Here is a 57,671-nt window from a genome sequence, read left to right as displayed (position 1 = left end):
CTGGTCGCCCGGTTCGGAACTCCGTCTGGTCAGAAATGAAGACTACTGGGGTGACAATGCCCTGCTGGACAGCGTGACCTTCAAGGTGGTGCCGGAAAGCCAGACGCGTATCGCTGAACTGGAAACCGGCAATGCACATATCATTGAGCGGGTATTGCCCAGCGACATGGGCCGCGTGGACAGAATGCCCAACGCAAGCCTGCTGCACCAGAACTCCACCAGCCTGGCCTACCTGGGTTTCAACGCACAGAAAGAGCCTTTTGACGATGTCAGAGTCAGACAGGCCATCTCCATGGCGGTCAACAAGGATGACATCGTCGCCGGTGTCTACAATGATACCGGTCTCGCAGCGGTCGGCCCCATCGCCCCCGGCGTCTTCGGTTACGATGACAGCGTGGACTCGATTCCCTATGACATGGATCAGGCCCGCGAATTGCTGGCCGAGGCAGGCCATGAGGGCGGCTTCAGCACCACCATCTGGACCAACGACAACGCGAGCCGCATTCAGATTGCCGAGTATGTGCAATCCCAGTTGCGGGACCTGAACATCGACGTCAGTGTTCAGGTACTGGAATGGGGTGCTTATCTGGAGAACACCGCCAACGGTGAGCACGACATGTTCATTCTGGGCTGGTCAACCCCCACCCTGGATGCCGACTACGCCATGTACGCCCTGTTCCACTCCACCCAGCAAGGCGCTGCGGGCAACCGGACTTTCTTCGCCAATGACGAGCTGGATAGCCTGCTGGATGCCGGCCGCGAGGAGACAGACCAGGACGTACGCGCGGATATCTACCGGGATGCGCAGGAACTGCTGGTTGAACTGGCGCCCATGATGTATCTCTGGCACGAGGAATACCTGATTGGTGTCGACAATTCAGTGAGAAACCTGGAAGTCATGCCGACGCACCACTTCCTGCTGCAGGATGTCTACATCGAGCAATAAGCCGCACCACAATGCGCAACCATTGAAACCCGCCCAAGTGGCGGGTTTTTTGTGGCTGCTGCGGGTACAGTTGCCAGGTATGGTGGACCCAAGACCTGCAACAAGGGGCCAGGCCCATTTCAACCCAATACATTGATGACCATCAACACAAACACCACCGGGTAGCCCAGTATCACGGGCATCATGGTCAAGGTCATCCCGAATGCACGGCCTTCCACCCCTTTGACATAGCCCCGGTAGAACAACACTCGGCCCACCAGAAAGCAGGCCGCACTGACCGGCAGTATCGACAGCCAGGGACCGGACACCAAAGAAGCAAATGCAACATAGAACCCGGCAGCCAGAACCGCCTGCTCCAGCGTGTTCTGCAGAAATGCCACCTTGATGGCCAGGCGCTCGCTGGGTGGCCCCGCTGCCGCACCGCCAATGTCCTCGGGCGAGAACCGACGCCCGGTCGACACCATGCCTACCGCTACCAGCACACAGAACAGCACCACACTGCTGACCTGAACCGAAAACGCCAGTTGCCCGGCCAGGGTTTCCGGGAAGCTGAACCGCAACGGCAGCAGCCAGTAACCCAGCGCCCATAATGCCGGCACAATCAGAAAACTGAGCATCCCACTGACCCTGATCGATCTTTCAGCGCGGACCATATCGACCTGATCAGGTGAATCACGAAAATGTGGCTGCCGGTCAGTTCCCACCTGGTTCTCTCCTTTGTGTCGATTGCGCTTTACTGGCACAGGTTACAAAACTCCAATGGTCACCGCGATTGTTTTTCTGGGGGATTGCCCAGCAAACATAATGTGGGTTAAAACAGAAAGTAAAAGGAAGGAATGATGTCTGACTCCATTGTCTGGAAAGTGCTCGAACAACCCGGCCACGAGTTCGCGAATATCGCCGAAAAGGGAGACGGTTGGGAGCTGTCCGGCACAGCAGTTCTTCTGCATGAGCACTCCCCCTCCAGGATCGACTATGTGATCAAATGTGATTCTTCATGGTCGACCCGATCAGCCCACGTATTCGGCGTTATCGGAGGCGAGACATTCACCATTGACCTGGAAGCGGACGCTGACAAAGGATGGACATACAATGGTGTTACCCGGCCCGCGACTATCGGCTGTGTCGATGTCGATCTGGGGTTCAGCCCTTCTACCAACACACTTCCCATCCGGCGGCTTGCCTTGAATGTCGGCCAGGAAGCCGAGGTCAGGGCAGCCTGGCTGCAGTTTCCATCATTCGAATTGAAAGAGCTGATACAAGTTTATCGGCGCGAGGGTGACAAGGTATACCGATATGAATCTGGTGGCGGCTCCTTTAGCTGTACACTGGACGTCAACGATGCTGGTTTTGTAACGGACTATCCTGGGCTGTGGCGGGCGGAGCCCAGCACATAAGAATGGACTCCGTTTTGTTTTTGAAACATGCGACAAGCGCATGATGAAGCACGGAATGCCTATGTCTGATGTCAGTGTGGTTCGAGGGCACAAGTCGGATTACCCGAATCCGGTCAGTTTTGAAGTCGGAGACAGACTGCTGGTTGGAGAGCAGGATACGGAATACGCCGGCTGGGTGAGTATCACCGATCCACAAGGTTTGGTCGGCTGGGCACCGCTCGACTACATCGAGTTGGCTGACGATGGCGCCAGCGGCATCGCATTGAAGCCCTACTCGGCCAGGGAGCTGGATGTCGAGCCGGGTGAACGCCTCACTTTCAAATACGAGCACTGCCAATGGTGTTGGGTGGAGCACAAAACCAGGGGTGCTGGGTGGGTACCAAGGGAGTGCCTGGGAAAGGCGTGACCCAACAATCAGATTCGCACCCTGCGCCCGCCGAGTGATAGCGAACAGTTGAGGCGGCTGTTATGGAAGAAACCATAAGATGGACTCGTTCTGCGACAGCAGACAACTGACGCGGGAATCCAGATGTCACCGAATGACTGTACATATATACAGTACTATTGTATTGTGCTTTCATCGACGAAAACGTTCAATATTCAGAGGTGAGACATGATCAAGGGAAGCTGCTGTTGCGGGGCTGTTCAGTTCGAGTTGGCTGAAGCACCCACCATGATGTGGACATGCCATTGCAGTCGATGCCGGAAAGTTGGAGCAAGTACTCTCGTATTTGTGAAGTCTGAGGCGTTCCGGATAGTTAAAGGTAGAGACAAGATATCCACCTTCGAGGCTGAACACCCCTACAAGTACGATCGTTGCTTTTGCTCAGTCTGCGGTACAGCACTTGGGGAGGTTTTGTCGAATGAAGACTCTTTCCCACTGGCAGCCAACTGCATAGATGAAGACCTTGGACTCAAAAACAAGTTCCATGAGTTTGTGTCGGAAAAACCGGCCTGGCTGGACATTGGCGATAAAGCCAGGCAATTCGACGAACACCCGGCTTTTGAGTCGTAGTGCAAATAAAGGGGTCTGACCCTTTTTCTGGTGCTTGGCGTTATGCATACGGGAGGACATCATGAAGGAAACAGGAAAAATCAACTATGTCGAGATCCCTGCAAGGGATCTTGAAGCAACAAAGGCGTTCTTTGCTTCGGCTTTCGGGTGGTCATTCATCGACTATGGCCCGGAGTATATGGCCATTGAGAATGCCGGACTGGATGGCGGATTCTACAAGTCCGACAAAGTATCTTCCCCCGATAATGGAAGCGTACTGATCGTGCTTTATAGCTCGGAGCTTGAGGCAACGGTTGAGAAAGTCACATCATCAGGCGGCAAGGTGGTGCAGGATATATTCGATTTCCCTGGCGGTCGGCGATTCCATTTCACTGACCCGAATGGAAATGAGTATGCTGTTTGGTCTGAACCCGGCGCATAACCAGGCCATCAGGCAAGCTCCCTGCACTGCACCTTGTCTTTTTCTTGACCGCTGACGCGCGCCGGGCCTCCCGCTACTCCGCCGGCGGCAAGGTCTGATGATGGCTGCGCCAGTCTTCCGGCTCGGGCAGGGCTTCGAACCAGGAGTGAAAGATCAGGCAGGCGGCTTCACTGTCGACGGAGTGCGTGCCGAAATCGGTGATGCCGTGTTCGCGCGCCTGCTGTTTGATTTCCTGGCTGGTCAGGCGTTCGTCCCAGGCCAGGGCCGGCAGGCCGAAGCGGCCGTGCAGGCGCTTGCGAAACTTGTCGGCGCGGCGGCTCATCTCACTGGGGCTGCCGTCCATGTTCAGCGGCAGGCCCACCAGTACCCCGTCCGGGCGCCATTCGGCGAGCAGCTTTTCCACCTGAGTCCAGTCCGGTTGGCCGTCCCGCATGGGCAGCGGCGCCAGCGGTGAAGCGGTGCCGGTAATACTCTGCCCTACCGCGACGCCGGTGCGGCGCAGACCAAAATCGAAAATCAGCAGGCGGAAGGCAGCCATGGCGTCAGTGGCTGGTAGTCATCGCGCCTTCAACCTCGAAGCGGAAGGTGCGGATGATCTCGAGTACATCGTATTCGGCCTGCATGTTCTCGTTGAACGGCTCGAACGGCGCCGATTGCATCACGGTCTGGCGGGCCGCTTCATCCAGCACCGAATGGCCGGAACTCTGCAGCAGGGTAACCGACAGCAGCTCGCCGTCGGGGCTGATGCTGGTCAGCAGGCGGACCTGCCCGGTCAGCCGCTGCGCGCGTGCGGCCTGCGGGTAGTTGGCATTGCCGACTCGTTCGACGCGCTGCTGCCAGGCATACACATATTCGGCTTCCGGCGCGGCGCGGGTAGACACCGCAGTCAGGGTGCGCACTCTGGGCCGGTTGGCGTAGGTCTGGCGCCGGTTGTCCAGCAGCGCCCGCAGGGTGGCGATGTCCATGCTGGTGTCCAGGTTCAGGTCCTGCGGCTGCAATTCGATGGGCTGTGGCTCGGGGTCGGGTTCCAGCGCCAGCGCCCAGGAGGAGTCGCCATAGGTCGCAATCAGCCGCTGCGTCAGCGGGTTGTCCGGCGCCGAGCTCAGCGTCGGGTCCGGCTCCACTTCCTGAATGATGTTGTCCTGAAAGTCGGCATACTGGTCGGTGGTGAGCTGTTCGGCTTCATCGAGCGAGCCGCTGCCCTGTTGCGTGGCCTGGGCCAGAAAATCCGCATCCGGGTTCTGTTCCTGGCTGGCATGGTCCAGCGCCAGCGTCACTTCCAGCAGGTTGCTCTGCCCCTCGGGGCGGTCCAGGGTAAAACCAATGCCGAGTATCACCAGGCCATGGGCGACTCCCGCCAGAAAAAGCGTAAACAGCAGGCGGTCCGTTGCCGTGGCTGTGCTCATCCCGCACTCCGCTGGCGTTCTATGGCGTCCATCAGCAGGCCGCCGATGTCGGTGCCCTGCTGGTCGTCGATTTCCCGAATGCAGGTCGGGCTGGTGACATTGATTTCGGTCAGATAGTCACCGATCACGTCCAGCCCCACGAACAGCAGGCCCTTGGCGCGCACCACCGGGCCAATGGCGCGGGCAATTTCTTCATCACGCGCACTCAGGGGCTGCGCCACACCGCGCCCGCCGGCGGCCAGGTTGCCCCGGGTTTCACCGGCGGCGGGAATGCGAGCCAGGCTGAAGGGTACCGGCTCGCCATCGACGATCAGGATGCGCTTGTCGCCGGCCGTGATCTCGGGCAGGTAGCGCTGCGCCATGATCAGCTGCTGGCCGTGCTGTGTCAGGGTCTCGATCACCACCGAGACATTGGGATCGTCGGGCTGCAGGCGAAAAATGGAGGCGCCGCCCATGCCGTCGAGTGGCTTGAAGATCACGTCACCCTGGGTGCGGTGAAACTCGCGCAGACGCGCCGCGTCCGTGGTCACCAGGTGTGGCGGGCAGAATTCCGGAAAACGCGTGGCATACAGCTTTTCATTGCAGTCGCGCAGGGCCTGCGGCCGGTTGACCACCAGCGTGCCACGGGCCTCGGCCATTTCCAGAATATAGGTGGCATAGATATAGTCGATGTCGAACGGCGGGTCCTGGCGCATCAGGATCACATCCTGCTCGGCCAGCGGCGCGGCCACTTCGTCACCCAGCTCGTAGTAATGATCCGGATCACGGAAGACTTTCAGCGGCTGCTGACGGGCCCAGGGCTCCCCCTGCTCGACAAACAGATTCTGCGGTTCGATATAGGTCAGCTCCCAGTTGCGGTCGGTGGCCGCCCAGAGCATGGCAAGGGTGCTGTCTTTCTTGTAGGTGAGTTGCTGGATCGGGTCCATCACAACGGCTAGCCGCAGGGTCATCCTATTCTGGCCTCAAATTTGATACAGGTCGCATTCTAACTGATTAACCCGCACCAGCACACGCTCTCAGCCCGAGGGCTGCTGGTACGGTACCCTAAACTATGGTAAAACCTCGGTACTCTGCATACTGGACCCGCGCATGGCATGGAGGCTCTGTGGCGCCACTATAACAAATGACTGACTGGGTGGTGTATGGACAACGCATTCGAAAATCTCAAAGTCATGGTTATTGATGACTCCAAGACCATCAGGCGCACTGCTGAAACGCTGCTGAAGAAGGTCGGTTGCGAAGTCATCACGGCCACAGATGGCTTTGACGCCCTGGCCAAGATTGCCGATACCCGGCCGAGTATCATCTTTGTGGACATCATGATGCCCCGCCTCGACGGTTATCAGACCTGCGCGTTGATCAAGAACAACAGCGCCTTCAAACAGACACCGGTGATCATGCTCTCCAGCAAGGACGGCCTGTTCGACAAGGCCAAGGGGCGCATCGTCGGGTCGGACCAATACCTGACCAAGCCGTTCGGCAAGGATGAACTGTTGGGTGCCATTCGCGAGCATATCCACACCCAGTAACACAGACAATTCTTCAACAGACTCCGCAAAGATTCAGGTTAGAGCAACCATGGCAAAGATACTGATCGTCGACGATTCGCCAACCGAGACCTATGCCTTCAAGACCATGCTTGAGAAGCATGGCTTCGAAGTCCTGACCGCCGAGAATGGCGCCGATGGTGTGGCTGTGGCCCGCAAGGAGCGTCCGGATGTGGTCCTGATGGACATCGTGATGCCCGGCCTGAATGGGTTTCAGGCCACGCGACAACTGGCCAAGGGTGAAGACACGGCCCATATTCCGGTGGTCATTGTGACCACCAAGGATCAGGAAACCGACAAGGTCTGGGGCAAGCGTCAGGGTGCCAAGGGTTACCTGGTCAAGCCGGTGGACGAACAGGTGTTGCTGGATACCATCATGCCGCTGATCGAATAGCAGCGCTATCCGAGCGGCGGCCGCCAACTATGACAACGCTATGACAACCGAATTTTCATCACCCTACCAGGCGTTGACAGTGCTCGCAGAGCTCAGTCGCCAGCGTGCGGTCGGACTGCCACAGCAGGAGACCTTCGAGGAAACCTGGACCGGCGTCGGTTTTCGCCTGGCGGGTCAGGCGCTGGTGTCGCCCATGCATCAGGTGACAGAAATTCTGACCCCGCCGCACTACACCCGCCTGCCCGGCGTCAAGAGCTGGGTGCTGGGTGTGGCCAATGTGCGCGGAAGACTGGTCCCGCTGGTGGATCTGGGTGCCTTCCTGGGGTTGCCCACGCGTGGTGCGGGGCGCAGTCAGCGGGTATTGATTGTGGAGCAGGGAGACCTGCTGGTCGGCCTGCTGGTGGATCAGGTACTGGGCATGCAGCATTACCGCACCCAAGCCCATCAGGAAAGCAGTGATACGTTGCCAAAGGCCCTGCGTCCACTGGTTGACGGCGGTTATCAGAACAACAACGAGCTCTGGCATCTGTTTTCGATGGAAAGACTGATCAGCCAGGAACAATTCATGCAGGTTGCAGCCTGATGGCTGACCGATCCGGATAAATCCGGCAACCAGGGAGCACGAACGGGAGTTCGCGACATGAAGGCAAACTCAAGTATCTGGTCGATTCTGGCCACCAACAGGACCCTCTCGGTCTACCTGATACTGGCACTGATTCTGCTGCTGGGGGTCGGGTCGTTCATTACGCTGATCAACCGGGACGGCAACTTCGACCGCGAATACCTGGCCAACGCCAGTGATCTCAAGGTGCTGTCACAGGAAATCTCCAAGAACGCCACCGAAGCAGCGGCAGGCTCCGAGAGTGCCTTCGTCGCCCTGCGCCAGTCGCGCAACGACTTCCAGAACCGCTGGGACATCATTGTCGAGGGCAATCCGCAAACCGGGCTGCCGGCAGTCAACCGCAACGTGGTCAATGTGGACTCCCTGGAAAACGTCTGGCAGCGGGTGCGGGTCAATGCCGACCAGATTCTGGCCTCCGAAAGCACCATTCTCTCCCTGTTTGAACTCGCCGGCACCATGTCGGAGCGCATTCCGGTGATTCAGGTGGAAAACGATGCCGTGGTGGAGATTCTGCTCGATCAGAATGCCGAAGCCACCCAGGTGGCCGTGGCCCAGCGCCAGAACTGGCTGGCCGAGCGTATCATCCGCAACGTCAACAATGTGCTGGCCGGTGGCGAAGCCGCGGTGCTGGCGGCGAATTCCTTCAGCCGCGATTCCGAACTGTTTGGCCAGGTGCTGCAGGGCCTGATCGAAGGCAGTCCGGATCTCGGCCTGCAGCAGATCAATGACGCCGAAGCGCAGGGCCACCTGACCAATATCCAGACCGAATTCGGGCGCATCAGCGGCTCCGTGGACGAGCTGCTGGAAACCTCCACCGAGCTGTTCCAGGTGCGTGATGCCGCCACCCAGATCTTCGATGAATCCCAGGCCCTGCTGGACGCCGCCACGGCGGTGGAGTCCCAGATTGAGCTGCTGCCGCAGAACCGCATTGCGCAGCCGCAGTTCGCCATCATCATGGCCATCGGCGTAATTGCGCTGATTCTGCTGGCGATCTGGGAAATCTACCGGGCGCAGACCATGAACCTGATGCGCACGGAAGAAGAGAACGAACAGAACCAGAACGCCATCCTGCGGCTGCTGGACGAGCTGGCCGATCTCGCCGACGGTGACCTGACCGCCCAGGCCACGGTGACGGAGGATTTCACCGGCGCCATCGCCGACTCCATCAACTTTGCGATCGACCAGATGCGCCAGTTGGTCACGGCCATCAACGCCACCGCCGTGCAGGTGTCCTCGGCGGCGCAGGAAACTCAGACCACAGCGCGCCAGCTGGCCGACGCCTCCGAACACCAGGCACAGGAAATCGCCGGTGCCTCGGCGGCGGTCAACGAGATGGCGGTGTCCATCGACCAGGTATCGGCCAACGCCGCCGAGTCTTCCGCAGTGGCGGAACGCTCGGTATCCATCGCCAAGAAAGGCTCCGACGTGGTGCAGGCCACCATCAACGGCATGGACAACATTCGCGAGCAGATTCAGGAAACCTCGAAGCGGATCAAGCGTCTGGGTGAATCCTCGCAGGAGATCGGGGACATCGTATCGCTGATCAACGACATTGCCGACCAGACCAACATCCTGTCACTGAATGCAGCCATTCAGGCCTCCATGGCCGGTGATGCCGGCCGCGGCTTTGCCGTGGTCGCAGATGAGGTACAGCGCCTGGCCGAGCGCTCCTCGGCGGCCACCAAGCAGATCGAGGCGCTGGTAAAGAACATCCAGTCGGATACCAACGAAGCGGTTATCTCGATGGAACAGACCACCTCGGAAGTGGTGCGCGGTGCCCGCCTGGCGCAGGACGCGGGTGTGGCGCTGGAAGAAATCGAGAACGTATCGCGCAGCCTGGCTGACCTCATTCAGAACATCTCGAATGCGGCACGCCAGCAGGCATCCTCTGCGGGGCATATTTCCAATACCATGAACGTTATCCAGGAAATCACCTCGCAGACCTCTGCCGGCACCACGGCAACGGCAGAAAGCATCGGTAACCTGGCCAACCTGGCGAAGGACATGCGTGCCTCGGTCGCGGGCTTCAAGCTGCCCGAGGCCCAGGAGGGCGACGAGCTGGACGATCTGGTTCAGCTGCCGAATGACAAGGTCAGTGCCGCCTGAGATCAGGCCAGAGGGTAACCATGACGGGGGTAGCCGCAATCGAATCATCAGCTGGCAAGCGGACCACCAGCGTCTTCGATGACGTCCAGTTCCGGCAATGGCAGCAGCTGTTGGAGGCGCGGACCGGCCTGCGCTTTACCGAAGCACGCCGGGCGCAACTGGAAAGCGGGCTCAAGCAGCGCATGGCCGCCGCCGGCGTGGACGACTTTCAGGCTTACTATGACTGGGTAATAGCGGGTGGTCTGCACGGCGAAACAGAATGGCAGACGCTGATCGACTATCTGACCGTGCAGGAAACCCGGTTTTTCCGTGACCCCAGGGCCATGGAACTGGTTGGCGAGTACCTGCATGCACAATGGCACCGGGGGACCGAGCCAACACAGATCTGGTCGGTCGGCTGTGCCACCGGCGAAGAGGCCTACAGCCTGGCGATGCTGGCGGCCGAACTGAATCGCAAGGCACCCCGGCAACGCGCCTTTGCCGTGACCGGCTCGGACATCAGCGCCCCGGCCATCCACAAGGCACGTCTCGGCCGCTACAATCGCCGCAAGCTGGAGCCGGTGCCGATGGCCCTGCAGCGGCGTTATTTCGACTATGCGGATGACCAGGCTACAGTCCGCCAGTCGCTGGCCGAACACCTGTGTTTCAACCGCCTGAATGTGCTGGAGCTGGATGATGCGCCGCTCACCGGCATGAATGTGATCTACTGCCAGAACCTGTTGATCTACTTTCGCCGCTGGCGGCGACGGGACCTGGTCAATGCGCTGGTGGAACGCCTGAGCCCCGGCGGCCTGCTGGTGCTCGGGCCTGGAGAGCTGCCCGGTTTTGAACACCCGGACCTGATTCAGATCGGCAGCCGCAACTGCCTGGCCTGGTTGCGCAAATACGGCAAGGAATCGACGGAGTAGCCATGGGTGAGCGCCAAGAATACACTGCCCTCGAATGGGTCAACACCGAACTGGCGGAAACCCTGACCCAGGCCCAACGGACGCTGGCCGCCTATGAGGAAGAACCCGGGGATATCACCCGCCTGCAGTTCTGCCTGACCTATCTGCATCAGGTCAGGGGCACACTGGAGATGGTGGAGGTCCACGGGGCGGCACTGCTGGCCCGGGAAATGGAAGCGCTGGCTGCCCATCTGCTGCACCAGGCCGACACCGAGACCATCAGCAATGATGCGCTGTCACTGCTGCTGCAGGGTATTCTGCAACTGCCGGCCTATCTCGAGCGGCTGCAACTGGGCAGCCCCGACCACCCGGCCATCATGTCCCCGCTGATCAATGAACTGCGCGCCGCACGCGGTCTCGGACCGGTAGAAGAGTCGCGCCTGTTCGCGCCCGACCTCACCGGCGAAGCTTCCGCCCTGGCCCGCCCGCTGGACCCGGGCCAACTGACCCCCGACACCCGCGAGCGGCTGCGCAAACTGCGCCAGCTGTTCCAGTATGCCCTGCTGGGCTATCTGCGCGATGATGATTCGGCAGCCAATCTGGACTACCTGCGCAAGGCCGCCCAGCGTCTGTCCGAGCAACTCGGCGACACCGGCGCCGGCCTGCTGTGGCACATCAGTACGGTACTGATCGCCGCCAAGCGGGACGCTGCGCTGCCGGACGATGCCGATATCCGTCAAGTGCTGTCAAAACTGGAGCGTCAGCTCGGGCACCTGATACAGGCCACCGATGAAGGCCGGTCGCCGACCATCGATACCCAGTTGCTGCACCAGATGCTGTACTTTATCGCCCGGGCGCATCCCGCCACGCGCGAAATCGCCGATTTGCAGAGTCGATTCAGCCTGGAAGCCCTGCCCGCGGAGCAGGATGTTCGGGTCGCAACCGGCCGCGAGGCCATGCAGCGCCCGGACCGCCACACCGTCAGCCATGTCACCCGCGCCCTGATCGAGGAACTGACCGAGGTCAAGGAGCAGCTCGACATCTTTGTGCGGGAGCAGGCCGCCAACCCGCAGCGCCTGTCGGAACTGGTACAGCCCCTGCGCCAGATCAGCGACACCATGTCGATGCTGCAACTGGGCCCGGCGCGCGAGGTACTGAATGATCAGATTACCACGCTGGAAACCCTGAGCCGGCAGGCCGAGGTGGACCCGCAGGTGGTGATGGACGTGGCCGGTGGGCTGCTCTATGTCGAATCCACACTGCGCGGCCTTGATGACGGCGAGCCGGCAGATGCACCGGCCGGTGACGGCGAGGTGCTGGCGGCACGCCGCGCGCTCACGGCCGAGATCCGCAATGCCATCGAATCCTGCAAGGAAGCCATCGTCAACTACATCGGCGCGCAATGGAACGCCGACCGCCTCGCAGAGGTGCCGGCCTGGCTGCAGCAGATCCAGGCCAACCTGGACATCTTTCCGCTACCGGAACCGGCGCGCGTGATCGCCGGCGTGCGTCACTATGTCGAACGGGAACTGATCGGCAACCGTGACAGCCAGCCGGACTGGCCGCAGATGGATCGGCTCGCCGATGCCCTGATGGGCGTCGACTACTATCTGGAACGCCTGCCCCGTGACCCGGCCCGGCAACCGGACCCCTCCATTCTCGAGCGTGCCCGCGCCAGCCTCGAAGCCCTGGGCTACCCGGACCCGGCGCCGACCGCAAGCGATCTGCCCGAGTCGGATGCGGCGGTAAAGGCATCGCTGGACGACTATTTCGATCATATCGGGCAGCTCAGCGAAGAGGACATAGAGGCCGCCTGGGATGCGGCTGACCTGACCGAGGCGGAGCCTGCTGAAGCAGAGGAAGACCACGTAACAGCCCTGAGCGCTGACACAGGATCAGCCCTGAGCGCTGACACAGGATCAGCCCTGAGCGCTGACACAAAATCAGCCCTGAGCGCCGAAACTGCTGCGCCCCCGGACACTGCAGAAACAACAGAAGCACTGGCAGAGCCAAAAGAAGACGACGCGGAAGAGGAGCCGCTCGATGACGACATCCGGGCCGTGTTTCTGGAAGAGGCGGAAGAAGTCCTGGTCGAGCTTGATCACTGGTATCCCCAGTACAGCGCCGACCCGGAAAACCGGAATGCCCTGCAGACGGTACGCCGCAGTTTCCATACCCTGAAGGGCAGCGGCCGCATGGTGCAGGCCCAGGTGATCAGTGAACTGGCCTGGGCCGTCGAGAACATGCTCAACCGGCTGCTTGATGGCGCCATCGACCACAGCGCTGCCCTGCTGACCCTGCTGGATGACGTCATTGCCCTGCTGCCGGAACTGGTGGAGGACTTTGCCCACAACCGGCCTTCCGACCAGATGCGTGTTGATGAGTTGTCCGAACGTGCGCATCACCTCGCGCGCGGCGGGCCGCCACCGGACCCGACAACCGCACTGGCAGATGACGAGGCAGCGGAGAGCGCTTCGGCCACCGAGAGCGAGGCCTCAGAGGCGACCGACGAAGATGGACAGCTGTACAGCATCTTCCAGCAGGAAATTCGCCACCACCTGAGCGCCATCACCGGTTTTCTGACCCGCCATCGCCACAGCGCCGAACCCAGTGTCGACGATGCCCTGCAGCGTGCCCTGCATACCATCAAGGGCAGCGCCCATATGGCCGGCATTACCCCCATGGCCGATCTGGTGGCACCAGTGGAGGAACTGGTCCGGGTGCTGCAGTCCATGCGCCAGCCAGTGGACGAATCCGTGCGCAGCCTGCTCGGACAGACCGTGGCTCTGGTCGAGGGCCAGTTGCAGGCCCTGGACCGGCAACAGCCCCCGGAGCCGGCACCGGACGGCCACTTTGATGCGGTCAAGGATATTCAGGCGCGCCTGGCCGACCTGAGCAGTGCGCACCAGACCGAGCCTGCCGGCAGCCTGGTCGCCATCTTTCTCAATGAAGCGATAAACACGGTGCTGGATGCCGAGAACACGCTGACCGAATGGCAGCAGGGCGACATGGAATCGAGCCGGGTGCAGCACCTGCGCCGGGATCTGATCACCCTGGCCGATGCCGCCCGCGCCATAGAACTGCTGCCGCTCAGTTCGCTGACCAACCAGCTGATCCTGTTGTACGAACATCTGGAACAAACCCCGCCAACGGGTGCCGACGACCCCGTGTTCGAGGTACTGTTCCGCGCCCATGAAAGCATTATCGACATGATGGACCGGCTCGCCGCCGGCCAGAGTGTGCAGGAGCAGCAGGCGCTGGAGAATGAACTGGCCGCACTGGCCAGTGCGCCGCTGGCCGGCCCGGATCAGTTGCCGGTGGATGACGGAGCTTCTGCACTCAGCACATTGCGTGATCGGCAGACCGCCGAGGCCACAGCCACCGACGGCACCGACCCCCCGGGCGACGAAGATACCCCACCCTGGGATGCGGTGACCGGCAAGGAACCGGACCAGCCCCTGAGCGCCAGCACGCCACCCGCCCCTTCAGCGACGCCAGCCACCCCGGTTGATGACTCCCGGCCACCCTGGGAGGCCGAAACCGCAGCCGACTGCACGCCTGCCGGCACTGAACCCCTACCAGACGAATCCGCGCCGACAGTGCCGGTGGGAGGTGGTGACCCCGAGCTGGTCGATATCTTTCTCGAAGAAGCCGGAGAACTCCTCGAAACCATAGCCGAAGCGCTGGAAAAATGGCTGGCCGAGCCCGATGATCGCTCACCGGTGGTCACCCTGCAGCGTGATCTGCACACCCTCAAGGGCGGCGCCCGTATGGCCGAAATCGCGCCGATCGCCGACCTCGCGCATGAACTGGAATTCATCTACGAAGGCCTGAGCACCGACCAGTTGGCCGCTGACCCTGCGCTGCTGGCCGAGGTACAGCAGGCGCAGGACGAGCTGGCCGAGATGATCCAGCAGATCAGCCTGCACCAGAGTTGTCCGCCGGCACAGCATCGTATTGCCCGCCTCCGGGCCTTGCGCCGCGGCGAACAACTCCCTGAGGCCGGCCCGGAAACAACCGCGCTCGACACTGCCACCCAGGGTTCGGCTTTTTTTTCTCCGGTAGAACTGGAAAACCTCGACCCGGATATACTTGAAGTATTTGTGGACGAGGCGGCCGAGCTGGTCCACGAACTGGATGAATCCATCGCCCAGTGGCGCGAACGGCCGTCCAACGAGCTGGCCGCCGATGAAATGAAGCGCGTGCTGCACACGCTCAAGGGCGGTGCCCGCCTGGCACGGCTGCCGTCGCTCGGTACACTCAGCCATGAGTTGGAAACCTTTGTGATTCGGGCCCAGCAGGACCGAGTGCCGCTGAATCAGGACTTTTTTCGCCAGGTACTGCAGCAACATGACCTGATAGCCCAGGCCGTGGAAGAGCTGCAGGCCCTGCTCGGCGGCACGCCACCAACGGGCACGAGTGAAGACAGCAGCTCCAATGTCATTCCCTTCCAGCGCCCGGAACCGGGCCGGGAAGCCGACACCACAGACACCCAGACCAGCACCGACGACGGCAATGCCGCGCCGCAGCGGCGAGTGCAGCCGCAGGAAACGGTCAAGGTCAACGCCACACTGCTGGAGAACCTCGTCAACCTCGCGGGTGAAAGCAGCATTTCACGCGCGCGGCTGGAAGAGCAGATCAGCGACCTCGGCTTTACCCTGAACGATCTGGACACCACCATCGACCGCCTGCGCGAGAAGGTGCGCCAGCTCGACATCGAGACCGAAGCTCAGGTGCTGTTCCGGCAGGAGCGTGCCGAGGAAACCGATTATCAGGATTTCGACCCGCTGGAGATGGACCGCTATTCCCAGATCCAGCAGCTGTCCCGCTCCCTGATGGAGACGTCGTCCGACCTGGTGGATCTGCGCGCCACCCTGGCCAACAAGTCTCGCGATGCCGAAACCGTCCTGCTGCAGCAGTCCCGCATCCATTCCGATCTGCAAGAAGGCCTGATGCAGACGCGCATGGTGCCCTTCGCCCGTCTGGTGCCCAGACTGCGACGCATCGTGCGCCAGGTCTGCAACGAACTGGACAAGCAGGCCCGCTTCGAGATCGAGAACGCCGAGGGCGAGATGGACCGCAGCGTACTTGAACGCATGGTGTCACCACTCGAGCACATGCTGCGCAACGCCGTCGACCATGGTCTGGAAGATGCTGCCGGGCGTGCTGCTGCCGGCAAGCCTGCCGAGGGCCTGATCCGGCTGAACCTGCAGCGCGAGGGTGGCGATATCGTGCTGCGCCTCAGCGATGACGGCCAGGGCATCAATGTGGATGACGTGCGCGCCAAGGCACTGGAGCGTGGCCTGATCGACGCCGACTCGGAGATGGATGACCATGAGGTGCTGCAGTTCATCCTCACCAGTGGCTTCTCCACTGCCAGCGAGGTCACCCAGATCTCGGGCCGCGGCGTCGGCATGGATGTGGTGCACAACGAGGTGAAGGCGCTCGGCGGCACCATGGATATTGCCACCACGGAAGGCGCCGGTACCGTCTTCACCGTCCGTCTGCCCTTCACGGTATCGGTCAACCGGGCGCTGATGGTGGGTGTGGGCGAGGATATCTACGCCATCCCGCTGAACACCATAGACGGGGTCGCCCGCGTGCAGCCGGACCAACTGAGCCACTATCTGCATGACGATCACGCCCGCTTTGCCTATGGCAGTGCCCAGTACCGGGTTCGCTCGCTGGCGGAAGTCATGGGCGCAGACCACCAGTTGCATGTCGACGAACTGACTCATCCGCAGCCGCTGATTCTGGTCAAGGCCATGGACCGCAAGGAACCCCTGGCCATGCACGTCGACCGGCTGATGGGCTCACGCGAAGTCGTGGTCAAGACCCTGGGGCCCCAGTTCGCCAGCGTACCGTCGGTATCCGGCGCCACCATTCTCGGTGACGGCAGCGTGGTGGTGATTCTCGACCTGCCAGCACTGCTGCGCAGCCATGTGACCAGCCAGTCACTGGAACACGCAGCGCCAGCGGCGCTGGAAAGCGATGAAAGCGATGCCGACACCCCCGTGCAGCCACAGCGAGCCATTGAACGCACCCTGAACGTCATGGTGGTGGATGACTCGGTAACCGTGCGCAAGGTCACCAGCCGCCTGCTGGAACGCCATGGCATGCAGGTACTGACCGCCAAGGACGGCGTGGATGCCATGACCCAGTTGCAGGACCATGAACCCGACATCATTCTGCTGGATATCGAAATGCCGCGCATGGACGGCTTCGAAGTCGCCAACCGCGTGCGTCACACCGAACGCCTGAGCCGCATACCCATCATCATGATTACCTCGCGCAGCGGCCAGAAACACAAGGACCGTGCTCATGAGATCGGCGTGAACGAATACATGGGCAAGCCCTTTCAGGAGGGTCCGCTGCTGGATGCCATTCGGCGGCTGACCAGAGAGCCATGACAGCAGCGCCACCGGACCAGGCCCGCCATCCCCCCACTGTTGCCGTGCTGGCCGACGACCTGTTGCAGCAACAGCGCCTGCGGGCACTGCTGTCGGAAGCCGGCTATGACGTAGTGATCAGCACCACGCCGGACCGCCTGAACCCGGCCTTGGTGCAGAGCGCCACCATCGGGCTGTGGCTGGTCGATGCAGATCTGGACCACTGTGATCCCGAGATCCGCGATACCCTCTATGAAGCGCGTGACTGCCCGGTGCTGTTTGACGAGGCCCCGGCCTGCGAGCGCAATGACACCGCCTATCGCCTGTGGGAGCGCCGGCTGCTGAAAACCATCGCCGAAGCCCTGGCCGACCGTACCCGACAGCCCCCACCGACCGCCCCGGAGGTATCACGCCGGGATCTGCAACAACTGCGCTCCTCGGCCCAGCGGACCCTGACGCTGCCGGAAGCCCTGCGCCAGCGCTCACCGGATGACAATACGCCACTGTGGATTCTGGCCGCGTCTCTGGGCGGGCCGGCAGCAATCAAGGCCTTTCTGGATGTGCTGCCGGCCGGGCTGCCCTGTCGCTTTCTCTATGCCCAGCACATCGACAGCCATTTTGAAGACCAGCTGATAAGCAGCCTGGGGCGGCACTGCGCGCTGCCAGTGCAGCGCCTGCAGTCCGGCAGCACGCTGCCCGCCGGCACCGTCAATGTGGTGCCGGTATCGCACAGCCTGCGCGTCGCCACCACGGGCCGCCTGCACCACAACGAATACGGCTGGCGCGGGCCCTTCAGCCCCTGCCTGGATGAACTGATGCAGACCCTGGCGGCCGCCTTTCCCGGCCGGGTCCATGCCATGGTATTCAGTGGTATGGGGGGTGACGCCCTGCTGGGCGCCGATACCTTGCGCGCTGCCAACGGCGAGGTGTGGGTACAGGCCCCGGACAGCTGCATACAGCCTGCCATGCCGGAAGCCATCCGCGCCGCCGGGCTGCACACCGCCCAGGGCGACCCAGTGGCACTGGCACAGGCCCTGCTGCATCATCTGCAATACGGTGCCGCCAGGCCGGAACCGGAATCAACAACGGGAGATCCGCATGACGCAGAGCTTGAACCCGACCCGCGGTGAGCGCAGTGACGAACTGACCGCCCTGCTGCTGCCCCTGCAGGGTGGTCTGCAACTGCTGATACCCAATATCACCATGGCCGAGCTGGCCCCCGGGGACACCCCCACCGACGAGGGCAGCACGGGTCTGGACTGGCTGGCCGGTCAGATCCTCTGGCGCGGACACGGCATACCAGTCGTCAGGTGGGAAGGGCTGACCGGGCATCCCATCGAAGCCGACAGCGAGGACCATCGCTTTGCGGTGATGAACCGTCTCTATGATGATCTCGACAGCCCCTTCTATGCCCTGCTGATTCAGGGCATTCCGCGCATGCTGCGGATCAGCCCCGAGTCACTGAGTGCGGCCACCGACAGCGCGGATGACCAGTTGCCGGGCACCCTGTTTACAGTGGACACCGAGATGGGGCAAGCCCATATCCCCGATATCGCCTGGCTGGAACAGCAACTGGCCAGCATGCTGCGTCAGTAGTCACCCCAGAGCGCCTGCACCGCAGACAGCAGCGCCACCGGTGCGGTTTCGGTGCGCAGCACGCGCGGCCCCAATACCACCGGCGTAAAGCCAGCGGCCTGGGCGCGCGCCAGATCCTGTTCGGACAACCCGCCTTCGGGCCCGATCAGAGCCGTTATCGCGGTCGGCGGCGGCAGCTCCTGCAACCGGGTTGCATGTTCATGATGCAGCACCAGGCGCAGATCCGTCAGCGGCACGGTCTGCAGCCAGTCAGCCAACGCCTGCACCGGAGCGACCTCGGGTACCCGGGCGCGGGCGCATTGCTCGGCGGCACTGATCGCCACCTGCTGCCAGCGCGCCTGTTTCTTCTCCGCCCGCTCGCCCTTCAGGCGCAGCTCTGAACGCTCGGTCGCCAGCGGCGTGATGCTCAAGACGCCAAGTTCGGTGGCCTTCTGGATCGCATACTCCATGCGATCACCCAGCGACATGCCAATGCCCAGACGCACCGCCACCGGGCTTTCGGATTCCACTGCCACCTCGGTCTTGATGGCCACCGTCGCCTGCTTCTTCCCGCTCAGCGTCAGTTCGCCCTGATAGTCCTGGCCATCGCCATTGAACAGCACCACGGCAGCGCCGGACTCCAGACGCAGCGCACGGATGTGCTGCACCGTCTCCGGACTCAGATCGACGGTCTGGCCGGGTGCCAGTGGCTGGGCTTCATGAAAACGCGAAATGGGCATAGACTGACAGGCCTGTGACTGGCTGCATGAACGGAACCGCATTATGGCCGAACCCGACTGGCGTGAACAACTCTACACCCTGGTAGCCATGATTCCACCCGGCACCACCACCAGCTATGGCGCCCTGGCACAGCAGATCAGCGGCGCCAGCGCACGCTCGGTGGCGCGCGCCATGAGCCAGTTGCCGGAAGGCACCCGCCTGCCCTGGCATCGCGTCATCCGCGCCGACGGCCGCCTGCCCGACCACCCCGGGCGGGATGAGCAGGCACAGCGGCTGCGGGCAGAGGGCGTCTTTATTCGATAGTAACGGCCCTGGCCAGATCAGAGGCTCTCTGCTCCTGCCGACCTCCAACTCCCCCGCGCCACCCAACAGTCCGAAAACCCGACCTAAAACCCTACTTTAGTATCTAAGCCGAATAACCCGGCTCCCATAAACTGCCCCGAGTCCACAATCATTGGAGTCGGCCCATGACACCCTTTTTCAGAGTTCCGCTTCTTGCGCTGGTACTTGCCACAGTCACTGTGCAGGAGAGCGCAGCCTACGAGCTCGAAATATCGGCGTTTGGTACCTTGACCGAGCTATCGGTGCGCGCCGAAGACGAACGCAGACTGGCCAGCAATGTGCTTTTCGTCGGCGCGGGGGTTGCGGCTATTGGTGGCATAGGTGCGCACATTGACGGCAGCTACAAAGCGGCCTCCCTGCTCTCGGTCACCAGTGCAGTGGCACTGGGCGGTGGCGTACTGGCACGCCACTACGAAACGTCTACCGAACGGGCACTGAGCCGGGTGGAGACTATAGAAGACCCCGCAGAACGTGAACAGCGTTCGCGTGACGCCCTCTTTCAACTGGCCAGCGACCAACGCGGCAGTCGTCTCACCTCAGGCGTTCTGCACGCCGGATTGGCGTCCTACTACTTTTTCCTGGCCGATGGCGACAGCGATTCAGACACGCTGAACGGTGTGGTTTCGCTTGCTGCCAGCGTAGCGCGATTCGCCATTCCGGGCCCGGCAGAACGAGCCGTCAAGCGGCTGCAGCAAGACAACCGGGACCAGGCAGTGCTGGACAATCTGGACTGGCAACTGGGCATTGCCGAGAGTGGCAGCCCCATGCTGGCGCTGGGTATCAGGTTCTAGGGCCAAGAATTCACTACCCTGCCAGGTGCTGCTTTGTTGTACTATCAGGCAATGCCCACACCGATACTTGCCACCAAACTGTATGCTCCCCCGGCGAAGGCGATGGTGATCCGTCGTCCTCGCCTGCTGGACCGCATTCGCGCCGGGCGTGAAGGCAAGCTGACCCTGATGTCCGCCCCTGCAGGGTTTGGCAAAACCACGCTGGTCAGCAGTTGGCTGGCCGACCAGGGTCAGGCGGTGGCGTGGCTCTCCCTGGATGATAACGATAAAGACCCCTACCGGCTGCTGGTGTATCTGATTGCGGCCGTACAGACGGTGCAGCCCCGGTTTGGTGAGCGCATGATGGCGGCCCTGCAGGGGCCACAGCCACCGCCCCTCGATGTTGTGGCCACCGAATTGATCAACGAATTGCACGATCTGGAAGACACCATCATCCTGGTGCTGGATGATTTGCACTGCGCCCAGTCGGAAGCTACGAATCCGCTGCTCACCAACCTGGTTGAGTACCTGCCCGACACGGTGCGCCTCGTCATCACGACCCGAGAGGAGCCCAGGCTGGCACTGGCCAGACTGAGAGCCAAAGGCGATCTGACTGAATTCAGGACGGCCGACCTGCGTTTCAACACCGAAGAAATTACTCTTTTCCTGAACCAGATGATGCGGTTGAACATACCGACCCAGGGTATAGCAGCACTGGAAAGAAGCACTGAAGGCTGGATTGCCGGGCTGCAGCTCGCGGCCCTGTCGCTGCAAGGTCAGGTCGGTCTCGACGACCTGCTTGCCCAGATCGAGCATGGACATCAGTTCATCGTTGAGTACCTGCTGGAAGACGTGCTGCTGAAGCAACCCGCTTCCATGCAGAATTTTCTGCTCTGCACTGCGGTCCTGAAGCGTTTCTGCGCACCCCTGTGCGATGCGGTTATGGACTCGGGTGACGATGCTCACCGGGACAAGTCCAGCCAGAAAACCCTGGACTTCATTGAGCGCGCCAACCTGTTCATTGTTCCTCTGGACGCCGAGCGACAGTGGTTCAGATACCATCACCTGTTTGCCGACCTGTTGCGTAAACGCCTGCAGCAGCAGTCCCCCGAGAGTGTGCGTCAACGTCATGTTGCGGCCAGCCGCTGGTTTTTGCAGCAAGGACTGGAAGTGGAAGCGTTTGAACATGCTGCGGCCGCTGAAGACTACGAACTCGCACTGCAGATCATTGGCGGCGGCATCATGCCACTGCAGTTTCGTGGCGGCGTGTTCCCCATCATAGGCTGGCTCGAAACCTTGTCACCGGACGTCATGAATCGCCACCCAGACTTGTGGGTGAATTGGGGGTCTTCATTGCTGGTCCTCGGGCGTGTTGACGGGGTGGTGGAAAAGACCGACCACGCCGAGCGCGCACTGCAGCAACTGCCCCCGGACAGCGTCGACCCCGAGATACTGGGCCGTATCGCGTCCATCAGAGCTTCTGTTGCCGTCACCCGGCACGATCACGACGCCATACTGATCCAGGCCAACATTGCCCTGAAGCACCTGAAACCCGACAACCTGGCGGTGCGCGCCTCTGTCACCTGGGCCTCCGGTTATGCGCATTCGCTACGCCGCGAGCCTGACCTTGCAGAACAGGCTTATTCGGAAAGCCTTGCCGTCTGTGATCAAACCGGACACGTCATTATCGGCAATATGTGTCGCCTGGGTCTGGCCATGATCTGGCTGGACAACCTCAAGTTCCATCAGGTCGCCCATATCTGCCAGGAGGCCCTTGAACAGGCCGGCGACACCCCACCTCCGCCCCTTTGCGATGCGTTCCTGGCGCTGGGCATAGTGCACTATCATTGGAACGAATTGGAAAAAGCCCGGGAATACGCCAACCTGGCGCTGCCCATGGCACAGAAGATCCTTCATACCGACCGCGCCGCCTACTGTGAATTGTTCATGGCCCAGATAGCCCTGGCACAAGGTGACGTCCCGGCCGTCGATGAACGGCTGAAACGGCTCGAAAGGACTATTGTGCAAAATGGCTATGATTTGCAGCGCCCCTACCTGGCGAGCCTGCGCACGCGGCTGGCGCTGCAACAAAACAACCCGGTCCAGGCAGAGCACTGGGCCAAACTGCACCCGCAGACGCATTATCGCGTCGTCGTCTGTCTGGCCAGGAGAGATATCGCAGAAGCCGAGGCCCTGCTGGCCTCCGATACCGCGCCGCCTGTCACGCATGTGGACCGGCTGCTCCAACATCTGTCTCGGGCCCTGGTGAGTCACGCTGCCGGGGATGCGCCAGCGGCCTTGAACCATCTCGCGCCAGCCATAGATCTGGTCGAACCCGAGAAAGCCTTGCGCGTGTTTCTGGACGAAGGCGCACCCATGGAGGCCCTGCTGAAAGCGGCTCAGAGTCAACCAGGCACAGACCAGGTCGCCCCGGCTTTTGTGCAAACCCTGTTAACTCTGTTCAGCCAGCCCAGGGTGCCTGAATCGAAAACCAACCAGCCGGCGCTTGCCGAGCCCATCAGCAAGCGCGAACTGGAAGTGCTGCGCCTGGTCGCCGAAGGGTTGTCGAATCAGGAAATCAGCGAACGGCTGCACCGAGCCCTGAGCACCATCAAGGGCCACAACAAATCCATCTATGAAAAACTCAACGTGCAGCGCCGCACCGAAGCGATCGCCAGGGCGCGCGAACTTGGCCTGCTTTAGAACAGTACATTGGTATCTGCAGCAGTTCGGCCAGAGCTTGCACTTTTTCGATACTCAAGAGCCCGAAACCGCCGGCGCCTCATCTTCTTGTAAAAATACCTTACTCTGCATGGGCCTAAGCCAAGCCTCATCGCCTTGCAGCAGTCCAAGGCCACGGAACTGATGTTTCGACATCTCTGCCTGAATAAGCTCCTTCGAATGCTCTGTTTGCAGCTCAAGTCGAACAGAAGGACCAATAACCAGTATCGATTTGACTATGGCATGGATTGCATCCCCGGATTCATTACTGGCCAGCACTTCGATTTCGTGCGGGCGAATGTAGGCGAGTGCATCCTGCTCCTGGCTGTCATGATGTTCGGGCACGGGCACACTCAGATCACCGATGGTTGCAGTACCTTCATGAACGCGTGCATGAAACAGGTTCACGTTACCCAGAAAGCGATATACAAAGGGGTTGGCAGGGTGGTCGTACACTTCTTCCGGCGTACCCTCTTGCTCTACTCGACCATTGTTCATGACCACGACGCGATCGGACACTTCCAGGGCTTCTTCCTGGTCATGAGTAACGAACACACTGGTGACATGTATTTCGTCGTGCAGTCGACGCAGCCAACGCCGCAACTCAGCGCGTACTTTGGCATCCAATGCACCAAAGGGCTCGTCTAACAACAATACTTTGGGTTCAACTGCCAGGGCTCGAGCCAGGGCAATGCGTTGACGCTGACCACCGGAAAGCTGTGCGGGGTATCGGTGGGCCGTCCAGTCCAGTTGCACCAGTTCCAGCAAATTCATTACTTTCTTGCGAATGGCCTCTTTACTTGGCCGCTCGCGACGTGGCTTGACGGTCAACCCATAGGCGACGTTTTCGAACACGGTCATGTGCTTGAATAGCGCATAGTGTTGAAACACAAAGCCTACACCGCGATCGCTGACATGTTCATGCGTCTGGTCCTGGCCATGAAACTCGATATGCCCAGAATCCGCTTGCTCCAAGCCGGCAATAATACGCAGCAACGTTGTTTTGCCGGAACCGGATGGGCCCAGCAACGCGGTAAGTTGACCCTCTGGCAGGTCCAGAGAAACGTTGTCCACGGCAATGAAATCATTAAAACGTTTGTTGATACGATCGACACGTATACTCATTATGCTGTCACTCCTGTGCGTTGTTCCAGCCACTCCACCGTGCTCTTGATGGCAATGGTAACCAGGGCCAAACCGGTTAAAATTGATGACACGGCGAAGGCCGCCGTAAACATGTATTCGTTGTAAAGCACCTCAATGTGCAGCGGCATGGTGTTCGTTTCGCCACGAATACGGCCAGACACAATAGCCACGGCACCGAATTCGCCCATGGCCCGCGCATTACACAAAATAATGCCGTAGATCAGCCCCCATTTGACATTCGGCAAGGTCACATACCAGAACGTTTTGAGGCCACTGGCTCCCAGTGTGAGCGAAGCCTCTTCCTCCTGTTTCCCTTGCTCTTGCATCAAGGGAATCAGTTCACGTGCTATGAACGGCATGGTGCCAAAGGCGATAACGACGACAATGCCAGGAACCGCGAAAATGATTTGCAGGTCGTGCGCACTGAGCCAGTTACCCAGCCAGCCTTGGGAACCGAAAAGGATGACAAAGATCAACCCCACTACAACCGGTGAGATCGCAAACGGCATGTCGATCAATGAAATCAGAAAGGGTTTGCCGTGAAACTCGAACTTCGCCACGGCCCACGCCACGGTAACGCCAAACACCACGTTGATAGGGACCACGATCGCCACGACCAATAAGGTAAGACGGATGGCGGAGCGCGCGTCTGGTTCCGTCACAGCGGCGTACCAGACACCCAGCCCCTGCTCGAAAGCGCCCACAAGTACAACCAGTAACGGAAGAATCAGAAACGCGGAAAGAAAGGCCAGGGCGATGCCTATCAGCGAGCGCCTTACCCATTCTGGCTCCTCGGTCGCACGCTGCCACTCGGCGGCTCTATTCAGTTGCACCGGTGTCGCCTGTGCCGATGTATTCAGTTCAGACATAAGATACTCCTAATGCGAAAAGCGGCGGGTAGACCACCACTGCAATCCGTTGATGACAAGTAACATCACAAACGCAGCCAGCAACATCACCGTTCCAATGGCGGCGGCACCCTGGTAGTCGTATTGTTCTGCCTTGGCGACAATCAACAGAGGTGTTATTTCTGTGAGGTAGGGCAAGTTGCCGGAAATAAACACCACGGAACCGTATTCACCGAGCGCTCGCGCAAAAGCCAGGGCATAACCGGTGAGCAAAGCGGGCATCAGGGCGGGGAGAATGACGCGGCGAATGGTCGTGAGCCGGCTCGCACCGAGTGCAGCAGAAGCTTCTTCGAGCTCGGATTCGAGATCCTCCAACACTGGTTGCACCGTGCGCACCACGAAAGGCAGGCCTATGTAGGTCAAAGCGATCACTACGCCTATTTGGGTGTATGCAATGCGAATCCCGTAGACATGGAAATACTGCCCTACCCAACCGGTAGATGCGTAGAGCGTTACCAGAGCAATGCCTGCAACTGCTGTGGGCAAGGCAAACGGCAAGTCGATCAGTGCGTCCACAAGGCGTTTAAAGGGAAATTGGTAACGCACCAAAACCCATGACACCAGAAGCCCGAAAACCAGATTGATAGTGGCACCGATCAGTGAGGCGCCAAATGAAAGCCGGTAGGACGCCACCACCTGCGGGTGGCTGATGGCTCGCCAGAACTGATCCCAAGATTGAGTCATGGTGAACAGCAGCAATCCGCCGACCGGGATCAAGAACAGAAAGGTGATGTAGAGCAGTGAAAACCCCATAGTGATGCCAAATCCGGGTATCACATTGCGCGAACGACTGGATCTCAGAAAGCTTGAGGGGGCCAAGGTGGTCATACTGTTATGGTCTCCAAGGACAAAACACTCCGGCCTGTGACCGGAGTGTTTCGCAGCGATGAAAGGGCTTAACGATTGCGAGCAATGTTTTCCAGGATGGTGTCGAAATGGCCACCGTCATTGAAATGGTCGTTCTGAGCCTTGTCCCAACCACCGAAGACATCATCGATACCGAAGAAGTTTACGTCCGGGAACTGATCACTGAACTCAGCTGCTATATCCGGGTTGGAAGGTCGGTAAAAGTGTTTGCCCGCCAGACGCTGTGCATCATCGGTGTACAGACCTTCCAGATAGGCCTCCGCGACGGCGCGCGTTCCTTTGCGGTCAACGTTGGCGTCAACGACCGTCACAGGGGGCTCAGCCAGGATACTGACCGACGGAACCACGATCTCGAATTGGCCACGACCGAGTTGCTCTACCGCAAGGAAGGCCTCGTTTTCCCACGAAATAAACACATCACCAATACCGCGCTGCACGAACGTATTGGTTGCACCGCGGGCTGCCGGGTCAAGCACTGGGACGTTAGCGAAGACTTTCTCAACGAACTCGAAGGCGGCTTCTTCTGAACCGTATTCTTCCAACGCATAGCCCCAGGCTGCCAAGTAGTTCCAGCGCGCACCACCAGAGGTCTTGGGGTTGGGAGTGATCACTTGAACGTCATCACGTACCAAGTCGTCCCAATCCTGGATGTTCTTTGGGTTGCCGGCGCGCACCAACAGTACGATGGTAGATGTGTAGGGCGAGCTGTTGCCAGGCAGACGCTCTTGCCAATCGGCAGGAATAAGGTCCGCACGTTGGCGCAACGCGTCAACATCATAGGCCAGTGCCAGTGTGACGACATCGGCATCCAGACCGTCAATCACTGAGCGAGCCTGTGAGCCGGAACCACCATGAGACTGGCGTATATTGACACTCTGACCATGTTCGTCACGCCATTGTTGCGCAAACCACTCATTGTATTCGCGATACAGTTCACGCGTGGGGTCATAGGATACATTCAGCAGGTTGACTGTTTGTGCTTGCGCGGAAAACGCGCCCAGTGACAAGGCTACCAAGCCGAGAGCAGTCAAGTGTTTGAACCGAGTGGTGAGAGTAGACACTGTTTCAATCTCCATTAAAGGTTAGTTTTCGTTCGAGCAACTGCTCTGAGAACGAATACTAGGAGATTGTTTTAAGCATAAGAACGAATTAAAAAAGGAATTGTTATCTCAATAAAGAATATTAAGTTCAAGCTATCAACTGTTGCATTGCATGTCATGGACACGCCCAGTCATAAAAACAAAGCACCTCATTTGATTGATCTTTGCCAATCAATCAACCCCTAATTGCTGATTAATGCATGGTTCACTTCGGCCCGCTTGAGTTCCGGACTGCAAAGCTGCAAAAAGTCATAGAGATAGCTGCGCAAAAACCCATTGCGGCGAATAGCCAGTAGCGTGGTGTTGCTGGGGAAAAGTGAATTTCCAGACAGCAGTCGAAGTTCGGTGTCGCGTTGCGGATCGAAAGCGACGGAGGCAATGATGCCGGCTCCAAGCCCAAGCTCAACATAGGTTTTAATCACGTCGGCGTCTACCGCCGACATGGCAATTTCAGGCTTCAGTCCGGCCTTGCGAAACGCTTCGTCGATATTGGCTCGACCAGTGTATCCGCTGTGGTAGGTAATGATGGGGTGTTGTACCAGCGCTTCCAGCGTCAGCGGTACGGCGATGTCCAGCGAGTGGCCCTTGGGCACAATGACACTGTGGTGCCAGCTATAAAAAGGAAAGCAAGCAAAGGTGCTGGCGTTCGACAACAACGCCTCGGTGGCAATGCCGACATCAACATCACCGGTTTTGAGCATGGTGACAATTTCGTCGGGGCTGCACTGGTGCAGTTCCAGTCGCACTTTTGGAAACTTGATCTGGAACGCCTTGAGCACTTTTGGCAGTGCGTAGCGTGCCTGTGTGTGGGTGGTAGCAATACGCAAGGTGCCACTGTCACTGTGCGCAAATTGCTGGGAAGATTGCTTGATGGTGTCTATTTCTGACAAGATACGTTCTACAGACTGCAAGACTACCTCGCCAGGCTCCGTTAGGCCCATTAGTCTTTTACCTCGCCGTTCAAAAAGCACGACGCCCAGTTCATTCTCCAAGTCCCGAAGGTGTTTGCTGACCCCTGATTGAGAAGTAAACAAAGAGGCTGACACGGCCGTCAGGTTGAACTGACGGCGCGCGGTTTCTCGAACAATGCGGAGTTGCTGGAGATTCATAGAAGAAAACCATTTTTAATTATCAAAAAGAATATAAATTTGTTTTCTTATATCTATAAATATTATTTTTGACTATGGTTATCGACGTGCCTTCTATGAGTTGAATCAAACTCTGCACTGCAACGGTTCTATGGATCAGTTGATGTGCCCGTTTCGCGCATGTCGCAACTGCACTGTTCAGTCTTCCACCAACAGGCAAGTCTCAATCCTGGATGGGTGCTGCGGTCCCGAATGTACGGCATTGATTGCTCGCAACCTGATGGGGCTCAAGTCGTCTCCTGCCTCGAAGTTCGGATTGACATCGAAACGGGGAAAGTTCGAGGATGATATTTCAAGCCTGATGCGGTGACCCACTTCGAAGCGATTTGCGGTTGGGTAGAGCCGAATAGTCAGTTCTACTATCTCACCTGGCGGAATCGGGCGGGCCTCTTCAAAACCGTCACGGTAGCAGGCGCGCAGAATGCCGTCGGTCAGGTTCATGCCATAGCCCTCCGGATAGTCTTCGTTGGCGGGGTGGACATCAACCAACTTTGCAGTGAAGTCCGTCGTTGGCCGATCGGAACTTACAAACAACGTAACGGACACATTACCCACCAAAGTAACCGCTTTTTCCAACGGTGCGGTTTCGAATACCAGCACATCAGGACGACTCGCAAGTGGCAAATCACCAGCCTTTGCACCAAAGGCATCAGAATTTTCTCTCTGATCAAATGCCCCGCCGAACATGAGTGGTGCACCCGAGGTAATCGGCCCGCCAATCGTTGGTACTGGATCCTCTGGGTCGAAGTTATAGCGCTCCACGCTATCGATCGCTGCAGGTTCGGCAGAAAGAGAGCCCTCCGGCCCGAGATACAGTTCGACAGGGGTTGCTTGCTCCGGTGGCCAATGTTCAGAAAAATGCCACCGACCGCCATGGTTCAGGCGTCCCTGCTCATTGCGCCTTCCATCACCGCCTCCCATAACAAAATAGTTAACACGAGACGCCAACGGTGAAGCTGAGCCTTTGAAATGGTGACGAAACAGGTCGATGCGGAAGCGCACGAAATCCATGCCCAGGCCAGCTTCAAAAGTGGCCTCATCACCGAAATCCACATCACCGGCAAAGCTGCTCGATCGATTGCCGTGCGTCCAGGGCCCCAGTATCAGGCTGACGTCGTGCCCTGCTTCGTGAAGACCGTTGAAGTTCTCTGCAGCAGAAGACGCGTAAGGGTCGTACCAACCCGAAAGGTGCACACTGGGCACAGCCCGCATCTGTTGATGCCAGCCCGTTGCGTACAGGGCGGGTATTTTCCAGTAGTCATCGAACTTGCCGTGTTCCCACTGCTCAAACAGGAAATTTTCGTAGTCCGGCGTGGGCGAAAGCGGTGAATAGCCGCGTTTCCAGGGCATCCGCTTGATCCACTCCCGCAAATCCATTGCCTCCAGTGCAGACCTGATGACAGGGTCATCCGCTGCTGCACGTGAACGCAATGCGTGACGATAGGCCCAGGTGACCTGTTTCATTTCCAGCGCCCCGCCATAGCGGATACCGCCCTGGTAGGCATTGGAAAAGCCACCGCAATCACAAATCATGGCGGCCAGGGCCGGTGGATTGAGGCAGGCCGCAGCCAACTGGGTGTGTGCGGAATAAGACAGACCCATGCTACCAACCTGCCCATCACACCAGGGCTGCTCGGCTATCCAGGCAATGGTATCGAAGCCGTCCTCTGCCTCGCTGCGGTACTTCACGAAATGCCCTTCGGAGCCATATCGACCCCGGCAGTCCTGAAGGACCACAACAAAACCAACTTCAGTGAAGAACTTCACCAATTCTTCGCGACCGAACACTCCTGGATGAGCGACAGTGTATTCGTTGGCTCTGGGGACTCTCTTGTCGTAGGGCGTTCGCTCCAGGATAACCGGCCATGGTCCCCCGGATGTATCATCCGGGAAGAATATGTCCGTTGCCAGCCGAACACCGTCACGCATCGGCACCATGAAATCGCGAAGGCTAGTGTCATGAGATGTTCGACCGGCTATGGACATCAACGTTACCGAGTGCTGAGGTTGGTTACGAGAGAGCGTCCGTCCGGGCTGGGTGTGAAGTCCAGGTCTCCATTGACTGCCCAGTTGTTACCTTCCCAGTAGAGCGGGATCAGCGCTATGTCTTCAGCCGCGATACGCGCAGCCTCTTGCAGGGCCGCTTCGCGATCAGCATCTTCAAACGCATCGAATGCACTTTCGAGTGCAGCATCGAATTCTTCGTTCGAGTAACGGAAACGGTTATTAGACCCCCATCCACGATCATCATCGACGGTCGCCAGTACATTGCGGTACGCCAGAGAGCTTTCACCCGTGGTAATGCCGAAGGCCACCATGAAAGACGAAAATTCCCGGTCAGTTGCTCGCCCGAAATAGACATTGGCTGGCACTGATACCACGTCAACATCTATCCCGATCTGAGACCACATCTGGCCGATGGCCAACAGCACTTCCGTATCATTCACGTAGCGTCCCGTTGGTCCGTGTATGGCCATTGCCCAGCCATCTTCATAACCTGCCTCAGCCAGCAATTCACGGGCACGCTCGGGGTCATACTCGAATTCCGGAATGTCCGGGTTGTGACCAAAGATGCCTTCGGGCGGGAACTGGTTGGCGGGCAGGCCGGAACCGAATTGAATACGATCAACCAGCGCCTCGCGATTGATGGCAAGACTCAAAGCCTCACGAACACGGTGGTCAAGAAACGGATTGCCGACAGAAGGATCAATCTGAACGGTCGTATCCTCGAGCTGATCTACGCCCATATAGAGCATGCGGGCCGACGGTGCCGAAACGACCGTCACATCGTTGAGTTCGCGCAGACGGTCCAGATCATTGGGTGGCACGGAGTCGATGAAATCGACTTCACCAGCCTGAATCGAGGCCACGCGGCTCGCCGAATTGTCCAGGAACCGAATGGTGACCTGCTCAAAATCAGGCAAATCGCCCCAGTAGTCATCGTTGCGCTCGAGTACCAGGTTTTCGCCGGGACTGTAGCTGACCTGACGGTAGGGGCCGGTTCCATTGGATGCGATGCTGCGATCGAAGTCGGCACTTGAGGCATCATTCACAGTTTCCGACACGATGTAGATCGTGGACAGATCAGTGGGCAGTCCGGGCGCCGGGCTGGATGTGGTGACTACCAAAGTGTAGTCGTCCACCGCTTCGGCACTGTCGATGGCCGCAAGGCGCTGAGTGAAGGGCGCCGGGCTGTTCGGTACCTCGGGAATGCGGTCAAAGGTAAAGACCACATCCGCAGCGGTAAAGGGGCTGCCGTCATGGAAAGTGACGTCCTCACGCAAATTGAAAGTCCAGGTTAGCTGGTCGTCGGATACTTCCCAATCCGTGGCGAGGCCAGGCGCAAAGCTGCCATCGTCGGCGATATGGATAAGCCGGTCATACATCACCGCTGCCAATTGCTGGTTCTGGCCAGTGGTCGCGAAATGCGGGTCCATTGAGCTTGGTGCAGCCGTCAACCCCGCAGTTATGGACTGTGCCCCGGCAGTGCTTACGAGCAGCGCTGCCAGCGCCGTAGCGCTAACAAGTTTTGAAAGTTTAGCCATGGTTATTGTTCTCCGTGTTGCAGTTTGGGTTCTGCCACCTTGTGACAGGCTACTTTGTGGCCGGGCGCGATCTCTCTTAGCGGAGGTTGCTTGGCCCGACATTCTCCATCCGCCAATGGGCAGCGCGGATGGAAGTGACAACCCGTTGGCGGGTTGAGTGGTGAAGGGATCTCTCCTTTTATTGGCTGATAGCGACGCTTTCCTGTTGTCAGACGCGGCACTTCAGCCAGAAGAGCTTGCGAATAGGGGTGTAGTGGATTGTCGAACAGCGTCTCGGTCGGGGCAGACTCCACAACGCGGCCCAGGTACATGATGACGACGCGATCTGCGATATGCTCGACAACACCCAGGTCGTGACTGATGAACAGGTAAGCCAGCCCCAATTGCTCACGCAGGTCCATAAACAGATTGAGCACCTGTGCCTGTACGGAGACATCCAGCGCGCTCACTGCCTCGTCGGCGACGATGATTTCAGGCTTGACGGCCAGCGCCCGTGCAATCGCAATACGCTGACGCTGCCCACCGGAAAACTGGTGCGGATAGCGAATACGGAAATCGGGATCAAGGCCCACTTTCTGCAGCAGATCGGCGGCAAAGTCACTGGCGTCTCTTGCCCTGATCTGGCCATGGAAACGCGGGGCCTCGGAAATGATGCGATCAATGCGATGGCGTGGGTTAAGTGACGACATCGGATCCTGGAACACCATTTGAACCTTGAGCTGCGCTTCGCGGGTATTGGTGGCGGGTTGGCCCTGCCAAAGGAGTTGCCCTTCGCTGGGTGGGTGAATGCCGGCGGCGACTCGCCCAAGCGTGGACTTCCCGCAGCCGGACTCTCCGACCAGTCCGACCACTTCTCTTGATGCGACAGACAGACAAACGTCATCGACTGCGTGCACGGTCTGAGTCTGGATTTTGGCGCCCAGCCGGGCCGCAATCCGCATGGCGAGATCCTGCTTTTTCGAAAAGCGTTTGGAAACATGGTCCAGCGACAAGAGATCGTTCATGCCGATACCTCCTCCAGCGCTGGCAAATCAGCCACTCGCCAGCAACGCACGTCATCGCGAATCTCCTGTGCAGCCTCGCAACCCTGTTTGCGAAAGGTGCACCGGGGGGCAAAGCGACACCCGTCAGGGCGGTTCAATGGCGGTGGTGGCCCCCCGGGTATTTGCGCGAGACGAGTCCCTCGGACATTGCGTGAGGGGACTGAGCCGATCAGCCCCCGGGAATAAGGGTGTCTTGGTGCAGTAATCAAACCGTCGGTGGTGGCCTGCTCGACAATCTCGCCGGCATACATCACCGCCACGCGGTCTGCGAAACCGGCCACTACCGACAGGTCATGCGTAATCCAGACGAGGCCGGTGCCATCCTCCTCAACAAGCTGCTGCATCAAGTGAAGGATTTGCGCCTGAATGGTGACATCCAGTGCCGTGGTGGGTTCATCCGCGATGATCAGGTCCGGCTTGTTCAGCAGCGCGATCGCAATGGCCACACGCTGTCGCATCCCACCGGAAAATTGATGCGGATAGGCACGCATTCTCTCATCGGGGCTTGGAATACCAACGCGTCCAAGCGCATCTCGGCAATGTGCCCAGGCTTTATTCCAGGACATGGAGCGATGAGCCTTTATCGTCTCGATCATCTGTGTTTCGACCCGCAGCACCGGGTTCAGGGTCATCATCGGATCCTGAAAAATCATGGCGATCCGGGCGCCCCGCAGTTTGCGCATTTGGGCTTGGGGCAGGTTGGCGATTTCCTTACCGTCAAAACGGATTGACCCGCCGGCAATGCGTCCCGGCGGCTCGATCAGTCCCATCACGGACAACCCGGTAACCGACTTCCCGGAACCGCTTTCACCAACGACCGCCAGAACTTCTCCCCGGTCAACGCTGTAGCTGACACCGTCCACTGCCTTCACAACACCAGCGGAGGTAAAGAAATGGGTCTGAAGATTATCGATACTCAACAAACTCATGTGATATTCCTCGGATTCAATACATCGCGCAGGCGATCGCCTACAAGATTGATAGCCACGATAAGCAACAGGAGTGCGATTCCGGGAAACACACTGATCCAATACTGCCCCGACATTACGAACTGGAACCCGTTGGAAATCAGCAGACCAAGACTTGGCTGTGTAGACGGCAAGCCTACGCCCAGGAAGGACAGGGTCGCCTCAAGCGCTATCGCACTGGCGATTTCCACCGTGTACAACACCATCAGTGGGGGCATGCAATTGGGAAGAAGATGGCCAAAGAGGATGCGGGTGCGGGACAGGCCCAGGCTCTTTGCAGCCTCCACATACTCGCGATTGCGTTCTGACAGTGCCGTAGCACGAGCCATCCTGGCGAATGTGGCCCATTGCACAATGATCAATGCGAGGATGATGTTCTCCAGTCCACGGCCAAGGACAGCGAGCAGAATCAAGGCCACCAGGATCGGAGGAAAAGACAGATGCAGGTCGACGAGCCGCATCACGATCGTATCGATCCGACCCCCGAAATAGGCCGCGACCATACCCAATGTCAGGCCCAGCAAAAGCGCCACGGTGCAGGCGATCAGACCGACGGTCAACGAAATGCGCAAGCCATAGAGAATGGCCGAGAACATGTCCCGCCCCTGACCATCGGTGCCCAGCCAGAAGGATAATCCGGAGAAACCGACCTCTCCGGGTGCGAGCCTGCTGTCCATGATACTGAGGCTGCGCAGATCGTAAGGATTCTGCGGTGTGATCCATGGGGCCAGAAACGCTGCAATCACAATGGTCAGCAGCAGAAAGAGCCCGAACATGGCCAGATGGCTGCTGCGAAACTCCCGAATGACCCGCCAGACAGGGCGCTCGGGTGCCGGTTTCTTTTCCAGGAGGTCTGGGTTCAGTGTATTGACGTCAGTCATTGGCGCACCTCGTCCAGACGAATACGCGGATCAATCAGCGAATACAGCAGATCGACCAGTAGATTCAGAATGATGAAAATCATGACAATCACAATCAGATAGGCGACCACCACCGGACGATCCAGGAGGTGGATCGAGTCAATGATCAACTTGCCCATACCGGGCCATGCGAAGATGGATTCAGTGACCACAGCGAAGGCAATCAGGCCGCCAAAGGACATACCCACCAGGGTCACGATTGGGATAAGGATGTTGCGCAGCAGATGCACCATGACAATGCGTTTTTCGCTCAAGCCTTTGGCCCGAGCAAAGCGGATATAGTCCTGCGCTCTCACCTCGCGGGTGCCAGAGCGGGCCAGACGGATCACCAGTGCCAAATGACCGATGGCCAGATTGATTGCCGGGAGTGCCATATGCTTGAGCCCATTCAAGGTGAACAGGCTGGAATGAATGCCCATGAACTGGCCAACCTCTCCCCGCCCAGAGACCGGAAGCCAGCCCAATATGACCGCGAAGATCAGGATCAGCATGATGGCTTGCCAGAAGTTGGGTACGCTGAAGCCCAGAATGGACCCAGCCATGATGGTCTTGCTGCCGACACTTCCATGACGCAGACCGGCGTAAACACCGAGCGGAATGCCCAACACCACGGCGATGACGATAGAAGCAAAGGCCAGTTCCAGCGTTGCGGGCATGCGTTCAAGGATCAGTTCGAGCGCGGGTCTGTTGTAGACAAAGCTGTTGCCGAAATCTCCCTGCAATACGTTGCCGAGAAAGATGAAATACTGCTCGTGAAATGGACGGTCGAGACCCAACTGTGCAACCAACCTTACTCGCTCGGCCTGTGTCGCTTCGGGGTCGATCAGGATGGCAACCGGATCGCCGACAGAGAAGATGCCGGCAAACACAAGGAACGACATGACCAGGGCCAAGAACACTGCCTGCATTAGACGTCGAATAATGTAAACCACAGTTACTCCCACCTTCGGATTCGGACGGTTTCTATTCCATCCTGTCCTGCTTATTTGTCTTGAGAATGGACATTGGTCAAAATCTTTGCAACCTTATGATAAATTTAATAAGTCTATTCGTGAGGCAAATACATGGAGCTGCGCCACTTACGGGCATTCAGAGCGGTCATGCAAACCGGATCCACGGTCGATGCAGCAAAACTCATGGGTGTCTCTCAGCCATCAGTTAGCAGGCTGCTCAGTGAACTGGAAGAAATCACGGGTGAACGGCTCTTCATGCGAGTCAACGGGCGTCTCAGACCGCGTGAATCCGCCGAATTGATATTGCCTGATATCGATCGCACCCTGGCGAGCGTTGAGGGCCTGTACTCCAAGGTAAATCGGACGGCTTTGCCACTGCGAGTTGCAGCTCCTGCCGGTGTAGTAACGCGCCTGTTCGGTCCGGCGGTAAGACGCTTGCTTGAGGAGAACCCTCGTCAGAAATTTGTTGCTGAAATCATGTCCTACTACGAGACAGTCGGTGCTGTCGCGTCCGGGCGGATCGACCTGGGGTTTGTCAAGGCACCGGTAGACCACCCCGCACTCGATCTAATAGATCTTGCAACTGTGGGAACCGATGTTGTTTTGAGAAAGGATCATCCGCTGGCATCCAAACAGGAGATATCCCCTGTTGACCTCGGCTCAGAGAAACTGATTCTTCTGGGTCGCAATCGACCATTCAGAGTGCAGCTCGATCAGATTTTTCTTCAGGCAGGCATTTCCCCGACTGTCCTTGTCGAGACCCAGGCAGTCAGTGCTGCCTGCAGCTTTGTGCGGGAGGGGGTCGGCTTGACGATTGCCAATTCGCTTCTGGCTCGTGCCGAAGCGACTGACGGCCTTACCTGCAGGCCGTTTACGGCATCAGCCAGACATCGTTTCATGCTTGCTCATCTCAAGCAGCCGTCTCGCGCCCTAACGCTGCGCGCGTTTGCAAAACATGTGGGAGAAGTAGCTCAGGAAATCTTGTCGCAATAGGTCGCAAATCAGTCTTCCAATAGCCAATCGTTGAGTCGGGCAGGGTCCAAAGGCCCCGACTCAATTTTTCTCCCACAGAGACTGGTCAGATCCGCAGATAGTCACTCCACGGTAACGGACTTGGCCAGGTTGCGCGGCTGGTCCACATCCGTGCCCTTGATCAGGGCCACATAGTAGGACAGCAGCTGCAACGGAATGGTGTAGACAATGGGCGCCAACAGATTGCACACATGGGGTACCGGAATCACGCTGATGCCGGGTTCCGAGACCACACCGGCATCGGCATCAGCAAACACATAGAGCTGCCCGCCGCGAGTGCGCACTTCTTCCATGTTGGATTTCAGTTTTTCCAGCAGCTCGTTGTTGGGTGCGACCACGATGGTGGGCATTTCTTCGTCGATCAGCGCCAGCGGGCCATGCTTGAGTTCACCGGCAGCGTACGCCTCGGCGTGGATATAGGAGATCTCCTTGAGCTTCAGCGCGCCCTCCATGGCGATGGGGTACTGACTGCCCCGCCCCAGAAACAGGGCATGCTGTTTGTGTGCAAAGTCTTCCGCCAGCTTTTCGATGTCGGGCGCCAGCAGCAGCGCCTGCTCGACCTGGCCGGGCAGTTCGCGCAACGCCAGAGCAATGTCAGTGATGTCCAGGCCGCGCTGCTTGCCGATGCTCAGCGCCAGCAGCAGCAGGCCGACCAGTTGCACGGTAAAGGCCTTGGTAGAGGCGACGCCGATCTCGGCGCCGGCGCGCATCATGTAGGCCAGATCACTTTCCCGCACCAGAGACGAGCCGGGCGAGTTGCAGATGGTCAGTGATGACATGTAGCCCAGATCCTTGGCCAGGCGCAGGGCCGCCAGGGTGTCGGCCGTTTCGCCGGATTGGGAGATGGTCACCAGCAAACTGTCGGGCAGCACCACGGATTTGCGATAGCGGAACTCGGAGGCGATCTCGACCTGACAGGGAATCCCGACCACCTCTTCGAACCAGTAACGCGCCACCATGCCCGCATGATAGGAGGTGCCACAGGCAATGATCTGCACGGCCTTCACCTGCGACAATATGTCCAGACTGTGCGCGCCGAAGGCCTCGGCCACCACGGTATCACCCTGCAGTCGGCCTTCCAGGGTCTGGCGCAGTGCATAGGGCTGTTCGTGAATCTCTTTCAGCATGAAGTGGCGGTAGGGGCCCTTGTCGCCGGCATCATGCTGCAGGTTGCTTTCCTGTATCGGGCGCTCCACCGGCTGGTCGTCGACGTCCATGATGCGCACGCCGGTGCGCGTCACCTCGGCCACATCGCCCTCTTCCAGATACTGGAACTGGCGGGTGACCGGCAACAGCGCCAGTTGATCGGAGGCCACAAAGTTTTCCCCGATGCCGTGCCCGATCACCAATGGCGAACCGGAGCGTGCGACCACCAGGACGTCCGGGTCCTCGGTGTCCATGATGGCGGTGCCATAGGCGCCGTGCAGCAGCTTGCGTGCCGCCAGCACCGCATCGAGCAGGGTGTCATGCTGGCTGCGCAGATCGGCTACCAGGTGCGCGATCACTTCGGTGTCGGTCTGCGATTGAAAGCGGTAGCCACGGGCCTGCAACTGATCCCGCAGGGACTGGAAGTTCTCGATGATGCCGTTGTGGACCACGGCAATGCGGCCACTGAAATGCGGGTGCGCATTGTCTTCGGTCGGCGTGCCATGCGTGGCCCAGCGGGTGTGCGCAATACCGATACCACCCGGCAGCGGCTGCTCGGTCAGGGCTGTTCCCAGCTCGCTGACCTTGCCCACCCGACGGTGGCTGGCACACCGGCCGTCGCTGTTGATCACGGCCATGCCGGCGCTGTCATAACCCCGATACTCCAGGCGACGCAGGCCTTCCTGCAGTATGTCCGCCACATCCCTTTGCGCCACTGCGCCTACGATGCCACACATGTTCTGTTCTCCTGCAATTTGATTCTGTGGGTGGTCAGGCGATTTCGGACAACGGCACTGCGGTGTCCAGCCCGGCCCGTATAACCCGAACGCCCTGTGCTTCCAGTCGACGCACGGCATCATCCGGGCAGTCGGCATCGGTGATCAGCACCGAGACGGTCGCCCAGGGCAATTCAAGGTTGTGAATGCGCCGGCCCAGCTTGGAGGATTCGGCCATGACGATGACTTCGCGCGCCACTTCGGCCATGACCCGGCTCAGCGTGACCAGTTCGTTGAAGGTGGTGGTGCCGCGCTCGAGATCCAGGCCATCGGCGCCGATAAACAGCTGATCAAAGTTGAACGCCCGCAGTACCTGTTCCGCCAGTTGCCCCTGAAAACTCTCCGAGCGCGCATCCCAGGTGCCGCCTGTCATCAGCAGGGTGGGTTCGTTTTCCAGTTCGCGCAGGGCATTGGCCACATCCAGCGCATTGGTCATGACCACCAGCCCCTGTCGATGCGACAGTTTTGGCAACAGAGCCGCCGTGGTGCTGCCGCTGTCGATGATCAGCCGGTTATGGTCCTGAATCAGCTCGGCGGCGGCGTGCGCCAGCAGTTTCTTTCGTTCTGAAACTTTTTCTTCCGATGGGTCCGGCACCATATCGCCCGGCATGGGCACGGCGCCGCCATAACGACGCAGCAGCAGGCCATTCTGTTCCAGTTCGGCAAGGTCCTTGCGGATGGTGACTTCGGAGGTGCCAAAGCGGCGGGCGAGTGCCTCTACACTGACTTCGCCCTGGTCCGAGACCAGTTCGACGATAGTGCGCCGCCGCTGTTGGGTGTTACGTTTGGCCATGCTGATCGCCATTTAAATTTCGAAACGAAACTTATTCTATCGATCCGAAAGATAAATGCAAGCCATCGAATGGTTCGACTAGCTCAGATCAAACTCATCCCAGTGCTCCAGCGTTCGGGCGATGCTCAGCTCGGCCATCTGGGCCGCCGACACCAGGGGCCGGTAGGCCCAGACGGTCGCCCCGGCCCGGCTGGCGGCGGTCAGGCCAGGCAAGCTGTCTTCCAGCACCAGGCAGTCGCGGATATCGACCTTCATGGCGGCCGCAGCCTGCTGGTAGATGGCCGGGTCCGGCTTGGCCACGCCCAGGGTTTCAGCATCGAAGCGGTGGGCGGCCGGGAAAAAGGCATCCAGGCCGGAGACTTCCAGCTTCATGTCCAGCTCGTTGCGCCGCGAATTGGTGACCAGGGCAAAGGGGCGATCAAGCCGGTCCAGCACCCGCTCGATGCCGTCCATGGTGGTCAGTTCGGCGCGCAGCGCGGCATTGAAGAACTGTTCGTTGTCGGTCATGAAGGAGTCCGGCAGTGCACCACCCAGACTGGCTTCGATCATCTTCATGCAGTCCGGCCAGCTGTGGCCGGTGAAGGTACGGCCGACCTCGTCTTCGGAATAGTCCAGACCGAGGCGCAACAGGGAACGGTGCAGAGAACGGGTGGCGATGGTTTCGGAATCGATCAGCACGCCATCACAATCAAAGAGTACAGCACTATAGGTCATCAATATGGCTCAACTACGGGGTTTCTTTACCGGCCGCCGCCAACTGGACAGAGTCAGCTGGCGACTGCGCGACAGGGTAAGCTGGTCGGCCGGAGCATCCTTGGTGATCACCGAGCCGGCCCCGATAAAGGCGCCATCCTCGACGCGCACCGGGGCCACCAGGGTGCTGTTGGAGCCGACAAAGGCGCCGACTCCGATGTCCGTATGGTGCTTGTTGGCGCCATCATAGTTGCAGGTGATGGTGCCAGCACCGATATTGGCACCGGCACCGACCCGGGCATCACCGATATAGGTCAGGTGATTGACCTTGGCGCCGGCCTCTATGGTGGCCTTCTTGACCTCGACAAAGTTGCCGACCTTGGCGCCATCGTCGAGCCTGGTCTCGGGGCGCAGCCGGGCGAAGGGCCCAACCTGGCAATGCTGTCCGACTGCGGCATCCTCGATCACGCTGTTGGGCAGCACTTCGGTGCCATTGCCCAGGGTGGCATTGCGAATGACGCAGTTGGGGCCGATGCGAACCCGCTCCCCCAGCTGTACATTGTCCAGCACCACATTGATGTCGATCTCGCTGTCCTGACCCACGGTGACGCGGCGACGCAGATCCACCCGGGCCGGGTCGGCCAGCGTGACCCCCGCCAGCATCAGTTCTTCCGCCCGCTGCTGCTGGCAGCGGCGCTCCAGTACTGCCAGTTGCACCCGGTTGTTCACACCCAGGGTTTCGTCGATATCCGGCGGCTGTACGGCCTGCACCGGCACGCCATCAGCCACGGCCAGCGCCACCAGGTCGGTCAGGTAGTACTCGCCCTGGGCATTGTCATTGCGCAGGCGGGGCAGCCAGTCGTGCAGGCGCTTGCCCGGCACGGCAACAAAGCCGGTATTGATCTCGTTGATGGCCTGCTGCGCCGGCGAGGCATCCTTCTGTTCGACAATGCCGACGATGGCCTTTGCATCATCACGCTGGATGCGGCCATAACCGGTGGGGTCGGCCAGAGTAACCGTGAGCAGGGTCAGGGCCTGCTGCTGCTCTGGCGCCAGCAACGGCTGCAGAGTTTCCGGGCGAATCAGCGGCACATCACCGTACAGCACCAGTACCCGTTCTTCGGCCCGAATATGCGGCAGCGCCTGCATGACGGCATGCCCGGTGCCCAGTTGTTCGGTCTGCTGCACAAACTGCAGATCTGCTTCGATATCGGCCAGGGCGGCCTGCACGGTGTCGGCACCATGGCCGACGACCACAGTAATGCGCTGACCCAGTGCACTGGCGGTGCGCACCACATGACGAATCAAGGGTTCACCGGCCAGCGGGTGGCAGACCTTGGGCAGTTCGGACTTCATGCGGGAACCCTGACCGGCGGCCAGGATGACAATATGGGTGGGGGCTGAAGGCGTGGCCGTCATGCGGAACCTGTCTTGCGTGGCTGATGGAAAGGCGGATATTGTACGTTGTGACAGTCGGTCTGCCTATGCCCGCCCGATAACGGCGAAACCCGGACAGTGTTTGCGGGCTGTGCTAACCTGATTCGAGACATAAAAAAAAATTAACCAGCAAAAGGACTTTCACTATGGAAAGCTCGGTACTCTCGGCAATTGTATTGCCGCTCTCTCTGTTCGTGGTCATGGCCGGGATTGGTCTCAGCCTGCAACTGCGTGATTTTGCCAACGTGATCAAGTACCCGCGCACAGTACTGACCGGCCTGGGTGGGCAGTTGATTCTGCTGCCGCTGATCGCGTTGCTGCTGATCTGGATCTACCCCTTCGCCAGTCCGCTGGTTGCAGCCGGCTTCCTGATCATTGCGCTGGCTCCGGGTGGTGCAACCTCCAACCTGTTTACCTTTCTGGCCAAGGGTGAAGTGGCGGCCAGCATTACGCTGACGGCCATTATCAGCCTGATCACGCCGTTCTCGATTCCGCTGCTGGCGGCCTGGTTCCTGAACGTGATCGACCCGGGCCAGATCCAGATTCCGCTGGTCGAGACCATTATCCAACTGGTGGCCATTACCTTTGTGCCGGTAGCCCTGGGTATGGCAGTACGCCGCTGGGCGCCGAATGTGGCGGAAAAGCTGATGACACCGGTGCAGATCTTCAGTCTGGCGACGCTGTTCATCATCATTGCGGGTATCGTGGCACAGACCTGGGACATCTTTGTCGCCAACTTCTGGTCCATGGCGCCGGTAACGACGCTGCTGGTGGCGCTGGCCTTTGCCGGTGGTTATGGCCTGGCGCGCATTGCCAATGTGACCGAAGCCGGGCGGCGCACGCTGTCGTTCGAGATCGGGCTGCAGAACGGCACCACGGCACTGCTGGTGACGGCGACCATTCTGGGTATTCCGGAGACCACGATCGCACCGATGTTCTACTCGATCATCATGTTCGTGTTTGCCGGCCTGGCGCTGGTGATCTTCCGCCGCGTCGGAGACCCGCAGGCCGCCGAAGCGGCTTGAGGTTGGTGGGGTGCCTGTAGGAGCGCACCCCGTGCGCGATGCCCTGGCCTTGGGGGTGGACTGTTCAGACCTGAGGAAAGCCACCTCTGTGGGGTACCCTGACCGCAGACACGCAAAAACGTCGTATCAGGCCCGTCCTTGGGCCTGACCCTCCGGGCTCGCTGCGCTCGTGCAAAAACGCTCTCGGCGTTTTTGTCCATGACAGCTCGACTGCGCACATCCCTGTGCGCAGACGGTCTGCGGATCAGGGTACCACCACGCGGTGGCCGCGCCATCAACGCCTCCCCAGCCCGCCCGCAACGTAGGCTTATATTGTAGGCAGTGGCCCTTGAGCAAGACCCGATACGTCGGACCGCCCTGCCTCTGTTGTAGCGAGCGACGCGAGTCGCGATGGGCGGCACAGCCGCCCTTGTTCGGGGCCTGCGGCCCCGGTCGGGACTTGCGTCCCTCGCTACAGGTTGAGGGTCTCAAACCCCCAGCCGGTCCCGCAGTTCATAGAAGAAGGCGCCGAGCGCGGTGTAGGGCTTGCGGAAGGCCCGGCCGCCGGGGAATGGCATATGACGCACGGTGCCGAAGGCATCAAAACGCTCTGCTTGACCTTTCAGGGTCTCGCTCACCAGCTTGCCGATCAGATGCGTGGTCGTGACCCCGTGGCCACTGTAGCCTTGCGCATAGAATATGCTCGGCGTCAGGCGACCCACCTGCGGCAACCGGCTGACCGTGAGCAGAAAGTCTCCGCCCCAGGCATAGTCCAGCTTGACCCCCTGCAACTGCGGAAAGGTCTTCTCCAGCCGCGGGCGCAGAAACGCCTCTATCGAAGCCGGATCACCACCACCGTAGGACACCCCACCCCCGTACAGCAGCCGGAAATCACCGGTCATCCGGTAGTAGTCCAGCTTGTAGTTGCAGTCTTCCACACATTCAAGGTTGGCAATCAGCTCCCGGGCTCGGGCTTCGCCCAGCACTTCGGTGGTCACGATCTGGGTACCGCAGGGCATGGAACGGGCGGACAGTTCCGGCACCAGACCGCCGAGATAGGCGTTGCCCGCAATCACCAGGTAGTCGGCGGTTACCCGGCTGCCGTTCTCCGTGGTCACCACCGGGCGCGGCAGGCGTTCGATAACGGCCACCCGGCTGTCTTCGAATATCTGTCCGCCCAGCGACTCTATGGCCGCCGCTTCACCCAGCGCCAGATTCAGCGGGTGAATATGGCCGCTGCGATGATCCAGCAGCGCCCCGGCATAGCGGTCGCTGCTGATCCGCGTGCGCACCGTGGCGGTGTCCAACAGTTCGGTCTGTTTGTGCCCGTAGCGCGCCCACAGTTGCTGGCGCGCTTCCAGTTCGGCCATCTGCTTGCTATTGAACGCGGCAAACAGGCCGCCCGGTCGATAGTCACAATCAATGCGGTACTTTTCGATACGATCACGGATGATATCGGCGCCCTCGAAGGCCATGCTGCCCAGCATTTTGGCTGTATCGGCGCCATGCTGACGCTCGATCACATCGATATCGCGGCTGTAGCTGTTGATCAGCTGGCCGCCATTGCGCCCCGAGGCCCCCCAGCCCACCCGGGCGGCTTCCAGCACCACCACCCGGAAGCCCGCTTCGACCAGATGCAGCGCGGTGGACAGCCCGGTATAGCCGGCGCCGATAATGCAGACATCCGTGTCCATATCGGCGCGCAACGGGGGCCGCTCTGGTGCCGCATGGGCTGTGGCAGCGTAATAGGAGGTGGTGTGTTCGGTACGGCTCATGTCCGGATGTCCTTCAATCGGCGTCGATGTGCAGCGGCGCTCAAGCCGCTGCCAGAATGGATTTTTTCAGCGCGGCAACCAACTGATCTATTTCGTCCTGGCTGATGATCAGGGGTGGCGACAGCGCAATGGTATCGACGCTGCAGCGCACCAGCGCATTGCTTTCCCAGAAGCAGTGACGGTACACCCGATAACCGCGCGCGCCCGGCTTGTCGTCCGCCTCCAGTTCAACGGCACCCACCAGCCCCATATTGCGGATGTCTTTCACATTGGGCAGGTCACGCAGGCTGTGCAGGGCGTCCTCCCAGTAGGCTTCCAGTTCCAGCGCGCGCTGGAACAAGTCTTCCTGTTCATAGATATCCAGCGAGGCCAGGCCGGCCGCAGCCGCTACCGGATGCCCGGAGTAGGTGTAACCGTGGAACAGCTCGATGGCCTCTTCCGGCCCCTGCATGAAGGCTTCATGGATGGTGTCGGAAACAAAAACCGCACCCATCGGAATGGCGCCATTGGTCAGCCCCTTGGCGGCAGTGATCATGTCCGGCGTTACCCCGAGGCGGTTGGCAGCAAAGGCTTCGCCCACGCGACCAAAACCGGTGATGACCTCATCGAAGATCAGCAGAATGTCGTGCTTGAGAGTAATTTCGCGCAGCCGCTGCAGATAGCCTCTGGGCGGAATGATGACCCCGCCCGAACCGGCCATGGGTTCCACCATGACAGCCGCCACATTCTCCGGCCCGTGCAGCGCCAGAATGTCCTCCAGTGCGTCGGCCAGATGCGCCCCCTGCTCCGGCATGCCCCGGCTGAAGGCGGCTTCCGGCAGCAGGGTATGTGGCAGGTGATCCACCCCGGGCAACTGGACCGGGAAGGCACGGCGGTTGTTGCCCATGCCACCGACGGAAATACCGCCAAAGCCCACACCATGATAGCCCTTGTCGCGTCCGATCAGCCGCGTGCGCTGGTGCTGGCCGCGTGCACGCTGATAGGCCAGGGCAATTTTCAGGGCAGTATCCGCCGACTCCGAGCCGGAATTGGTGAAAAACACCTGATTCAGCCCTTCCGGCGTGTGCCCGACCAGGCGCTGGGCCAGTTCGAAGGCCGGGGGGTGTCCCATCTGAAACGGCGGCGCATAATCCATGGTATGGATCTGCTCGCTCACCGCCCGGGTGATGGCTGCCCGGCCATGACCGGCGTTGGTACACCACAGGCCGGCAGTGCCATCCAGGATGCGGGTGCCGTCATGACGCTGATACCACATGCCTTCCGCAGCCACCAGCATGCGCGGTTCGGCCTTGTACTGGCGATTGGCCGTAAACGGCATCCAGAACGAATCGGTAGAGACGGGGGGCTGTGCAACCATAAGAGCACCTGTATTAAATATTGAACACCTGAGGCCACCAGTCTATGTAAAAATTACCAAACATCAACCGTTTTGGCGGCTCGCATCTGATCTCCTGCAGCCACCGAAAGAGGTTGTATAACCTGTTGGAGCGGAGCGGCGAGTGTCTGCAAGGCGGCGCTGCCGAGGACCCATATGCCGTTCTGTGCAAGTGTTCGATATATTGAATTATTCTCCCCACCTGAGCTACTGTAGGCACATCATTTTCGTTACCGGCAACGAGGCAGCTTCATGGCCACTACCAGGACACTGGACTACTGGACCCAACGCGCAGCAGAGATCACTTTCGACGGCCGTGCCTGGATTGACGGCGCGGCGAGAGACGCCGCCAGCGGCGAGACCTTCCCCTGCCACAGCCCGATTGACCGGCGCCATCTGGCCGATGTCGCCGCCTGTGATGCCGCCGATATCGACCTGGCTGTTGCAGCCGCCCGCCGCGCCTTCGACGAGGGCGTATGGCGCCGCAAGTCACCGGCCCAGCGCAAGAAGGTACTGCAGCGCTTTGCCGACCTGCTGGAGCAGAATGCCGAAGAACTGGCCCTGACCGATACTCTGAACATGGGCAAGCCGATCAGCGATGCGCTGGGTATAGACGCCCGCGCCACCCCCAATTGTTTCCGCTGGACCGCCGAAGCCATCGACAAGGTGTATGACGAAATCGCGCCGACTGGCGACGATGAACTGGGCCTGGTCACGCGCGAGCCGGTCGGTGTGGTGGGCGCCATCGTGCCCTGGAACTTCCCCATGATCATGGCCTCGTGGAAGCTGGCGCCGGCCCTGGCCATGGGCAACTCCGTGGTGCTCAAGCCGTCCGAAAAGAGCCCGCTCAGCGCGTTGAAGCTGGTCCGCCTGGCCGAAGAGGCCGGGCTGCCCAGCGGCGTATTCAATGTCGTGCCCGGCTTTGGTCATACCGCCGGCAAGGCGCTGGCCCTGCACAATGACGTTGACACCCTGGTGTTTACCGGCTCCACCGGCGTCGCCAAGCAGTTGATGATCTATGCCGGCGAATCCAACATGAAGCGGGTCTGGACCGAAGCCGGCGGCAAGTCACCCAATATCGTCTTTGCCGATGCGCCGGATCTCGAGGAAGCCGCCAAGGCCGCTGCCAGCGCCATCTTCTTCAATATGGGTGAAGTCTGTACCGCCGGCTCACGCCTGCTGGTCGAAGACAGCATCGCCGATGCCTTCATGGAGCAGGTACGCGCGGCGGTCAAGACCTGGCGCCCCGGCAATCCGCTGGACCCGAACACCAATATCGGCCCCATTGTCGATGAAGGCCAATTGAAGCGCGTGCTCGACTATATCGACAAGGGCAAGCGCGAAGGCGCCCGCCTGACCGCCGGCGGCAACCGGGTGACCGACCTCGGTGACGGCTATTATGTGGAACCCACCGTGTTCGAGGATGTGCAGCCCGAGATGAGCATCTGCAAGGAAGAGATCTTCGGCCCCGTATTGTCCGTTGTGCGCTTCAAGCAGGAAGAAGACGCCGTGCGCATCGCCAATGACAGCATCTATGGCCTTGCCGCTGCCCTCTGGACCAGCAACCTCAGTCGCGCCCATCGCGTCGCCCGCGCCCTGCGGGCCGGCTCGGTGTGGGTCAATCAGTATGACGGTGGCGACATGACCGCACCGTTCGGTGGCTACAAGCAATCCGGCAATGGCCGCGACAAGTCACTGCATGCGTTCGACAAGTACTCCGAGGTCAAGGCGACCTGGATCAAGCTGTAACTCAGACCAGTAATTGAGCACGGTCACAATGCGGCCAAGGGACTGGCCTAGTCAAAGAAACACCTCGTCCAGCGTACTGGCATCGAGAATGGAGTCGGCCCACTCTTGCAGATCGGCCTCACCAGCCTGTTCAATTCGCTGCAGTGTGTCCGCATCCAGCTCGCCGAATCGGCGAACCAACTGGCGTTGGAGCACCAACCGCTCACCCAGGAGACGGCCCTCTTCACGGCCCTCTTCACGGCCCTCTTCACGACCCTCTTCACGGCCTTCCTCTCGACCTTCCTCGAGTCCCTGCTGCTTCCAGTCCTTCGTCCAGCGCCTTACCCTTTCTTCCAGCATATTCTGCACCTCGTCCAGCCCTTGCATTTCTTTCAATTCTACTCCCGGCAACCGTGCAGGCAACAAGACCTTTTGCATCCAGGCTGCAAAAGCCTGTTTGACCTCGCGTTGCTCTGGGCTGCTCACCCACTCGACCAGAGCGTCCAACACCGAGCGGATGTCTTGCGTCGTCTGACTGTGCTCCAGCCGGAATAACGCTGAAACCAGATTCCGGGTTTCCGGCAAGGGCTCGTGCTTGTAGTCCGATTCGTCGATCAGGAGATAACGCATGTTCGGCTGAAACAGGGCCAACCCTTCAGGTGGTTCCTCCAACAGGAGCGACAGCTCCCGAGCTGCCTGCCAGGTCGGTTCTCCGTTGTACAGGACAATGGGCAGAACGGGCGGCAGTTTGTCGCTGCGACCCAAAGAGCCAGACTGCACCAGCATTTGGTAGAGCAAACCGACATAGGTCAGCATGCGCAAGGGCATCCATCGGTCAGGCCGGGACTGGAATTCCAGCAACAGATAGATATACAGCCAACTGTCAGCCTCCTGCCAACGAACCCGCCACAGGCAGTCGGCCCGTCGCTCCTGAAGTTGACGGGTAATGAAGTCAGTCTTTACCGGCTCCAGGGTCTCCATGTTCAGGCTTTCAACCCATGCCTGGTCCACAAAGCCTCGCAGAAGATCTGCCACCATTTCGGGCTGACTGAACAAGAGTCGGTAGCTGTGGTCATGCTGAGTTCTTCTCGCCATGCGGCCCTCCATGAAGTGCTACCACCATGCTAAAACAGAGCGAGAAGAGTGAAACTGCCCTATGGTTCAGATCGATGCCCGGAAATCGCATTACAGAGACATGTCGGTCAGGGGTTGGGCGTTCCGCATTGCCAAGGGATACGCCAGCAGATAATAAGGGGCTGTGAAAAAGTGGTGAACCTCACACCAGACCCATTGAAAGTCTTCGGGTAGTTCGATTGTTTCACCATAGAAGGCCTGGTTGACGTTGAGCCACAGCTGGCTGATGGATTGCTCGGTTACCTCCGGCAGGTCATGCAGGGCAAGTTCAAAGCGCGCCAGCATACGGTGTCTGTGGTCCATTTCCATACGCTGATACTGCAAATAATGGTCGGCTGGCTCGGCCATCGGGCCTCCAGACTGCATCAGCCAATGCGCCAGGGTCTGCTCGGCCGAGAGCGCTGCCATCTCGCTTTCAACAGCAGGGAGCGGAATGTGGCCATTGCCGGCGGCTCTGTGCTGCTCCTGGTGCAGGGCATGTCCCAGTTCATGCATCAGCAGCATCAAGTGATAGAGGTCGGGCACGTAAGGCAGGCGCACCCAGGAGCCCATGGGTGTGTCCAGACACAGCGGAACAGTGTTCGAGTCTGATGGCCGCACGGCCAGTCGACCCTTCTGCACCAATAGATGCAAGCGCTCGGCGCTTTGTGGATTCAGATCATTCAGGGCCTGCAGAATCAGTTGCACGGCGTCCTCTGGCAGCATGGCCGGAATCGCCATCCGGTCCTGCTCGAACGCCCTGAAATCATTCAAGGTACAGAAGCTCAGCGCATTTTGATGCTGCACCTCTCTGATGTAGTGGTGTACCGCCTGGAACTCCGGTTCAAGAACACGCGTCAGCTGTTTCTTGTCCACATCATTTTGCCGGCACCACAGACGGAGCGCCAATGGCAGCCCGTCACCCTGAACGGTCTTTTCCAGCTCAACGCGCTGCCGCAACAGATCTGCAAGAGCGGCCCGACAGGAACCCTTTTCTGGTTGCAGTTGGCTGGCAAGCTGTTGGTATTGCGCACCCAGTGTCCGCAGTGTCTGGGCAAAATCGGGTTGATCGCAACGGTAACGCTGCAGACTGGTTAGCCATGTCTGATGTTCAGGCATTGCGATGCACCAGTGATCTGAATGCTGTTGCAGTTCGCTGAGCAGGGGTTGCGTCTGCGCCATCAGGGTTTGACTGAGGTCTGCCTGCAGCCGTTCCAGCATCGATTGCGACTGTTTGGTGGTCCTGCCCTCAAGGCGCTGCAGAGTAATCTGCGCAGACAATGCCTCGAAGGCCTGATCAAGGTCGAGATACTCTCGGATCAAAGGCCGAAGTGTATCCGGAGTAGCGCATTTCAGTGCGGTCGGTATCGCGGTGGCGATTTCACCGGCCCACTGCTCCAGTTGTGCGGCAGAGGCCTGCATCTCGCTGATATCAAGACACTGTATTTGCCATTGGCTGTCCATGCCTTCTGCTCCCTGAGTCCATTTTGTGATTCTTGCGAACCTTGCTGTCAGTGGCGATAGAAATAGCTGACCGAGAAGGTGGGCGAGTCCAGGCAATAGACTTCATGAAACCAACTGGCCGGCTGCACCAGAAGCTCGCCGGGCTGCAGTATGACTTCCAGCCGCTGTGCCTCCTTGAATCGCGGGAAGCGCTGGTATTCAGGCTGCTCCGGCGACACCCAGCAGGGCTGGTAATTGTTCCAGGCCTTCATCGGATACAGCAGCGGCGCCTGATCCGGTGAGTACAGAATCAAACGCTTGCGGCCCATAATCTGATAGAGAAACCCGTCCATCGGGTCGCGATGCAGGGTGCTGGCCGGCATGGTCACGGGGACCGACCCGAGCCATATCTGCGGTTCTATGTAATCATGCAGACTGAAATACCCCGGCACAAACGCCGAGCGCATCGCCTCTGGCAGCGCGCAGCCCTCTGTGTAGGGTTTGGTATGCCCCTCGATGATCTTCCCGACCCTGGCTGCGTTGAAAGCACGCATGGACGCCACAAACTCGGCGACCGTTTCCTGATGCTCTGCTGAACGCACCCGCAGGGGGACATCGCCGTATTCATTTGCCAGTCGATCCAGTGTCCAGGGGCGAGAATCCCTGGGTAACGGCGGATCCGTCACAATCATGGGTCGACCCTCGGACAAGGCAGTCAGTAGCTCCAGCTCCGTCGGTCGTTCCACGCGCTCTACTTCCTTGATCCGGTAGGCTGAACTGGCCTTCTCGGTGGCTGCGCTCATGCGCGTCAGGGCATCGCTTGAAGGCTGCAAGAGCGCCTTGGCAATGCGGTTGATGGTCTCGAGGTTGCCGTCAAGACGCACTGTGCTCATGATCTCCGGATCCCGGAAATCAACGGTCTCGATGTCTTCCACCAGTCGCTGGGCTGTTGTCACTGGTATGGTCAGTTCTGCTGATGCCGCACTGCTGTCCGGACCGGAAAAGTGCAGGCCTGCTGCCGAAAAGCAGATATCCAGCGACCACTCCGACGGGCCGTCGGTCAGCCTGAGCCGACAATCCCCTTCCTCGCCCAACGGGTTTTCAAAACCCTGAACCAGCAGGTCCTGAAATTGTTCCAGGTATTTCTGCCCGTCACCGACTGGCGTTGCTCTGTCCTTTGCCAATGTCATAACCATCTCCTGATATCCTGATGAGTGAGATACACCAATTCCGTCAATCCGTTCGCCAAACGTGCCTGCGCATCCAGCAACGCCATCTGTCTGTTGAGGAGGTCTTCCTGCCGCCGCTCGACATCCAGCAGACTCGAGAACCCCTGCTCGTAACGGGCCACTTCATGAGCCAGTGCCTGTTCACTCAATGTCAGTCCGTCACGTAGCAGCGCTATCTCGTGACGTGTCTCGGCCAGTTCCTCCTGAGCGCGATCACGATCTGCCAGCAGCCGGCCACGGGCATCCTGCAAGCGCCATTGCGCAGCATCCCGGTCAGCTTCGGCGCGGCGCTGGGTCTCGCGCGTGGCAATATCACGTAAGGCGTAACTCAGACGAATGCCGAAGGCTTCGGTTTCCTGATCAGGCACGCTTTCCCGATAGTCCTTTTCAAAGCGATAGAACAGGCTCACTTCAGGCCAGTGGTCCCGCTCGGCCCGAGTGACCGACAGCCGGGCCGAGCGTTGCTCACTCAGACTGACCTGCAGTTCCGGGTGATCACCGGGGCTGAACTCGACCTGCTCCACCGGCTGCAGCCAGTCAATCAACTGCGCCAGTGAATCCAGCGGTGTGACGGCCACGGGTTCCCGAATGCGCAATCCCAGTTGCCGCTGCTGTCGTTGCAGCTCTGCCTCGGAGCGCGCCGATGCTGCAGCCTGTTCCGCGACATCCAGACGGGCCAAGTCCACATCCAGCTCTGTGCTCTGGCCTTCCAGCCAGAGTGTTTCGGTGGTATCCAGCAAGTGTTCATAGTGGGTGAGCAAGGCCTGCTCCACCTGTACTCTGTCGGCCAGCCGCTGCAGCTCAATCAGATCCTGCACCGCGTCGCGCTGGGCTTCGAACTGATGCAGCTCACCCTGGCTGTCAAAGCGGGCTCTGTCCTCACGGGCCAACTGGATGGGAATGCGATTGAAGGCCGGTGTAAACCCACGCAAGACAGGTTGCTGAATATCGAGGGATACCTGCTGGTTTTCCTGATAATCCTCCGGCAAACCGCTGGGCACGTCACTCACCTGTTCACCGTACTGGTATTCCAGACCCAGATTGACTTCGGTGCCTAGCAGAGTGGTCCAGTCCGAATCCAGACGTGATGTGAGACCGCGCTGCTCGGATGTGGCAGGCTCTCGGCGCGTTTCGTCTTCCCAGCGACTGGACAGGGTCAGATCCGGGATGTACCACTCTTCGGCCTGTTGCAGCGCCAGCGCTTCGGCAGGTTGACGTGCCCGGTGTTCGAGTATGCGCAGCTCCTGCACGGCGACTCGGTTCAGATAGGTGACGGGGTCCATCTCCGGCAGCACCGGTTCTGCCACCAGGCGATCCGCCAGACCAACCGATGCCAGCAACAGGCAGACAATCGGAGTATTGCTTCTGCCGATCATCATGAAGGCTCGCTCAGGGCGGTGCGCAGATGCTTGGTGAACGGGTCGAACAGGTAACTGATCAGACGACGCTCGCCGGACTTGATCTCGACAGACAGTTGGAGGCCGGGACGCAGGAATACCTCTGGCGGAACACTGCGCCCGGTCAGGTTGATCTCGGTGATCTCCCCGCGCATGCGATATCGGCGCTGACCGTCTTCTGTATCTTCGGAAGAACTGGAAACAAAACCGACCCGGCCATGAATATAGCCATGATCGTCCGGGTTGTTGCCCAGAGAACTGGCCCGAAACTCCATACCCGGCTCAACCCAGACGGCATAGTTGGACGGAATCTCAATTTCGATCTGCAGGTCGTCCTCGTTGAAAGCCGGCCGCAAATGCACCAGGGCATCCCCTTCACTCAGCGCTTCACCCGGGCCTCGCACTTCCACATTGTCCACCCGGCCGGCAAAGGGTGCGACCACCTCCATTTCCGAGAGAATTCGCTGCTGGCGAGCCAGATTGAGCTCCGCCTGCCGGTACTGATCCAGATCATCCTGGATCTGTTGCAGACGTTCCACCCGAAAGTCATTGCGTCGTTGTTCCATTTCGACAGCCAGCCGAGCCAGTTCGGCCTGATCCGAGCGGATCGAGCCGCGCAACGAGACCACATTGCCCTCCAGTTCCTGCAGGCGTTTGCGCGCAGATTCCAGACTGGCAGTACTCTCTGCACCGCGTTCTACCAAACGGCCCAGGCGCGCCACCTCGTCGGCCTCCATGTCACGTGTGGCGGTGGCGATCAGCAGTCGTTCCTCACTGGTGTCCACATTGGCCTGCAGTACCTGCTGTGACTGCTCCAGCGTGGCCAAAACATCTTCCAGTTGCCGCCTCAGATAAGTCTGGTAACCGAGAGCACTGACCGAATCATCCAGCGCAGCAAGCTGAGTCGAGAAGTGCTCCATCAGGTGGCCGTTGGCCACCGGCTCCAGTTCGTAATAACGCGTCCAGATGCTGCGCCGCAGTGTCTGCTTCTCCTGCCGCAGACGCTCAATTTCCAGTGCCACCAGATGCGAATCAAAACGCACCAGCGGCTGGCCCTCGACAACCTCCTGCCCTTCCGTGACCAGTACCTCACTGACCCGACCGGACTCCACCGCTCGCACCTCGAACAACCGGGCGCGGGTCTCCAGCACCCCCTCCGCGGGCACAATCTTGTCGACCTTGAAGATGATGCCGCAGGTAATGGCGGTGCCCACCACCAGCAGAATGATCAGGGTCATCAGTTTCAGATCGATGGGAATGTTGAACCGCCGGCTGTACTCTTCATTGTCATGCAGCAGGTTCAGGGTATGCACTTCACGGAAGCTATACTGCATGGACCACCTCGGAATCACCTTCCAGCCCCATCCCGGTCAGGGCTTCATCCCGGCGCAGCATCGATTGCCACATCCGATGATAGCTGTTGTCCGACTGCAGCAATTCGTCGTGGGTGCCCACCGCTTCTATGGTGCCTGCTTGCATGACGACTATGCGGTCGCAATAGGACAGGGTGTTCAGCCGATGCGCGATGATGATACCGGTCTTGTCCTGACAGGCAGCGTAGATGGTTTCCTTGATGGTGTCTTCGGTTTCGTTGTCGAGCGCACTGGTGGCCTCGTCAAACAGCAGAATGTCACTGTTGCGCACCAGCGCCCGGGCAATGGCCAGGCGCTGACGCTGGCCGCCCGACAGGTTGCCGCCATCTTCCGACAGGGGTGTCATGAACTTCTGCGGCAGGCTGTCGACAAAGTCCTGACTGCCTGACTCTTCCAGCGCCTGCTGAATGTCCTCCAGGCCCGAGTCCAGACGGCCCAGATACACATTCTCGACCACAGAGGTATTGAACAGAAAGCTGGTCTGCTGCACCGAAGAAATACGTGAGCGCAGGGTATCCGGGCTGACCAGCGCCAGATCATGGCCATTGATCAGCACCTTGCCGCGGGTTGGCGCATAGAAGCCCATCAGCAGATTGGCCAGGGTCGACTTGCCCGAACCGCTGCCGCCCACAATACCGATGATCTCGCCCTGGCGAATGGTCAGATTGACATCGCGCAGTACATAAGCCTGCTCATCTTCATCGGGATTGTCGGCCGACACCGGATAACGGAACCAGAGGTCGCGGAATTCGATATCGCCTTCCAGATCCACCTGTGACCCGGAAAGCTGCAGTGCCGGCGGCTCCGGGGGCGTCAGTTCCGCCAGCTTGCGCCGTGCCAGCCGGAAGTTTTCCCAACCGTGCGCCGTCATCACCAGTGACACCAGCGGGTTGACCACATTGTTGGCCAGCATGTTGAAGGCGATCAGCTGCCCTATCGTCATCTGCTGGGCAAACACCGCCTGAGCCCCAAAGAAGATTACCGCAATGGTGATCAACTGACTCTGGAAGTTGACCAGCGCCCCCACCACATTGCTAAAGCGTGCAACATTGAACCCACCATAGAGGTTGTGCTCCAGGCTGGTATTGGCGCGATGGCGAAAATGCGACTCATTGGCCAGCGACTTGATGGTGCGCATGCCTTTCAGCGTCTCGATCAGCACAGACTGGAAGCTGGCATCATAGCCATACGCCTGCTTGACCCGGTTGCGCAGGGGCCGCAGTGCCACACCGACCGTGAACGCCATCCCGAAACCGATGGCCAGCACCACCAGGGAGAGCTGCACGCTGTAGACAAACAGAATCGGCAACACCACCAACAGCGAGATCACCGCCACCACGGATGACAGCATCTGCTTCACCAGAAAGTTGGAGGCTTCCTGTACCTGATCCACCAGCTTGGTGAGATCGCCCACCTTGCGCTGATCAAAGAAGGGCACATCCATCGCCATCAGGCGCCGGAACACCTCCTTGCCCAGCCCGTTCTGGTATTTGGCGAACAGCACACTTTCCTGATAATCGTGAAAACACTGAAACACACTGGTGGCCACTGCCGCCAGCAACAGCAGGACGACAACCACCACCAGGGAATTAATGGCTGAATAGGGCAGGATCTTGTCGGCAAAGGTCTGAAAACCCAGTGGCGTCGCCACCCCAAGCAAGGCCAGCACCACGGAGATACCGATGATGCCCCAGGCATAGCGCTTGTGGTTCAGAAAGTGATCGGTGACATAGGAACTGGAATAATGGGAACCGCCAGCAGTGCTGTTTGCACCAGATTTGCTCGCGGCCACGCCCGGTGTGGACTCCGTGTACTGAATGACCAGCACCTCAGAACACAGATCCAGCTCTTTTTTCAGCTCTGACCAAGTGCCTGAAAATTCGTCTACCACTTCATCAATATGGAAATAGGACCGCAACGTGACTGATCCATCTTCCTCAGCTGAAACCAGATAGGTATCGCCCTCGTCTGACAAGGCCACTAATGAAAATGTCTGTGCGGCACTCGGTTTCAAATGAGCCAGGACAGCATCGGCTGGCTTGACTTTGCATTCCACAGTCTTCAACTCATTGATCAGCGAGATCAATACCGAAGTCGCGATATGTTTGTTAGCAATTGATTTGTGCGCAGACAATCCGATACGGTTAGCCGCGCCGATGTTAGCAAGCGACTGGTCAATCTGATTGAGGCTATCTTCTTTTAGTTTTGCTGGGAGCATAAATATCTTGGCTCGCTAATTAATCGTCCGCTCTCAAATATATTTTATTTTCTAAATGTCTTTCGCACTGCATCATTTAAATTGGCCCAACCGGTTGCTTTAATGATTTTTTTCCTTGGTTTTGGTGTAGTAAACAATGGCCTCTATGGTTATCAATAACGGAATAAAAAAGACAGTAAAAATAAAAAGATTGACATCTCCAAATAGCACTCCCGTCTCTCCCAATAAAATTATAATTGCCATCATTTGTCCATAAATTGATGAAACTCTTATAAACAATCTCTTCATGGTAACCTCTCCAATAGAAGCGGCTCTCATTAAGAGCCGCATATTAAAATAACTTATGCTCTATATAGTTAAGGGTTTAAGTCAACATCTGAGCAAGCTCCTTGACCAGATAATACATAAGCAGCCCCTGTTGCTGTTCCAATTAAAATTGAGCCGGGACCAGTTGCAGAGAACCCTGCACCTGTAATCAATCCGGCAGTGGTGGCTTCGGCCGTACATTGTAGAAGAGCATCTGTATTTGCTGCCTCAGTATTGCTCTGAGTGTTACTGCTACTGCCACCACCACCGCCGTAGGCAGCATCCAGCTCAGTCGTCATCAGGTTGTGCTGTGCATACAATTTGGACATAATCATTTCTCCTTTGATCTTCCGGTTGAAGGAACCAGCTCTGTCTTTCAGGGCTGGTTATTCGGCGGGTGTGTCCGCACCCGCTGAATTCTTTGTTATTTATGTTGTACAGCCATTTGGTACTGCATTTAGGCCATGGCCAAGATAGGTTTTCCGTATTGAGCCATCTGCATTGCGTCGCAATGCAAAGCCTCTGGCATTCGGAAAAACAATGACCCTCAAATCATTGGCGATAAACTTCGCATGCCCCCAGGGCGCTACAAAATCATTGACCATCAGATATTCGCCAGCATTCCAGGCTTTGAATCCGGGAACAGCCTTGCCCTCCAGAACGATGTCCCGCCCGGCGTCATCCAACCAGGCCCAGGTCACAAAACCCACCGGGTTCTGCTGTTCATCCAGATAGAGCTTGTACTGGCCCAGCATCAGCGGCGGCAGAATGTCCTGATCCAGACTCCACAGCGGCCAGGTGCTGTGGTAATCAGCGTGGTTCATCAGCCACATCATCATGCCCAGGCTCTCGTAGAGGCTGAGTTGTATTGGCTGCTTTTCCTGAGTGGCGTGCTGATTGCCGTTCGTTGTTGTCATGGTTCGCGCCCTTCTTCCCTGATTGATCTGCTACCAAAG

General features: G+C 59.2%; 49 protein-coding genes (1 of these 49 running past the window's edge). 19 read left to right on the top strand and 30 right to left on the bottom strand.

All coding sequences use genetic code 11. From position 1 onward, the window contains the following. Nucleotides 1-946 carry the 3' portion of a glutathione ABC transporter substrate-binding protein gene (locus tag E4656_RS18910; protein WP_135484893.1) on the top strand. 623 nt of this gene lie to the left of the window's left edge, so the window shows 946 of its 1,569 coding nt (coding positions 624-1,569); its start codon lies off the left edge, out of view; the stop codon is at nucleotides 944-946. A gap of 119 nt (nucleotides 947-1,065) precedes the next feature. Here the strand turns inward: E4656_RS18910 and E4656_RS18905 are convergent, their stop codons facing one another. Then, nucleotides 1,066-1,650 carry an MAPEG family protein gene (locus tag E4656_RS18905; RefSeq protein ID WP_135484892.1) on the bottom strand — a complete coding sequence of 195 codons (585 nt, stop codon included), beginning with the start codon at nucleotides 1,648-1,650 and terminating at the stop codon, nucleotides 1,066-1,068. Nucleotides 1,651-1,785: 135 nt separating this feature from the next. On the opposite strand from E4656_RS18905, the gene E4656_RS18900 reads away from it, so the two are divergent. The 4 genes from E4656_RS18900 (at nucleotide 1,786) to E4656_RS18885 (ending at nucleotide 3,779) form a co-directional block, all read left to right on the top strand. After that, nucleotides 1,786-2,343: a putative glycolipid-binding domain-containing protein gene (locus E4656_RS18900; RefSeq protein ID WP_167856148.1), complete on the top strand. Its 558-nt coding sequence runs from the start codon at nucleotides 1,786-1,788 to the stop codon at nucleotides 2,341-2,343. Between the two features lie 61 nt (nucleotides 2,344-2,404). Continuing rightward, a complete protein-coding gene (locus E4656_RS18895) occupies nucleotides 2,405-2,749 on the top strand; it encodes a hypothetical protein (RefSeq protein WP_135484890.1) in 345 nt (114 codons plus the stop codon). 207 nt (nucleotides 2,750-2,956) lie between these two features. After that, a complete protein-coding gene (locus E4656_RS18890) occupies nucleotides 2,957-3,358 on the top strand; it encodes a GFA family protein (protein WP_135484889.1) in 402 nt (133 codons plus the stop codon). A 61-nt stretch (nucleotides 3,359-3,419) separates the two neighbouring features. Then, nucleotides 3,420-3,779 (top strand): VOC family protein, encoded by a 360-nt coding sequence (locus tag E4656_RS18885; protein ID WP_135484888.1) that lies wholly within the window; start codon nucleotides 3,420-3,422, stop codon nucleotides 3,777-3,779. A 73-nt stretch (nucleotides 3,780-3,852) separates the two neighbouring features. Here the strand turns inward: E4656_RS18885 and ruvX are convergent, their stop codons facing one another. Genes ruvX through gshB form a run of 3 tightly spaced genes read right to left on the bottom strand, consistent with a single transcriptional unit; the run spans nucleotide 3,853 to nucleotide 6,135 of the window. Then, complete coding sequence (gene ruvX / locus E4656_RS18880) at nucleotides 3,853-4,317, bottom strand: Holliday junction resolvase RuvX (protein ID WP_135484887.1); 465 nt, start codon at nucleotides 4,315-4,317, stop codon at nucleotides 3,853-3,855. A 4-nt stretch (nucleotides 4,318-4,321) separates the two neighbouring features. Then, the gene (locus E4656_RS18875) at nucleotides 4,322-5,185 is read right to left on the bottom strand and encodes an energy transducer TonB (protein WP_135484886.1); all 864 of its coding nucleotides are present in this window, start codon (nucleotides 5,183-5,185) and stop codon (nucleotides 4,322-4,324) included. After that, nucleotides 5,182-6,135: a glutathione synthase gene (gene gshB / locus E4656_RS18870; protein ID WP_135484885.1), complete on the bottom strand. Its 954-nt coding sequence runs from the start codon at nucleotides 6,133-6,135 to the stop codon at nucleotides 5,182-5,184. The genes E4656_RS18875 and gshB overlap by 4 nt, the downstream gene beginning before the upstream one ends. A 192-nt stretch (nucleotides 6,136-6,327) precedes the next feature. Here gshB and pilG point away from each other — a divergent pair, with 192 nt between their 5' ends. Genes pilG through E4656_RS18830 form a run of 8 tightly spaced genes read left to right on the top strand, consistent with a single transcriptional unit; the run spans nucleotide 6,328 to nucleotide 18,726 of the window. Further along, nucleotides 6,328-6,714 (top strand): twitching motility response regulator PilG, encoded by a 387-nt coding sequence (gene pilG / locus E4656_RS18865; RefSeq protein WP_135484884.1) that lies wholly within the window; start codon nucleotides 6,328-6,330, stop codon nucleotides 6,712-6,714. Nucleotides 6,715-6,763: 49 nt separating this feature from the next. Continuing rightward, nucleotides 6,764-7,126: a twitching motility response regulator PilH gene (gene pilH, locus E4656_RS18860; RefSeq protein ID WP_135484883.1), complete on the top strand. Its 363-nt coding sequence runs from the start codon at nucleotides 6,764-6,766 to the stop codon at nucleotides 7,124-7,126. A 40-nt stretch (nucleotides 7,127-7,166) separates the two neighbouring features. Next, complete coding sequence (locus E4656_RS18855; RefSeq protein ID WP_135484882.1) at nucleotides 7,167-7,709, top strand: chemotaxis protein CheW; 543 nt, start codon at nucleotides 7,167-7,169, stop codon at nucleotides 7,707-7,709. Nucleotides 7,710-7,766: 57 nt separating this feature from the next. Next, a complete protein-coding gene (locus tag E4656_RS18850) occupies nucleotides 7,767-9,854 on the top strand; it encodes a methyl-accepting chemotaxis protein (RefSeq protein WP_135484881.1) in 2,088 nt (695 codons plus the stop codon). A gap of 20 nt (nucleotides 9,855-9,874) precedes the next feature. Further along, the gene (locus tag E4656_RS18845; protein ID WP_135484880.1) at nucleotides 9,875-10,762 is read left to right on the top strand and encodes a CheR family methyltransferase; all 888 of its coding nucleotides are present in this window, start codon (nucleotides 9,875-9,877) and stop codon (nucleotides 10,760-10,762) included. A gap of 2 nt (nucleotides 10,763-10,764) precedes the next feature. Further along, nucleotides 10,765-17,151: a hybrid sensor histidine kinase/response regulator gene (locus tag E4656_RS18840; protein WP_135484879.1), complete on the top strand. Its 6,387-nt coding sequence runs from the start codon at nucleotides 10,765-10,767 to the stop codon at nucleotides 17,149-17,151. Beyond that, entirely contained in the window at nucleotides 17,148-18,260 is a 1,113-nt protein-coding gene (locus E4656_RS18835; RefSeq protein ID WP_135484878.1) for a chemotaxis protein CheB, read from the top strand. The genes E4656_RS18840 and E4656_RS18835 overlap by 4 nt, the downstream gene beginning before the upstream one ends. Further along, the gene (locus tag E4656_RS18830; RefSeq protein ID WP_135484877.1) at nucleotides 18,229-18,726 is read left to right on the top strand and encodes a chemotaxis protein CheW; all 498 of its coding nucleotides are present in this window, start codon (nucleotides 18,229-18,231) and stop codon (nucleotides 18,724-18,726) included. Before E4656_RS18835 ends, E4656_RS18830 begins: the two co-directional genes overlap by 32 nt. Here the strand turns inward: E4656_RS18830 and E4656_RS18825 are convergent. Next, entirely contained in the window at nucleotides 18,720-19,445 is a 726-nt protein-coding gene (locus E4656_RS18825; protein ID WP_135484876.1) for a 16S rRNA (uracil(1498)-N(3))-methyltransferase, read from the bottom strand. The two genes, E4656_RS18830 and E4656_RS18825, sit on opposite strands and share 7 nt — an antisense overlap. A gap of 43 nt (nucleotides 19,446-19,488) precedes the next feature. On the opposite strand from E4656_RS18825, the gene E4656_RS18820 reads away from it, so the two are divergent. The 3 genes from E4656_RS18820 (at nucleotide 19,489) to E4656_RS18810 (ending at nucleotide 23,261) form a co-directional block, all read left to right on the top strand. Next, nucleotides 19,489-19,749 carry an MGMT family protein gene (locus E4656_RS18820; RefSeq protein WP_135484875.1) on the top strand — a complete coding sequence of 87 codons (261 nt, stop codon included), beginning with the start codon at nucleotides 19,489-19,491 and terminating at the stop codon, nucleotides 19,747-19,749. 164 nt (nucleotides 19,750-19,913) lie between these two features. Beyond that, complete coding sequence (locus E4656_RS18815; RefSeq protein WP_135484874.1) at nucleotides 19,914-20,579, top strand: hypothetical protein; 666 nt, start codon at nucleotides 19,914-19,916, stop codon at nucleotides 20,577-20,579. A 102-nt stretch (nucleotides 20,580-20,681) separates the two neighbouring features. Beyond that, nucleotides 20,682-23,261: a winged helix-turn-helix domain-containing protein gene (locus E4656_RS18810; protein ID WP_167856147.1), complete on the top strand. Its 2,580-nt coding sequence runs from the start codon at nucleotides 20,682-20,684 to the stop codon at nucleotides 23,259-23,261. A gap of 54 nt (nucleotides 23,262-23,315) precedes the next feature. On the opposite strand, the gene E4656_RS18805 is transcribed toward E4656_RS18810, so the two are convergent. The 11 genes from E4656_RS18805 to E4656_RS18755 all read right to left on the bottom strand — a co-directional run bounded on the left by E4656_RS18805 (nucleotide 23,316) and on the right by E4656_RS18755 (nucleotide 35,856). Beyond that, the gene (locus E4656_RS18805; RefSeq protein ID WP_135484872.1) at nucleotides 23,316-24,404 is read right to left on the bottom strand and encodes a sulfate/molybdate ABC transporter ATP-binding protein; all 1,089 of its coding nucleotides are present in this window, start codon (nucleotides 24,402-24,404) and stop codon (nucleotides 23,316-23,318) included. Then, entirely contained in the window at nucleotides 24,404-25,294 is an 891-nt protein-coding gene (gene cysW / locus E4656_RS18800; protein ID WP_135484871.1) for a sulfate ABC transporter permease subunit CysW, read from the bottom strand. Before cysW ends, E4656_RS18805 begins: the two co-directional genes overlap by 1 nt. 9 nt (nucleotides 25,295-25,303) lie before the next feature. After that, nucleotides 25,304-26,161, bottom strand: coding sequence for a sulfate ABC transporter permease subunit CysT (gene cysT, locus E4656_RS18795; protein ID WP_135484870.1), 858 nt, complete (start codon nucleotides 26,159-26,161; stop codon nucleotides 25,304-25,306). 68 nt (nucleotides 26,162-26,229) lie between these two features. Further along, a complete protein-coding gene (locus E4656_RS18790) occupies nucleotides 26,230-27,261 on the bottom strand; it encodes a sulfate ABC transporter substrate-binding protein (RefSeq protein ID WP_476703739.1) in 1,032 nt (343 codons plus the stop codon). A 221-nt stretch (nucleotides 27,262-27,482) separates the two neighbouring features. Then, a complete protein-coding gene (locus E4656_RS18785; RefSeq protein ID WP_135484868.1) occupies nucleotides 27,483-28,409 on the bottom strand; it encodes a CysB family HTH-type transcriptional regulator in 927 nt (308 codons plus the stop codon). A gap of 177 nt (nucleotides 28,410-28,586) precedes the next feature. After that, on the bottom strand, nucleotides 28,587-30,434 hold the full coding sequence (locus tag E4656_RS18780; RefSeq protein ID WP_135484867.1) for a CocE/NonD family hydrolase: 1,848 nt from the start codon (nucleotides 30,432-30,434) through the stop codon (nucleotides 28,587-28,589). A 5-nt stretch (nucleotides 30,435-30,439) separates the two neighbouring features. Further along, the gene (locus tag E4656_RS18775; protein ID WP_167856146.1) at nucleotides 30,440-31,885 is read right to left on the bottom strand and encodes an ABC transporter substrate-binding protein; all 1,446 of its coding nucleotides are present in this window, start codon (nucleotides 31,883-31,885) and stop codon (nucleotides 30,440-30,442) included. A gap of 110 nt (nucleotides 31,886-31,995) precedes the next feature. Further along, nucleotides 31,996-32,997, bottom strand: a complete 1,002-nt coding sequence (locus E4656_RS18770; protein WP_135484865.1) for an ABC transporter ATP-binding protein — start codon at nucleotides 32,995-32,997, stop codon at nucleotides 31,996-31,998. After that, entirely contained in the window at nucleotides 32,994-33,965 is a 972-nt protein-coding gene (locus E4656_RS18765; protein ID WP_135484864.1) for an ABC transporter ATP-binding protein, read from the bottom strand. Before E4656_RS18765 ends, E4656_RS18770 begins: the two co-directional genes overlap by 4 nt. Continuing rightward, nucleotides 33,962-34,885, bottom strand: coding sequence for an ABC transporter permease (locus tag E4656_RS18760; protein WP_135484863.1), 924 nt, complete (start codon nucleotides 34,883-34,885; stop codon nucleotides 33,962-33,964). The genes E4656_RS18765 and E4656_RS18760 overlap by 4 nt, the downstream gene beginning before the upstream one ends. Then, complete coding sequence (locus E4656_RS18755) at nucleotides 34,882-35,856, bottom strand: ABC transporter permease (protein ID WP_276605993.1); 975 nt, start codon at nucleotides 35,854-35,856, stop codon at nucleotides 34,882-34,884. Before E4656_RS18755 ends, E4656_RS18760 begins: the two co-directional genes overlap by 4 nt. Nucleotides 35,857-35,988: 132 nt before the next feature. Here E4656_RS18755 and E4656_RS18750 point away from each other — a divergent pair, with 132 nt between their 5' ends. Further along, on the top strand, nucleotides 35,989-36,870 hold the full coding sequence (locus E4656_RS18750; RefSeq protein ID WP_135484862.1) for a LysR substrate-binding domain-containing protein: 882 nt from the start codon (nucleotides 35,989-35,991) through the stop codon (nucleotides 36,868-36,870). Nucleotides 36,871-36,971: 101 nt separating this feature from the next. Here E4656_RS18750 and glmS read toward each other — a convergent pair whose 3' ends face one another. From glmS to glmU, 4 genes are all read right to left on the bottom strand, one after another. Further along, a complete protein-coding gene (glmS, locus tag E4656_RS18745; RefSeq protein ID WP_135484861.1) occupies nucleotides 36,972-38,792 on the bottom strand; it encodes a glutamine--fructose-6-phosphate transaminase (isomerizing) in 1,821 nt (606 codons plus the stop codon). A gap of 34 nt (nucleotides 38,793-38,826) precedes the next feature. Then, nucleotides 38,827-39,624, bottom strand: a complete 798-nt coding sequence (locus E4656_RS18740) for a DeoR/GlpR family DNA-binding transcription regulator (protein ID WP_135484860.1) — start codon at nucleotides 39,622-39,624, stop codon at nucleotides 38,827-38,829. 78 nt (nucleotides 39,625-39,702) lie between these two features. Then, nucleotides 39,703-40,338 carry an HAD family hydrolase gene (locus E4656_RS18735; protein WP_135484859.1) on the bottom strand — a complete coding sequence of 212 codons (636 nt, stop codon included), beginning with the start codon at nucleotides 40,336-40,338 and terminating at the stop codon, nucleotides 39,703-39,705. Between the two features lie 9 nt (nucleotides 40,339-40,347). Continuing rightward, a complete protein-coding gene (gene glmU / locus E4656_RS18730) occupies nucleotides 40,348-41,736 on the bottom strand; it encodes a bifunctional UDP-N-acetylglucosamine diphosphorylase/glucosamine-1-phosphate N-acetyltransferase GlmU (RefSeq protein ID WP_135484858.1) in 1,389 nt (462 codons plus the stop codon). A 164-nt stretch (nucleotides 41,737-41,900) separates the two neighbouring features. On the opposite strand from glmU, the gene E4656_RS18725 reads away from it, so the two are divergent. Next, nucleotides 41,901-42,779: a bile acid:sodium symporter family protein gene (locus tag E4656_RS18725; protein WP_135484857.1), complete on the top strand. Its 879-nt coding sequence runs from the start codon at nucleotides 41,901-41,903 to the stop codon at nucleotides 42,777-42,779. Nucleotides 42,780-43,246: 467 nt separating this feature from the next. Here the strand turns inward: E4656_RS18725 and E4656_RS18720 are convergent, their stop codons facing one another. Both E4656_RS18720 and aptA read right to left on the bottom strand, forming a co-directional pair. Continuing rightward, entirely contained in the window at nucleotides 43,247-44,533 is a 1,287-nt protein-coding gene (locus E4656_RS18720) for an NAD(P)/FAD-dependent oxidoreductase (RefSeq protein WP_135484856.1), read from the bottom strand. A gap of 40 nt (nucleotides 44,534-44,573) precedes the next feature. Beyond that, complete coding sequence (gene aptA / locus E4656_RS18715; RefSeq protein ID WP_135484855.1) at nucleotides 44,574-45,890, bottom strand: omega-aminotransferase AptA; 1,317 nt, start codon at nucleotides 45,888-45,890, stop codon at nucleotides 44,574-44,576. Nucleotides 45,891-46,160: 270 nt separating this feature from the next. Between aptA and E4656_RS18710 the strand changes: the two genes are divergently transcribed. Further along, nucleotides 46,161-47,657: an aldehyde dehydrogenase gene (locus E4656_RS18710; RefSeq protein WP_135484854.1), complete on the top strand. Its 1,497-nt coding sequence runs from the start codon at nucleotides 46,161-46,163 to the stop codon at nucleotides 47,655-47,657. A gap of 51 nt (nucleotides 47,658-47,708) precedes the next feature. Here the strand turns inward: E4656_RS18710 and E4656_RS18705 are convergent, their stop codons facing one another. The 8 genes from E4656_RS18705 to E4656_RS18670 all read right to left on the bottom strand — a co-directional run bounded on the left by E4656_RS18705 (nucleotide 47,709) and on the right by E4656_RS18670 (nucleotide 57,632). Continuing rightward, nucleotides 47,709-48,731 (bottom strand): Rpn family recombination-promoting nuclease/putative transposase, encoded by a 1,023-nt coding sequence (locus E4656_RS18705; protein WP_135484853.1) that lies wholly within the window; start codon nucleotides 48,729-48,731, stop codon nucleotides 47,709-47,711. Between the two features lie 90 nt (nucleotides 48,732-48,821). After that, nucleotides 48,822-50,213: a gluzincin family metallopeptidase gene (locus tag E4656_RS18700; protein WP_135484852.1), complete on the bottom strand. Its 1,392-nt coding sequence runs from the start codon at nucleotides 50,211-50,213 to the stop codon at nucleotides 48,822-48,824. Nucleotides 50,214-50,260: 47 nt separating this feature from the next. Then, nucleotides 50,261-51,382, bottom strand: a complete 1,122-nt coding sequence (locus E4656_RS18695) for a cupin-like domain-containing protein (RefSeq protein WP_167856145.1) — start codon at nucleotides 51,380-51,382, stop codon at nucleotides 50,261-50,263. Next, nucleotides 51,379-52,800, bottom strand: coding sequence for a TolC family protein (locus E4656_RS18690; protein ID WP_135484850.1), 1,422 nt, complete (start codon nucleotides 52,798-52,800; stop codon nucleotides 51,379-51,381). Before E4656_RS18690 ends, E4656_RS18695 begins: the two co-directional genes overlap by 4 nt. Next, nucleotides 52,797-54,152: a putative HlyD family type I secretion protein gene (locus E4656_RS18685; protein ID WP_135484849.1), complete on the bottom strand. Its 1,356-nt coding sequence runs from the start codon at nucleotides 54,150-54,152 to the stop codon at nucleotides 52,797-52,799. The genes E4656_RS18690 and E4656_RS18685 overlap by 4 nt, the downstream gene beginning before the upstream one ends. Then, nucleotides 54,142-56,172: a peptidase domain-containing ABC transporter gene (locus E4656_RS18680; RefSeq protein ID WP_167856144.1), complete on the bottom strand. Its 2,031-nt coding sequence runs from the start codon at nucleotides 56,170-56,172 to the stop codon at nucleotides 54,142-54,144. Before E4656_RS18680 ends, E4656_RS18685 begins: the two co-directional genes overlap by 11 nt. A gap of 593 nt (nucleotides 56,173-56,765) precedes the next feature. Next, entirely contained in the window at nucleotides 56,766-57,044 is a 279-nt protein-coding gene (locus E4656_RS18675) for a hypothetical protein (RefSeq protein ID WP_135484847.1), read from the bottom strand. A 99-nt stretch (nucleotides 57,045-57,143) separates the two neighbouring features. Then, nucleotides 57,144-57,632 (bottom strand): toxin-activating lysine-acyltransferase, encoded by a 489-nt coding sequence (locus tag E4656_RS18670; RefSeq protein ID WP_135484846.1) that lies wholly within the window; start codon nucleotides 57,630-57,632, stop codon nucleotides 57,144-57,146. Nucleotides 57,633-57,671 lie beyond the last annotated feature (39 nt).

This window comes from Natronospirillum operosum (assembly GCF_004768465.1).
GTDB classification, from domain to species: domain Bacteria; phylum Pseudomonadota; class Gammaproteobacteria; order Pseudomonadales; family Natronospirillaceae; genus Natronospirillum; species Natronospirillum operosum.
The sequence above is the reverse complement of the archived record's forward strand: the minus strand, read 5'-3'. Positions and strand labels throughout refer to the sequence as shown.

Bases quoted from the DNA above. Each gene is read 5' to 3' on its own strand.
- E4656_RS18900 (WP_167856148.1), top strand. From the start codon at position 1,786: ATGTCTGACTCCATTGTCTGGAAAGTGCTCGAACAACCCGGCCACGAG.
- E4656_RS18895 (WP_135484890.1), top strand. From the start codon at position 2,405: ATGTCTGATGTCAGTGTGGTTCGAGGGCACAAGTCGGATTACCCGAAT.
- E4656_RS18890 (WP_135484889.1), top strand. From the start codon at position 2,957: ATGATCAAGGGAAGCTGCTGTTGCGGGGCTGTTCAGTTCGAGTTGGCT.
- E4656_RS18885 (WP_135484888.1), top strand. From the start codon at position 3,420: ATGAAGGAAACAGGAAAAATCAACTATGTCGAGATCCCTGCAAGGGAT.
- ruvX (WP_135484887.1), bottom strand. From the start codon at position 4,317: ATGGCTGCCTTCCGCCTGCTGATTTTCGATTTTGGTCTGCGCCGCACC.
- E4656_RS18875 (WP_135484886.1), bottom strand. From the start codon at position 5,185: ATGAGCACAGCCACGGCAACGGACCGCCTGCTGTTTACGCTTTTTCTG.
- gshB (WP_135484885.1), bottom strand. From the start codon at position 6,135: ATGACCCTGCGGCTAGCCGTTGTGATGGACCCGATCCAGCAACTCACC.
- pilG (WP_135484884.1), top strand. From the start codon at position 6,328: ATGGACAACGCATTCGAAAATCTCAAAGTCATGGTTATTGATGACTCC.
- pilH (WP_135484883.1), top strand. From the start codon at position 6,764: ATGGCAAAGATACTGATCGTCGACGATTCGCCAACCGAGACCTATGCC.
- E4656_RS18855 (WP_135484882.1), top strand. From the start codon at position 7,167: ATGACAACCGAATTTTCATCACCCTACCAGGCGTTGACAGTGCTCGCA.
- E4656_RS18850 (WP_135484881.1), top strand. From the start codon at position 7,767: ATGAAGGCAAACTCAAGTATCTGGTCGATTCTGGCCACCAACAGGACC.
- E4656_RS18845 (WP_135484880.1), top strand. From the start codon at position 9,875: ATGACGGGGGTAGCCGCAATCGAATCATCAGCTGGCAAGCGGACCACC.
- E4656_RS18840 (WP_135484879.1), top strand. From the start codon at position 10,765: ATGGGTGAGCGCCAAGAATACACTGCCCTCGAATGGGTCAACACCGAA.
- E4656_RS18835 (WP_135484878.1), top strand. From the start codon at position 17,148: ATGACAGCAGCGCCACCGGACCAGGCCCGCCATCCCCCCACTGTTGCC.
- E4656_RS18830 (WP_135484877.1), top strand. From the start codon at position 18,229: ATGACGCAGAGCTTGAACCCGACCCGCGGTGAGCGCAGTGACGAACTG.
- E4656_RS18825 (WP_135484876.1), bottom strand. From the start codon at position 19,445: ATGCCCATTTCGCGTTTTCATGAAGCCCAGCCACTGGCACCCGGCCAG.
- E4656_RS18820 (WP_135484875.1), top strand. From the start codon at position 19,489: ATGGCCGAACCCGACTGGCGTGAACAACTCTACACCCTGGTAGCCATG.
- E4656_RS18815 (WP_135484874.1), top strand. From the start codon at position 19,914: ATGACACCCTTTTTCAGAGTTCCGCTTCTTGCGCTGGTACTTGCCACA.
- E4656_RS18810 (WP_167856147.1), top strand. From the start codon at position 20,682: ATGGTGATCCGTCGTCCTCGCCTGCTGGACCGCATTCGCGCCGGGCGT.
- E4656_RS18805 (WP_135484872.1), bottom strand. From the start codon at position 24,404: ATGAGTATACGTGTCGATCGTATCAACAAACGTTTTAATGATTTCATT.
- cysW (WP_135484871.1), bottom strand. From the start codon at position 25,294: ATGTCTGAACTGAATACATCGGCACAGGCGACACCGGTGCAACTGAAT.
- cysT (WP_135484870.1), bottom strand. From the start codon at position 26,161: ATGACCACCTTGGCCCCCTCAAGCTTTCTGAGATCCAGTCGTTCGCGC.
- E4656_RS18785 (WP_135484868.1), bottom strand. From the start codon at position 28,409: ATGAATCTCCAGCAACTCCGCATTGTTCGAGAAACCGCGCGCCGTCAG.
- E4656_RS18780 (WP_135484867.1), bottom strand. From the start codon at position 30,434: ATGTCCATAGCCGGTCGAACATCTCATGACACTAGCCTTCGCGATTTC.
- E4656_RS18775 (WP_167856146.1), bottom strand. From the start codon at position 31,885: ATGGACCCGCATTTCGCGACCACTGGCCAGAACCAGCAATTGGCAGCG.
- E4656_RS18770 (WP_135484865.1), bottom strand. From the start codon at position 32,997: ATGAACGATCTCTTGTCGCTGGACCATGTTTCCAAACGCTTTTCGAAA.
- E4656_RS18765 (WP_135484864.1), bottom strand. From the start codon at position 33,965: ATGAGTTTGTTGAGTATCGATAATCTTCAGACCCATTTCTTTACCTCC.
- E4656_RS18760 (WP_135484863.1), bottom strand. From the start codon at position 34,885: ATGACTGACGTCAATACACTGAACCCAGACCTCCTGGAAAAGAAACCG.
- E4656_RS18750 (WP_135484862.1), top strand. From the start codon at position 35,989: ATGGAGCTGCGCCACTTACGGGCATTCAGAGCGGTCATGCAAACCGGA.
- glmS (WP_135484861.1), bottom strand. From the start codon at position 38,792: ATGTGTGGCATCGTAGGCGCAGTGGCGCAAAGGGATGTGGCGGACATA.
- E4656_RS18740 (WP_135484860.1), bottom strand. From the start codon at position 39,624: ATGGCCAAACGTAACACCCAACAGCGGCGGCGCACTATCGTCGAACTG.
- E4656_RS18735 (WP_135484859.1), bottom strand. From the start codon at position 40,338: ATGACCTATAGTGCTGTACTCTTTGATTGTGATGGCGTGCTGATCGAT.
- glmU (WP_135484858.1), bottom strand. From the start codon at position 41,736: ATGACGGCCACGCCTTCAGCCCCCACCCATATTGTCATCCTGGCCGCC.
- E4656_RS18725 (WP_135484857.1), top strand. From the start codon at position 41,901: ATGGAAAGCTCGGTACTCTCGGCAATTGTATTGCCGCTCTCTCTGTTC.
- E4656_RS18720 (WP_135484856.1), bottom strand. From the start codon at position 44,533: ATGAGCCGTACCGAACACACCACCTCCTATTACGCTGCCACAGCCCAT.
- aptA (WP_135484855.1), bottom strand. From the start codon at position 45,890: ATGGTTGCACAGCCCCCCGTCTCTACCGATTCGTTCTGGATGCCGTTT.
- E4656_RS18710 (WP_135484854.1), top strand. From the start codon at position 46,161: ATGGCCACTACCAGGACACTGGACTACTGGACCCAACGCGCAGCAGAG.
- E4656_RS18705 (WP_135484853.1), bottom strand. From the start codon at position 48,731: ATGGCGAGAAGAACTCAGCATGACCACAGCTACCGACTCTTGTTCAGT.
- E4656_RS18700 (WP_135484852.1), bottom strand. From the start codon at position 50,213: ATGGACAGCCAATGGCAAATACAGTGTCTTGATATCAGCGAGATGCAG.
- E4656_RS18695 (WP_167856145.1), bottom strand. From the start codon at position 51,382: ATGACATTGGCAAAGGACAGAGCAACGCCAGTCGGTGACGGGCAGAAA.
- E4656_RS18690 (WP_135484850.1), bottom strand. From the start codon at position 52,800: ATGATGATCGGCAGAAGCAATACTCCGATTGTCTGCCTGTTGCTGGCA.
- E4656_RS18685 (WP_135484849.1), bottom strand. From the start codon at position 54,152: ATGCAGTATAGCTTCCGTGAAGTGCATACCCTGAACCTGCTGCATGAC.
- E4656_RS18675 (WP_135484847.1), bottom strand. From the start codon at position 57,044: ATGTCCAAATTGTATGCACAGCACAACCTGATGACGACTGAGCTGGAT.
- E4656_RS18670 (WP_135484846.1), bottom strand. From the start codon at position 57,632: ATGACAACAACGAACGGCAATCAGCACGCCACTCAGGAAAAGCAGCCA.